Genomic DNA, 57,111 nt, shown 5'->3' with positions numbered 1-57,111 from the left:
GATCATCGATCTCGCAGACAGGACGCCGGCACAGAAGCAGGGACTGCTCTCCCAGCTCGTCGTGCCGCGCCCGATCGCGATGATCACCACGCTGGACGCCAAGGGCGGCGTGAACGTCGCCCCGTTCAGCTACTACATGCCGGTCTCCGGAGAACCCCCGCTCGTCGCGGTCACGGTGGGCTCGGTCAGGGAGGCGACGGACGAGCCCAAGGACAGCTGGGTGAATCTGAACGCCTCGGGCGAGTTCGTGATCAACGTGACCACGACCGCCCTGGCCGACCACATCGAGACGGTGGCCAGGGAGTATCCGGCCGGCGTCGACGAGGCCGACCTCGTCGGCTGGCGGACCGTGCCGTCGCAGGTCGTCCGGCCCCCGTCGCTGGCCGACAGCCCGGCGCACCTGGAGTGCCGGGTGCGCGAGGTCATCGACCGGGGGGACTCCTCCTCCTGCTTCTCGGGCGTGCACATCGTGCTGGCCGAGGTGGTCTGCATAACGGTGGACGAGTCGATCATGGCGTCTCCCACCAGGATCGACCCGACCAAGGTGCACGCGGTCGGCAGGATGGGCTTTCCCTGGTTCGTCGCGGCGTCGCCGGAGTCGACTTTCAGCCAGGACCGCATCGCCTACGCCGATCTGCCGGGTGGCGAGGAGGTGCTCGCCTGACCTGCCGCGCAGGCAGGGGAGGGGCTCCGCTAAAGCCCGCACCCCGCCGGCGACCAAGATTCATCCCCCACTCGTGCACCGTGGGCGGTGCGCGAGCATTCAGATCGAGAGGATCGTCATGGCCGCATACTATCGAAGGGGCCGGGCCACGGCCGCACTGACCGCCTGCCTGAGCGCGCTGGCGCTCGCCGGGTGCGCGAGCAACGACGCCACCGCGCCCCAGGCCACGGCCCCCGCCCCGGCCGACGCGAGCGCGAAGACCGACGGCGGCAACGTGCTGGCCGGCCAGCCGGACATCAACGGCGACGGCAAGGTCGTCATCGGGGTGCTGAGCCCCGGTGACATCAACGACAAGGGCTACTACCAGAGCTTCGTCGACACGGCGGAGCAGTTCGCCACCTCCAAGGGCTGGACGATCATCAAGCGCGGCAGTGTCAACACCAGCGAGGCGCTCAACGCCGCGCGGGCGCTCTGCCAGCAGAAGGTCGACATGGTGGCCCTCGGCGCCTCGGAGCTCAGGGACGCGATCCCGGCCTCGGAGGAGCCGGTCTGCGCCAACACCGCCTGGTACGTGCCGTCCGCCGACAACATCCTGAAGTCCCCGAAGATCATGCTCTCCACCGACCGGGCCGACCAGAGCATGCTGGCCGCGGGGTATGCGGCAGGCCTGATCATGAAGGACAACGGCGACACCAAGGCCGGGTTCGTGACCGGCCCCGAGGCCGACTTCACCGTCACCGCGTCCGCCGCGTTCAAGGCCGGCATCCGGCTGGTGGTCCCGGAGGCCACGCTGACGACCACCTACAGCGGAGACCTCAACGACTCCGCCAAGGCCAAGGAGGCCACCCAGGCGCAGATCAGCCAGGGTGTCAAGGTCATCTACCCCTACCTCGGCGGCGCCACCGACGCGTCGGCGGAGCTGGCCAACGCCAACGGCGTCCTCACCCTCACCCCCGGTACCGACCGGTGTGACTCCACCAAGCCCAAGTTCGACATCTCGGTGCTCTTCAGCCCCGGAGACTACTTCAAGGCCGCCCTGGAGCAGCTCGCCGACGCGAAGCTGCAGATGGGCGTGGAGAAGGTCTGGACGCTCGGCGTCGACCCGTTCCCGACTGTCAAGATCTGCAACGGGACGCCCGAGCAGAACGAGAAACTGAAGGCCTTCATCGCCGACGTCGGTAGTAAGAAGATCGACACCACGGCGACAGTGAAGAGGCTCGGTTCCTGACATGACAGAGGACGAACGGGCGAGGGAGCTCACCCCGCCACCGGCGCCCGCGCTACGGCTGCGGGGAATCAGTAAGAGCTACGGTCCGGTCGTCGCCTGCGACGCCGTGGATCTCGCCGTGCACCAGGGCGAGATCCACGGTCTGCTCGGTGAGAACGGGGCGGGCAAGTCGACGCTCATGAAGATCCTGCTCGGTCTCGTCCAGCGGGACGCCGGAAGTGTCCTGCACCACGACGAGCCGGTCGACATCGACAGCCCGCAGAAGGCCGTGGCGCTCGGCATCGGCATGGTTCACCAGCACTTCAGCCTGATCAATCCGCTGACGGTCTGGGAGAACGTCATCCTGGGCGACACCGGGAAGATCGACAAGGCCGCCGCCTGTGACCAGGTGCGGGACGTCTCCCAGCGCTACGGCCTGCCGATCGACCCGCTGGCCAGGGTCGAACGGCTCTCCGCGGGCGAGCGGCAGCGGGTCGAGCTGATCAAATGCCTGCGCAGGGACCCGTCGGTGCTCATCCTGGACGAGCCGACGTCCGTGCTCACCCAGGCGGAGTCGGCCGAGCTGTTCGGTGTGCTGCGCCACGTGGTCCGCGCGGAGAACCGCGCGGTCATCCTGATCAGCCACAAGCTGGCGGAGATCACCGCGGCCACCGACCGGGTGACCGTGCTGCGCAAGGGGAGGGTCGTCTTCCAGAGCGCGACCGCGGAGACGGGGCCGCAGGAGCTGGCCCGCCAGATGGTGGGCAGGGAGGTCTCCCTGGGCAGCGAGGCCGCGGCGCTCGGCCTGCTGCCGGTCGATACCCCGCGGACGGATGAATCCGGAACGGGTAAAGCGGAGGCCTCGGTGGCCGCGCTGCGGCTGCGCGGCCTGACCGTCACCGTCGACGGGGTGCGCGTGCTGTCCGACCTCGACCTGGCCGTCGCCCCCGGCGAGATCGTCGGCCTGTACGGGGTCGAGGGCAACGGCCAGTCGAACCTGGGCGACGTGCTGTCCGGGCTCGTCGTCCCGGACTCCGGGTCTGTCGAGATCTCCGGCAGGCAGGTGGACCTGAACCGCCCGGGGGCGCTGCACGCGGCCGGACTCGGCATCGTGCCGGAGGATCGGCACGCATCCGGGGTGGTGCTGGACATGAGCGTCGCCGAGAACCTGGTCATGAAGTCGCTGAACGCCGTGAGCGGCCGCGCGTTCGTCAGCCGCAGGAAGACGCATGAGGTGGCCCGCCGCCTGGCGGCCGAGTTCAACATCGTCACCCCGTCGATGGACACCCCGGTGCGCAGCCTGTCGGGAGGCAACCAGCAGCGGGTCGTGCTCGCCCGTGAGCTCTCGGCGGGACCGCTCGTGCTGGTCGCCGCGCAGCCCACGCACGGGCTGGACGTGGGTGCCATCGAGGACATGTACCGGCGATTGCGCGACGTCGCGTCAGGAGGAGTGGCCGTGCTGCTGATATCCACCGAACTGGAGGAGGTCATGGCGCTCTCCTCCAGGATCGCGGTGATCTCCTCCGGGAGGATCACCGGTGTGCTCTCCACCGGGGAGGCCACGGCCGAGCGGCTCGGGATGCTGGTGGGCGGGGTGGCCGCGTGAACGAAGTCCGCGAGGACCTCCGCCGGGACTCCCCCCAGAAGCCGGGTCGAAAGTCCCAACCGGCTTCCGGCACGGACGACACCTCCGGGCGTCGCCTGCTGGCCTTCCTGACCCCGAGTGCGGGCGGCTGGCAGACCGGCCTGGCGACCGCCGCGGGCGTGCTCGTGGCGCTCTCCCTGTCGTCACTGCTGATCGCCGTCACCGGGGGATCTCCCCTGGAGTCGGTGCAGGCCCTCTTCCAGGGCAGCATGGCCAACTGGACGGCCTGGACCTCCACGCTGCTGTACGCGGCACCGCTGCTGCTGGTCGCCGTGGGTGCCTGCGTCAGCGCCCGAGCGGGCACGTTCAACATCGGCCAGGAGGGCCAGGTGCTGATCGGCGCCCTCTTCGGGGCCTGGGTCGGCCTGCGCCTGGCGGTCCCGGGGCCGCTGCTGCTGGTGATCGTCCTGTTGACCGCCTCGCTGGCGGGTGGCGCCTGGGCGGCCCTCAGCGCGCTGATGTATCGGATCCGCGGCGTCAACATCGTGGTCAGCACGCTCCTGATGATCTTCATCGCCCAGCAGGTCGTCGCGTTTGCGGTGAACACGCCGTGGCTGCTGCAGGAGTCGCGGGTCGGGGATGCCATCGTCTCGCCGCAGTCCAACCCGCTGCCGGCCGGCGCGCTGCTCGGCTCGGTCGGTGAGTACCCCGACCTTCAGGTCAACGGGGGCCTGCTGCTGGCGCTGGTCGGCGCCGTGGTGGTCGCGGTGGCGCTCGCCCGCACCCGGTGGGGATTCCGGCTCACCATGCTCGGCCTCAACCCGCTCGCCGCCAAGCACGCGGGGGTGCGCGTCAACGCGCTGGGCGGTATGGCGCTGGCCATCTCCGGCGCCTTCGCCGGTCTGGCCGGGGCCGTGCTGCTGGCCAGCCCGGTGGGAGTCAACCGGCTTCAGCCGGGCATAGCGATGAACATCGGCTGGGACGGCATGCTGGTGGCCCTGGTCGCGCGTAACCGGCCGCTGCTGACCGTACCCGTCGCCCTGCTCTTCGGCGTGCTGCGTTCCGGCGGCGGCTTCCTCGCCGCGACCGGTGTGCCCCCGTTCCTCGTGGACGTGGTCAAGGCCCTGCTGGTGCTGGCCTTCGTCGCTCCGCCCGTCATCGTCGCCATGCTCCGGCGTCGCAGGGCCGGTGTCCGTACCGCGCGCGCCGAGCACCGGCCCGCGCCCGTCGCAGAGGGGGCCGCGCTGTGATCGCCGTAGACGACATCTCCACCATCCTGTCCAGCGGGATCAGGCTCACCGTTCCGCTGGCCTTCGCGGCGTGCGGGGAGTACCTCGCCGAGCGGGCCGGCGCCATGAACATCTCCGTCGAGGCGATGATGCTGGGCGCCGCGTTCGGCTCGGTCGCCACGGCCAGCGCCACCGGCAGTGCCACCACCGGGCTGGTCGCGGGCGTGCTGATCGGGCTCCTGATCGGGTTCGTGCACGGCAACCTCTCACACCGGCTGGAGATCAACACCTTTGTGATCGGTCTGGTGCTCAACGCCCTCGTGCTCGGGCTGACCAGTTACCTGATCACGGTCAGCTCGTTCGAGTCGCACCAGGTGTCGCAGGTCAGCATCCCCTGGCTGCGCGACATCCCGCTGATCGGCCACCCGCTGTTCGTCGAGCGCTGGCCGGTCTACCTGCTGATCGTCCTTGTCCCGCTGACCTGGTGGCTGGTGGAACGCAGCAGGTGGGGTCTGGAGCTGCGAGCGGTCGGCGAGCAGCCCCAGGCCGCCGACGTCACCGGTATCCGGGTCAACCTGCGCCGCCGCCAGGCACTGCTGTGGTGCGGCGCGCTGGCCGGGCTGGGGGGCGCGTACCTGGCGGTCGGCGAGGTCGGCTCGTTCAACCAGAACATGACCGCCGGGCGCGGGTACATCGTCATCGCGGCGGTGATCTTCGGTGCCTGGCGGCTGCGGCGGACCCTGATCGGCTGCGCGCTCTTCGGCCTGGCCGACGCCATGCGCCTGGCGCTGCCGGCGCTGGGCCTGACGATGAACTCGCAGCTGCTCGTGGTGGCGCCGTACCTGCTCGCGCTGCTGGCGATGCTGTTCTTCGCGAACCAGAACCGTGAACCCAGGGCGCTCGGCCAACCGTTCGAACGGGGATCCACCTGACGACCGGGCCGAGCCCCGATGACCACCCGCAATGAAACACACGATATTTGGAGGAATCAATGAGTAATCTGACCCAGGCGAGATGGACTCATGTCGCGCTGCCCACCGGCGACCTCGACAAGGCGATCGAGTTCTACACGTCGCTGACGCCGCTGGTGGTCGTCGAGCGGTTCCGCGACGCCGACGGTGAGAGCGCCTGGCTCTCCAACGACAAGCAGGTGGAGACCCCGATGGTCCTGGTGCTCGTCTCGTTCAACAAGGACAAGGGCGGGCAGCTGGGGCTGCTGACGCCGTTCGCGCACATCGGCATCGAGGTGCCCGAGCGCACCGACGTGGACGGCATCGCCGAGCGGGCGCGCGAGCTGGGCTGCCTGCACTGGGAGCCGCGCGACATGCCCGACCCGGTCGGCTACATCTGCGCGCTGAAGGACCCCGACGGCAACGTCATCGAGATCTCCCACAACCAGCAGGTCTTCAACACGGTGCGCAAGCTGTGGGCGAACCCCTCCTGAGCGGACAGCTCACCCGGGTCGCGGTCGCACGGTACGTCGAGGCGCTCAACGCGCACGACGCCGATGCGGTCGCGGCCTGCGTGAGCGAGGACTTCGTCAACGAGCACACCTCGGCCCTGGGGCGGAGCGTGACCGGCAGGCACGGCTACCGCGCCAACCTCACCGGCTTCCTGGCCGACTTCGTGGACCTGCGCTACGAGGTCGAGGACCTCCTCGTCGAGGGCGACCGGGCGTCGCTCGCCTACCGGATGTCGTTCCGGCTGGCCTCGGCGGGCGGCAGGCCGGTGGTGGTGCGCGGGGTGTTCAGGTTCCGGGTCGACGCCGACGGTCTGATCGCGCACCGCACCGACTACTGGGACAGTGGCGAGGTACGGCGACAACTCGACACCCAGCCCTAAACCCTCTTTAGGTCGATCAAACCCAAAGCATCCGTAAGGGCTTAGATGGGCTGAAATAACCCTCAGGGGCCCTCGGTGCCGGAACGGGCACCAGGGGCCCCTGAGGGCTGCTGGGGGGCGTCCGAAGGCCCCGAACGTGAGACGGCCGGTGGGATCTCTCCCACCGGCCGTCTCTTCTGGGTGGCGCGGGTCAGTTGCCCCAGTCCTGGTTGGGCACGACCGCCTCGGCGATGCGGAAGCTGCCGCCCGGCAGCGGCTTCTTGCCCTCCTCGTCACCCCTCGCCTTCACGACGTTCTTGCCGAACCCCGCCACGAGCGGGCGGCCCACGTCGCGCTTGAGCCACAGGCGCAGCAGGTGCCGGCGGCGCTCCGGCTCGGGCCAGTCGACGTAGCTGGTCCGCGAGTGCAGGGCGGCGTAGTTCAGCAGCCACTGGACGTCACCCGGCTGGAAGTCCATGTCGATCGGGAGCCCCTGCTCCTGGGTGATCTCGTCGTAGAGGTGCAGCAGCTCGATCTGCGCCTCGGTGAGCTGCGGCACGCCGGGGTACTTCTGGGCGGAGAAGATCATCGTGCTGCCCGCGTAGGTGCTGAAGACCCCGTCGACGTAGCTGCAGATCGGGGAGACGTAGGTGTCCGAGAGGGCGTCGGGGTCCTGGCCCCGCCAGTCCCAGTGCCAGGGCTCGAACAGCAGGGGAGCGAGGTCGGGGCGGCGGCGCAGGATCTCGTTGTAGATCGTCGTGCCGCTCACCAGGCTGCTGGAGCCGCCCTCCTTGGACGCGCGCAGGCACAGCAGCGCCACCACGTCGGAGCTGTCGGAGTGGAAGGGCAGCCGGTCGCGCACCCGCGACGGCAGCGCTCCGGGGTCGTCGAGCGTCTTGTTGGAGGTCGCGATGACGTGGTCGAGCACGTTGCCGAGCTGGTTCTGCTCCATCGGCGTGCCGAGGTGCAGGCCCATCAGGAAGAAGATCGCGCCGGCCAGCGTGTCGCCGTACTCGGCGGTGCGCAGGCCGCGGACCAGGATGAAGCCGCGCCCGGCGTCCATCTGCCGCGCGCACTCCTCGATCATGCCGCGCGCGGCGACGAGCGGGTAGCTCTCCGCGGTCACGTCGCGCAGGTCGGGGTCGTCCTCGACGAACCGGCGGCCGAGGGTTTCCAGCTCCTCACGCTCGGCGTCGTTGAGAAGGTAGATCCACTCGGTCGATCCGGCCAGCTCGTCACCGCGCCAGGCGGAGGGGCCGGTGATGGAGGATGAGGAAAGGTCTGTGGTCATGATGCGCTCCGAGTGCTCGGGGTCGTCTCAGAAAGTGCTCGCCGGGGCGGGACACGTGATCCGGGCGGGAACGCGACGGGAGAGGCCGCACGAACCGGTCGTACGGCGGAGCCCGCCGCGACGCCAGGGTCAGAAGGGAGTCTGCGGATCCCCGGCGGCGGTACCTGGGCGCAGGCCCTTGCGCGGCGGGCGGATCCGCATCGGATCCCTGGGGCAGGGCAGGCTGGACCCGGAGCCTGGTGCGGCTACCTGGGTCATGGTTCTCTCCTGCGGCTGGTGGTTCTCCCGCCACGCTAGACCGCTGCCAAAGGTTCCGTCAATAGAGATGTCGTCTCGCCCTCCGTTACGCCTGTGCACCCCTGCGGCCCTCCGGGCGGGGCCGGCCTCAGCGGGCCTCCCCGGCGCGGCGCTCCCGCTTCCCCCGGGCGATCTCGGTGCCCAGGGAGTCGAGGCGCTGGGTCCAGAAGTGCCGGTAGCGGTCGAGCCACCTGTCCACCTCCCGCAGCGGGGCGGGGTCGACGGCGTACAGGCGCCGTGTTCCCTGGGCGCGCACGGTCGCGAACCCGTTGTCTCGCAGCACGCGCAGGTGCTGAGAGACGCCGGGCTGGGAGATCCCGAACTCCTCCTGCACCACGGCGCTGATTTCGCCGGCCGCCCGCTCGCCATCGGCGAGCAACTCCAGGATCCGGCGCCGGACGGGGTCACCGAGAACGTCGAGTGCGTGCATGGCCTCACTATCTCAGTGTCGACTCAGATGCGGGAATTCCGCGGCCGACTGAGCCGTTCGGCCGCCCCAATCTGCCTCCCACCTGGACGTATGCGCCGCGGGATGGTGCCATGGGAGGAGAGGGATGCCCGGAGAGCCGGCACCTGTGATCCAGGAGGCCACAGTGAAGGCAACCATAGGTGACAAGCTGATCGTGGAGGGGACCCACAGTGGCGACCCCCGCAAGATCGGGTTCATCGTCGAACTCCATCACCAGGACGGAAGCCCGCCCTACGTGGTCCGCTGGGAGGACGACCAGCACGAGAGCCTCGTTTTTCCTGGGCCTGACGCCCATGTGGTGTCGAAGACGCCGGAGTAGAAGGCGTTTCACGCCCGTTTGGTGAGAATTACCCATGGCGGGGCGGCCGGGACCGCTCCGCCCCGGACACCGGTGATCCCATCGCGTCGCGCGGGCTACGATCGCTGATGTGCAGCAGCGTGAACTGGGTGGAACCAGCAGGCAGATCGGCGTCGTCGGGCTCGGCGCGTGGCAGTTGGGGGCCGACTGGGGTGAGGTCGGTGAGGACGAGGCGCTGGCCACCCTCAACGCGGCCGTGGACGCCGGGGTCACCTTCGTCGACACCGCCGACGTGTACGGCGACGGACGGAGCGAGCGGATCGTCTCGCAGTTGATCAAGGACAGGCCCGGGCTGACCGTGGCCACCAAGATGGGCCGCCGTGTCGCCCAGGAGCCGTCCGCCTACACCCTGGACAACTTCCGGGCCTGGACCGACCGCTCCCGGGCCAATCTCGGCGTCGACACCCTCGACCTGGTGCAGTTGCACTGCCCGCCCACCCCGGTCTACTCCTCGGACGAGGTCTTCGACGCCCTCGACACCATCGTGGAGGAGGGCCGCGTGGCCGCCTACGGGGTGAGCGTGGAGACCTGCGAGGAGGCGCTGACCGCGATAGCCCGGCCGAACGTGGCCACCGTTCAGATCATCCTCAACGCCTTCCGGCTCAAGCCGCTGGAGAAGGTGCTCCCGGCGGCGGATGCGGCCGGGGTCGGCATCATCGCCCGCGTCCCGCTGGCCAGCGGCCTGCTGTCCGGCAAGTACGACGAGTCCACGGTCTTCGCCGCCGACGACCACCGTACCTTCAACCGGCACGGCGAGTCCTTCGACGTCGGCGAGACCTTCTCCGGGGTCGACTACGCCACCGGCCTGGAGGCGGTGCGCCGCCTGGCCCCGCTGATGCCGCCCCAGATCACCATGGCGCAGTTCGCGCTGCGCTGGATCATCGACCAGCCCGGCGTCTCCGTGGTCATCCCCGGTGCGCGCAACCCGGCCCAGGCCCGTGCCAACGCGGCCGCCGCCGCGTTCGACGCGCTGCCCGAGGCCACTCTCCAGGGTGTGCGGGAGATCTATGACGAGCTGATCCGCCCCCAGGTCCACCAGCGCTGGTGAACCGCCGCGGGTGACGATGCCGGTCATGATCTCCTGGATCCGGCGCGCCATGGAGGTCCACCGGTGCCGGTGAACCGCCGCGGGTGACGAGGGCCGGGTTCCGTACCCGTGCGCGAACCGGCCCTCGTCGGCAGGTTTTTATGGATCTGTAAACCGGCTGGTTATGCGGGGCCGCATCGGGACCGCCGGATGATATTGGGTTAGCCGAAAAAGCGGAATTCAGGAGGGAGCGGCCGGGATTTTTGGCCGCCGGATGAATTCCCTTTCTCTGGCCGGGGAGTTGTCCGTTAGGCAAAATAGGGGAAGTCCTTTTATCTGCCCATTCATCGTGTGACGTGCCTTAGCGGGGCGGGCGCCGTGCCAGGCTACGCGCGGGCGCGGGCGCGGCGTAGCCGCTCCCCGGCCGCGGTGCGCTGGGGCGCCGACTCCTCCCGCTGCAGCCGCTCCCGTGCGTACAGGCGCAGCCAGTCGGCGATCAGATAGACCGGGGAGGGCCTGGGCTCCGCGGTGACCACGTGGGCCTCGGCGAGCCTGTCGGCGACGTCGGCGGCCAGCCGCACGTCCGAGTCGAGCAGCGCGGCCAGATCGTCGGCGGTGAACTCGCCGCTCGGCAGCGCGCCCAGGCGCCGCAGCGAGGTCCACAGTTCGGGACTGAGGTCGCGCTCGTAGGTGGCCGCGCAGGTGCGCAGTGACAGGTCGTCCACCGACAGCTCGTCCAGCAGCAAGTGCTCGTCGGCGAGGCGGTCGGCGAACAGGGAGAGCCTGACGTGACGGTGGGCGGCCAGTCGCGCCCCGGCGATGCGGACGGCGAGCGGAAGGTTGGCGCAGGTGCCGACCACGCGCAGGGCGGCCGCGGGGTCGGCGTCGACGCGCTCGGCACCGGCGGTCCGCCGTAGCAACTCGACGCCTTCCGCGGGGGTGAAGGTCTCCAGCGTCACGTGGTGCGCCGACTCCAGGGCGCTCAGCCGCCTCCTGCTCGTGATCAGCACTCCGTTGTCCCCGGTACCGGGGAGCAGGGGCCGTATCTGCGCCGCGGTGGACGCCTCGTCGAAGATCAGCAGGATGCTGCGCTCGGCCAGCCAGGCCCGGCAGGCGGCGACCCGCTCGCCGGCCCGGCGCGGAGGGTCGCCCTCGAAGCCGCAGGTGCGCAGGATCTCGGCCAGCACGTCGGGAATCGAACGCTCCCGGCCGCCCGCCGTGCGCAGCCGTACGAAGAGCTGCCCGTCGCGGAAGCGCTCGCGCAGCAGGTGGGCGGAGTGCACGGCCAGTGCGGTCTTGCCCGTTCCCGCCGGGCCGGAGATCACCACCGGCGGGCTGTGCCGGCGGGTGCGGAAGACGCCGAGGATGTCCTGGACGCTCTCGCGGCGGCCGGTGAAGTCGGCCAGGTCGCGGGGGAGCTGGCTGAGGTGGGCGATCACCTCCTGGCCGTGGCCCGCGATGGGGTGCGGCCTGATCACGGTCGCGCCGCCGAGGTGTGGCGGGCCCCCGGCCGACGGGCCGTCCAGGGACGGGTCACCCGCGAGGATCGCCCGGTAGAGCCGTTCGAGGACCGGGCTGGGCTGGAGGCCGAGCTCCCGGGCCAGTGTCTGGCGCATGTCCTCGTACTGCGCCAGGGCCTCCGACTGCCGCCCGCAGTGGAACAGCGCGATCATCTGCGTGCTGCGCAGCCGTTCCCTGAGCGGGTGGCGCCGGACGTTCTCCTCCAGGGAGCCGATGATGTGCGTGTGGTGTCCGAGGCTGAGCTCCGCCTCGGCCCAGTCCTCGTACACCGACATGCGCTCGCTGCGCAGCCGGGAGAGCTCGTCGCTGATCAGCGGCACGTGCGCCATGTCGGGCAGGGGGTCGCCCCGCCAGAGCCGCAGAGCCTCGTGGAGCGGTCCCACCGCCTTGGTGATCTCGCGGTCGCGCAGGTGCTGGCGGCCCCTGCGGGCCAGGGTCTCGTAGACGAGGATGTCGAGCTGCTGGGGACCGAGCCGTAGCTGGTAGCCGGGAGGACGGTAGGCCAGCCGGTCGCGGTCGGCCTCCCCGAGCACGTTCTTGCGCAGCGCGGACACGTAGACCTGGACGTTCTTCAGCGCGGTCCTGGGGGGCTCCTCGCTCCACGCCGCGGTGCTGAGCTGGTCCACCGGGACGATCCTGTTGGCGTGGCAGAGCAGCAGGGACAGGAGCACGCGCTGCTTGAAGGGCCCGAGCGGGACCAGGCTGCCGTCGCGGCGGGCCTCAAGAGGGCCGAGCACGGCGAAGGTGGTCTCTCCCGCCTCCGCCTTCTCGCGCACTACGGTTGCACCCACGGGGGATTCTCCATTGGCTGTCCAGGCGGCTGCGGAAATCTGACCGGGTTATGTGGAGGCGGGCTCACGGAATTGTCATGATATATGCGCCCATCTATTAGTAAACCGGTGATTTCTGCTGAAGTAGTCAGCTCTGATTGTCAACCAGGAGCTCGTGAAGTGAACCGAGCAGGCGCAGCCCGGCCCGCCGTCTTTCCTCGGTCCCGCCCGCGAGCGCGGCGACGATGGACAGCAGGTCGCCGAACTCGGATCCGGTGCCCTCCAGCACCCGCAGGGCGTGGCGGTTGCGCTGCACGATCCGCAGCGCCGCCGACGCCTGCGCGGCGAAGAGCGTCAGCAGGGCCAGCTCGTCGATGGCCGCCCGCGCCTGCGGGTGAGGATCGAGCACCTCCAGTACGCCCAGCGCCTCGTCGTCGTGGACGAGCGGCACCGCCATGAGCCCGCCCGGCACGTACGCGGTCGACTCGGCGATGTCGCGGGCGAACACCGTGCTCGTCGACAGGTCGTCGACGATCAGCGCGTCCCCGGCGCTCAGTACCCACCCCGCGATGCCCCGCGTGGCGGGAAAGCGCCGTCCGACGAGCACCTTCTCGCCCTCGCCGGAGACCGCCTCGAAGACCAGGTCCCCGTGCTCCTCGTTCACCAGGAAGATCGAGCTCGCCTTGGCCCCGAAGATCACACGCGCGGTGTCGACGATCGACTGGAGCAGGAGGCGGTGTTCCGCCTCCGAGCCGGCGACCGCCGCCGAGACGGCCGCGATCATCTCACCGTTCACCATCATTGAGCTTCCTCACATTCTGCGCGGTCAGGTACAGGACGGTCTTCACCTGGAAGGGCGTCAGCCCGGGGTGCTTGCTCAGGATCAGCGCGCAGTGGGCCGCGACGTGAGGGGTCGCGAAGCTGTTCCCGGTGCACCGGGTGCGCCCGCCGCCGGGCCAGGCCACCTCCACGTCGGATCCATGGGCGAAGAACTCCACGGGCGGGCGTGGGTTGTACAGGATCAGTCCGGGATCGGCCCCGGCATGGCTGCCCACGGAGATCACCGAGGAGAACCGCCAGGGGAAGCTCTCCACCGGCAGGTTGTGCGCGGACGCCACGAGCACCGTACGGCGGAAGTAGGCGAGGTCACCGAGTTCGCGCAGCGGTTCGGCCAGATGCCTCCTGTTGGTCGACAGGCTCAGGCTCACCACGTCGAAGCCCTGCTCGATGGCCCAGCGGAGCCCGGTGACGAAGGCGTCACCGGTTCCCGAGAAGCCCGCTCCCAGCACCTGGACGCTGTGCAGCTCGCACTCGGGCGCGATCGAGCGGATGATCCCGGCGCACGCCGTTCCGTGCCCGCAGGTGTCGGCGGCGTCGCTCTCCCGCACGACGGCCTTACCGTCCGGGCCCGTCACCACGGCATGGGCCGCCTGCACCGGGGCGAGCAGCGGGTGGTCGCGATCGACCCCGCTGTCCACCACGCAGACCCGCACACCGCGCCCGGTGGCGCCCTGCCACGCCCACTCTGGGGTGATGGCCGCGTTGCCCGCGGCGGACACGGTGATGTCGGCGAGGTCGTCCTCGGCGCCGAGCCGCCAGGTGAGCTCGGGACGGGCGGTCATCGCCGGCCCGCCAGCGCCAGTGCCCATCCCCTGCCGACCAGGTGCCCCTTGGCCGCGAACTCGGCCATCGCGCCGCGCGCCGCGGCCTCGCTCTCCTGGCAGGCGCCCAGGACGGCGAGGCCGCGGGCGTTGCCGAGCAGCACCGTGGCGCGGCAGACGGGGGAGTCGGTGCCGCCGGCTTCGCGTACGGCCAGGTCCATGAGCTCCCGGCAGGGCTCCGCGGCGCCCCGGGCGGCGAGCACCTCGGCCCGGATCGCGTGCAGCTCGGCCGTGTTCATCGGGGCGGCCCGGGGCGAGTCCTCCAGGGCCGTGCCCGCCCACAGCTCGGCCCCGGCCAGGTCTCCCCGGCGCAGCAGCGTGCCGGCCAGGTCACGTGAGGCGGTGACCAGAAGCTGGGTGTCGCCGAGCGCCCCGGCCTTGGCGCATGCCTGGCGGAGCAGGTCCTCGGCGAGGTCCCAGCGTCCGGCCAGCGATTCGACGGCCGCGGAGAAGATCGGCATGAACGCGTCGGCGTAGGCGTGCCGCAGGTCGGCGAGGGACCGCCCGGCCGCCGCGAGGGTGGTCCTGGCCTCGTCGAACCTTCCCCGCGTGGCCAGCAGGACCGCCAGGGGACAGCCGACCACGGCGCGCACGATCCCCCGGTCCCTGCCGTGCGCGGCCAGCAGGTCACGGCACCTGGAGATGGCGACGGGCGCCGGTTCCGGGCCCAGCCAGAGGGAGGCCGCCAGGTTGCCCAGGATGGTGGCGCGCTCCAGCTCGGCACCGGACCGCGTGGCGTACTCCAGGGCACGCTGCAACATCTCCCTGGTCTCGGCGAACCTGCCGCGCCCCTGCGCCTCCTGGGCGACCATGGTCCAGGCCCTGGCCAGTCCGAGGTCGTCGGCGGCGGCCTCGAAGACCGGTATGGCACGGCGCGCGACCTCGGAGGAGCCGGCCGGGTCGAAGTGGCTCAGGTAGAGCGAGGCGTGGGCGGCCACCATCGCGTCCGCGTCGCCGGTCGCGCGCTCCAGCACCTCGGTGAGCAGCAGCCGTCCCCGCTCGACGTCACCCAGGGTGATCTGGGTCTCCGCGACGCGCCCGCTGATCCGCGGCCAGCCGGGATGGGCCGGCCCCAGCAGCGCGGCCCCTCTGCTGAGCAGGTTCTCCGCCCTGGACAGGTCGCTCCTGCGCAGCGCGAGGGTGCCGGCCTCCGACAACCGGGCCGCCGCCCCGTCGCGCAGCCGCGCGGTGTGTTCGCCGGGAGGGCCGAGGTCGGCGCGGTGCCGGTATGCCTGCTCCAGGTGCGTGCCGACCGCCTCGTCCCCGCCGTCTCCGGCGGCCAGCCAGCCGGCGAACCGCTCGTGCAGCTCGGCCCGCCGACGCTTGGCCATGCCGCCGTAGACGACCTCCTGGATGAGGCCGCTGGTGAACCGGAACGTCGCCTCCGTACGATGCTCGACGAAGGACTTGCGCCGGAGCTCCTCCAGCGGAGCGCCGGGCTCGCCGGTCCCCGAGACGGCCCGCAGCTCCCCGGCGGTGAATTCCCTGCCGACCACCGCGGCGCACTCCAGCACCTCCCTGGCCGCGGGACCCAGCCTGTCGACGCGGGCCGCGATGAGAGCGTGCACGGTCAGCGGCAGGCCGTGTGGCTCCCCACCGTCGCCGAGCATGGCCACGAGCTGCTCCAGATACAGGGGGTTGCCCTCGGAGCGGTCGGCGATCCGGTCGAGCAGGGCGCCGTCGTGCGGCGTCACCTCGGCCAGCCCGGAGGCCAGGAGCCGGGAGTCGGCCGGGCCGAGCCGGGGCAGCGCCAGCCGGGAGGCGGCCTGCCAGCCGGGCATGCGGTCGAACAGGTCGGAGCGCGTCACGCAGAGCACCATCACCGCCGCCTCGCTCAGCTCCTCGGCCAGCCGGCCGAGCGTGTCGAAGACCGGGCCGCCCGCCCACTGCACGTCGTCCAGCACGATCAGCACGTACGTGGAGCGCCCGAGTCCCTCCAGGACGCTGCGCAGCGCCCAGGAGGTCTCCTGGTGTGAGGGGTTGGGCGTGCCGTCCTTCAGCAGGCCGTCGCGGAGTACGGCGAGAGCCCGCGGGTCGGGCGTGCCCACGGTCACCAGCTCGCGCACCGCGTCCGCCACCCCGAGCAGCGTGCCGCCCGCGCCGTACGGGCGGCAGCGGCCGGAACCGACGAGGACACCACGCTGCCCCGCGCGCTCCGCCCACAGCCGTGCCAGCCGGGTCTTGCCCACCCCTGCCTCGCCGTGCAGGGTCACGATGCGGCAGTGGCGGTGCCTGATGATCCCGTCCAGGGTCCGGTCCAGCTCGCGCAGCGGTTCCTGCCTGTCGACGAACGGGATGTCGAACCGCCGGATCACGGCCGGGTCGTCGGAGCGCATCGAGACCAGCCGCCACGCGGTGACCGGATGCCGCTTGCCGCGCAGTGTCAGGGGGCCGGCCGCGGTGCCCACGGCGGAGGGGCCGACCAGGCGCCAGGTCTCGGGCCCGAGCAGGATCTCTCCAGGCCGGGCGAGCTGCTGGAGCCGGGCGGCGGCGTTCACCGTCTCGCCCGCGACAAGGGCCTGCTCACCGCGGGCGAGGCCAGAGGCGACGACCTCACCGGTGTTGACGCCGATGCGGACCCTGAGCCGGATCCCGAGATCGTGGTCGAGATCGTCGTTGAGCCGTTCGAGCGCCGCCCGCATGTCCAGCGCGGCACGGGCGGCGCGCAGCGCGTCGTCCTCGTGCAGCTCCGGTACCCCGAAGACGGCCATGACGGCGTCGCCGATGAACTTCTCCACCGTGCCGCCGTGCCAGGCGAGCTGGTCGCGCATGAGCGCGAAGTAGCGGATCAGGACCGCGCGCAGGGACTCGGGGTCGAGGCGCTCGCTCAGCGCGGTGGACTCGGCCAGGTCGCAGAAGAGCACTGTGACGATCTTGCGCACCTCCACCGGCGCCGGCGCGGCGAGGTGTGTGCCGCACGACGGGCAGAACCGGGGGTGCCCCGGAGTCTCGGCCAGGCAGGAAGGGCATCGCATGATCATCCCCGATCAGAACAGGAGTCCGCCGACGATGTGGGCCTCGACCTCGGGAGAGCCCTCGCGCAGCTGCCCGTGGATGGAGACCAGGAGCGCGACCTCGGCCTCGCTCAGCGAGCGGACGATCTCGCGCTGCTCGGGGCCGGCGAGAGTGAGGTCGATGCCCGCCCGGGCCAGCTCGTCGAGGGGGTCAAAGGTCATGTTTCCTCCCGGGGTGGCCGAGTGAGACGAGGTCGCCGTAGGGCGGGCAGCCGTACCTCCCGGCGAAGCCCACCCCGCCGCCGGCCAGCTGCATGTCGCGGACCCGCCGCTCCAGGAAGGCGGCGGCGGGCGTGTGCGGGGGAGGGGTGACCTCCAGCTCCCGGCAGGTCTCGCAGTACCCCCGGCCCGGCGGGGCGCCGGCCAGCCGGAGCGGGCCGTACGTTCTCAGGGCGCGCAGCGTGCCGGAGGTCAGGCAGCGCTCCCTGACCGTGCTCCAGTCGTCGGCACCCGCGTGCCCCAGGCGCAGGTGGCCGGGGACGGGACGGTGGTCGACGACGTCCTGGTTGCAGCACGCGGTGATCGTCCCGTCGAACCCGACGGTCGGCCAGGCGGCCATCACGCACGGCAGTGCGGGCGCGACCCCGGAGCCCGTCACGGTTGCGGCGTTCCCGGCGGCCGGTGCGGGGAGGAGCGCGGGCGCGCCGGCACGGGCCCGGCCGACCGGCCGCACGCGCCCCACCAGCATCGGGATCCGGTCGTGGAACTCCCGCCGGATCTCCGCGGTGACGTCGCGCAGGTAGGGGTCGTCGGGCCCGCTCCCGGTGAGATGGAAGCTGAGGTCCTTGCCCCGCGCCAGCAGCGCCCGCATGACCGCGAAGACGCTCTTCCTGGGCACCTCCTCCTCGTGGAAGGCGTCCAGGCTGGCGGAGAAGTGGTCGGCCGCCTCGATCGCCCCGGCGATCGAGGCGGGAATCCGGGGCGCGAAGAACATGCCCGACAGGATCATCGTGCGGGTGCCGCTGCGGGCGGCGGTCTCGGCCAGGGAGCGGGCCAGACGGGGCCGGAGCAGCGGCTCGCCCCCGGTGAGCATGACCAGCTCCGGCCGGTCCGCCGGGGTGAACGTCCCGGCGAACCGCTGGAAGATCTCCCCGGGATGCTCCTCGGAGCCGGGCAGCGAGCCGGTCGAGCAGTGACCGCAGCGCAGCGGGCACCGCCGGGTGATCGCCATGAGCACCGCGGCGGCGGGTACGGGGCGCAGCGCCAGGATGTCCATCAGGTGCACGGGAGCACCTCCGGGGGTTCCCCGGCCAGCTCGCGCAGGAGCGCGGCCGCGGCGCGCACGGTGTGCAGGGCGCTGGTGCCGACGGCGGCCTGCTGCTCGCGCGTCGGCCGCAGGCCGTCGAGCATCCGGTCCAGGCCGTCGCGGTGCCCCGGATCCAGCGCGGCGTGCCGCCACAGGGTACGGAAGGCCGCCGGGGGGTATCCGGTGCCCCGTTCGAGGTGTTCGAGCAGTGCGGGGGAGGGCGCCTCGTCCTCCAGCACCGCGACGTACCCGAGCAGCGCGACGGGGTGGTGGTGCAGCACCCAGTAGTACTGGGCTCCGACGAGTTCGGCCACCGACGGGGGCGGCGTGCGGCGCAGCAGTTCCTCCGCCGAGGGCTCGATCGAGGCCAGGTCCTCACGCAGCCAGTCGTCGTGACAGGTCTCCTCGGCCGCGTGCCGGTCCAGGTACTCGCCCAGCTCCCCCTCGCCCAGCTCCACCGCCCTGGCCGACGCGGCCCGCAGCAGCGGTACCGAGGCTCTGATGACCATGTGCATCGCGCACAGGTAGTCGCGGTAGCGCCGTCGAGGACCGGGGGCGCGCCACAGCGTGCTCTCCGCGCTCCTGAGCGCGTGGCCGGCCAGGTCGATCTTCGCCCGCAGGATGGCGCTGGGGGGTGGCATCGGGCTCCCGTCGTCTGAACGAAGTGTCGGCTCGGCCGGTTGGATAACGGTTGAAACCCGGTATGGAAGTACCTGGTGCCGCGCCCTGCCAGGGGCGGTGCCATGCCTCAAACCGGATTCCAACCGCGATCAAGGCGCGCTTTAACCGGGCGCTCGCACACTGGGCGCCACGTGCCGAAGAGGGAGCCGGACATGGCGGACGTCGCGGTCGAGACCAGCGAACTGCGCAAGACCTACGTGAGCTCGTCCGGGGTGACCGAGGCGGTGGCCGGGCTCACCCTGCGAGTGGGCAGGGGGGAGCTGTTCGGCCTCCTCGGGCCCAACGGGGCGGGAAAGACGACGACGATCGGCATGCTCACCACCAGGATCGTTCCCACCGGCGGTGTGGCCAGGGTCGGGGGCGCGGACGTGGTGCGCGAGCCCATCGCGGTCAAACGCCACATCGGTGTCGTGGCCCAGTACAACAACCTCGACCGGCAGCTCACCGCGTGCGAGAACCTGGAGTTTCGCGGCCGGTACGCCGGGCTGCCCGCGAAGGAGGCCAGGCGGCGGGCGCTCGAGTTGCTGGAGCGGTTCGGCCTGGGTTCCCGCGCCACGGCCAGGATCACCGAGATGTCCGGCGGCCAGGCGCAGCGCGTCATGATCGCGCGGGCGCTGATGCATCGGCCGGACATCCTCTTCCTCGACGAGCCCACCTCGGGTCTGGACCCGCAGACCAGGGTGAACCTCTGGGACACCCTGCGGGAGATCCGCGCCGGGGGCCAGACGATCGTGCTGTCCACCCACTACATGGAGGAGGCCGAGGAGCTCTGCGACAGGATCGCGATCATCGACCGCGGAGCCGTGCTGGCCTGCGGGGAGCTCGCCGAGCTCAAGACGGCGACCGGCCTGCGGACCGTGCTGACCCTCACCTACGACGGTGACCCGGAGAAGATCGTCGAGCAGGCCCGGCGGCTGGCGGGGGTCACGGACGCCGAGGTCTCGGAGAACCGGCTGCGCGTCTTCACCCTGGCGCCGGAGGGCATCCTCGCCGCCCTGGTGAGCGCGGGCCAGGACGCCGGGCTGGCGCTGGCCGACGTCCGGGTCGTGCGGCCCAGCCTCGAAACGGTGTTCCTCGCCCTGACCGGGCGGGAGTACCGGGATTGACCTCCTCCCCGCGGCATCGCGCCGCGCCCCCTCTCCCGGGGCCGGAGCCCGGGACCTCCCCGCTCAAGGAGCTGCGATGACGGCATCGACCATCGCGCCGCCGGCCGCGTCACGCGGCTACGCGCGCACCTTCGGCGCGCTGCTCGCCAGGGACCTGCGGGTGCTGCGGCGGGACCTGCCCTCCTTCATGGCCCGCACCGTGGTCCAGCCCGTCCTGTTCATCTTCGTGTTCGCCGTGGTCCTGCCGCGGATCGGGTACGGGGCGGGGCAGGGACTCTCCGAGGCCGGGCGCGCGGAGACGTTCGCCACGATCCTGGTCCCCGGCCTGGTCGCCTCGGGCATCGTGCTCCAGGGCATCTTCGCCGTGACGACCCCGCTGGTCATGGAGCTGTCCTACACCAAGGAGATCGACGACAGGGCGCTGGCCCCGATCCCGGTCTGGGCCGTCGGGGTCGAGAAGATCGTCGCGGGTGCGATCCAGGGGGTGATCGCGGCGGTGGTCGTCTTCCTCGCCGTGCTGTTCGTGCACGGCCCCGGCGAGGCCCCGAACATCGACTTCGGTCGCTGGCCGCTGCTGATCGCGGTGCTGGTGCTGTCGTCCCTGCTGACCGCCTGCCTGGGCCTGCTCATCGGCACGCTGCTCCCGCCCCAGCAGCTCAGCGCGCTGTTCGCGATCTTCATCGTCCCGCTCATGATGCTCGGCTGCGTGTACTACCCCTGGTCCGCGCTGGAGGCGCTGCCCTGGCTGCAGACCGCGGTCCTGGTCAATCCGCTGGTCTACGTGAGCGAGGCGCTGCGCGGCGCGCTGAGCCCCGCCGTCCCGCACATGCCGGAGGCGGTCGCGCTGGGCGTGCTCGCCGCCGGGACGCTCGCCACGGGCGCGCTGTCGCTGCGGTCGTTCGCGCGGCGTCTGGTGGGCTAGCGGTGGACGGCGATCTGCCCCGGCGATGGTCCGGCGACCCCGTCGGCCGCGATGCCGAACTCGCCGGCCTGCGCGACCTGCTCGGCGCGGCGCGGCTCGTCACGCTCACCGGCGCGCCGGGGGTCGGCAAGACCCGGCTGGCGAACGCGTACGCTCTCACCCGGGCCGGTGCCTATCCCGGCGGGATCTGGTTTCGCGACCTGACCGCCGGTCTCGGCGATCTCACCGGCCTCGACGCTCTTGCCGTGGTCCCCGGCGACGGGCCCGCGCTGCTCGTGCTCGACACCTGCGAGCACGTCGCAGACCGGTGCGCGGTGACCGTTCCGGAGTTGCTCGGCACCCACCCCGGACTCCGTGTGCTGGCCACCAGCAGGGAGCCGCTGAGCGTTCCCGGCGAGGTGACCTACCGCCTCGCCCCGCTGGACGTGGCGCGGTCCGCCCGCCTGTTCGCCGAACGCGCCGCGGCGCAGGGACGGCCCGCCAGCCCGGAGACCGCAGAGGCGGTCGAGGAGATCTGCCGCCGCCTCGACGGCCTGCCGCTGGCCGTCGAGCTCGCCGCCGCGCGCTCGATCATGCTGTCGCCGGCGCAGATCGCCGAGCGGCTCGACGACCCGTTCCGGCTGCTGGCCGGGGGGAGCCGCACCGCCCACCCCAGGCACAGGTCGCTGGAGGCGGCGATCGGCTGGAGCCACGAGATGCTCCCCGGGCGGGAGCGGCTGCTGCTGCGCAGGCTCGCGGTGTTCGAGGACGGCTTCGTCATCGACGACGTGGAGGGAGTCTGCGCGGGCGCGGGTATCAGGCCCGACGTCGTCGTCGACCTCCTGGCCAGACTCGTGTCCAGGTCCCTCGTCGAGTGCGACACCGCGGGCACCGTGACCCGCTACCGGCTGCTGCGGGTCGTGCGCGCCTACGCGGGGCGGGAACTGCGCGCCGACGGCGAAGCCGGGACCGTGCGGGCGCGCCACGCCGAGTACTACGCGGCGCTGGCCGAGCGGGCGGCGGAGGCGCTCACCACGGGCGCCGCCACGCCGCACCTGGAACGCGTCGAGGCCGCCTACGCCAACATGCGGGCGGTCCTGTGCTGGTGCGTCTCCGGCGGGCCCGCGACGGTCGGGGCCAGGCTGGCGAGCGCGCTGGAGACGTACTGGATCGTGCGGGGCCGCCCGCGCGAGGGGCGCGGCTGGCTCGCCTCGCTGGTCTCCGCCGGAGGGCTGGTCCACGGCGAGGTGCCGGCCGCCGCGGCGCTGAGCACCGCGGTGCTCTCCTGCGCCCTCGGTGAGTACGCCGACGCCGCGGACGCCTGCCGCCGGGCACTGGCCATGTTCCGCGAGCTGGGAGACGAGGCCGGGCAGACCCGGGCCCTCGCGGTGCTGGCGGGCCTGCGGACGATGAGCGAGCCCGCCTCGGCCAGCCGTACCCTCACCGAGCTCGCCGCCCAGGGCAGGGCGCCGGTGGGCCACGCGTGGAACTGCGCGCCCCTCGTCCTGCTCGGGCACGCCCGCGTCGCCGCGGGGGACCTCAGCGGGGCACGCGCGGCACTGGAGCGGTGCGTCGCCGTCGGCCGCAGGCACGGCTCGGAACTGAGCCTGGAGATGGGCCTGCTGGCCATCGCGCAGGTGGCCGTCTACCAGGGCGCGTACGCGGAGGCGGAGAGCGCGCTCGGACAGAGCCTGGCCGTCGCCGAGCGGATGGGCGACGTCTGGGGAAGGGCCGCGGTGCTCAGGGGGCTGGGAGAGGTGGCCTCCTGCCGGGGACGGTACGGCCAGGCGGGGGAGCGGCTCGCCGAGGCGGTCGAGATCGCGCGCTCCGCGGGCTCCCCGCCGCTGCTCGGTGACTGCCTTGACACGCTCGGCAGGATGCTGCTCGACATCGGCGAGTACGAGGCGGCCAGGGAGGTGTTCTCCGAGGTGGCCGAGGTGGGCGAGCGCACCGCCGCGCGGCTGGCGGCGATGGGGCTGGCCGGTCTCGGCGCGGCGATCCTGGGTTCGGGTGGTGCCGCCGCGGCCGCCGCGGCCCTCACCTTCGCCGAGGAGGCCATGGCGCGCGCACGCGAGACCGACGACCGGCCGCTCACCTGGCGGTGCCTGTTCACCCTCGGCCGCGTCACCCGGTGCGCAGACCCGGTCCGTGCCGCCTCCGCGCACCACTCGGCGCTGCGAGCCGGTGCCGCCATGGGCCTGCGCGCCCAGACGGCCGACTCGCTGGAGGCCATGGCCGGGCTCGCGGCGGGGCACCACCGCCACGAGCACGCCGCCAGGCTGTTCGGCGCGGCCCAGTCGCTGCGCGACCGGCTGGGGCTGTCACGTCCCCCGGCGATGGCGCCGCAGCACGAGGCGGACCTGGCCGGGGTGCGCGCGGCGCTGGGCGCCGACGCCTTCGCCGCCACGTGGGCCGAGGGCGCCGGGCTGGACGTCGGCCAGGCCGTCGTCTACGCGGGCCGGGGCCGGGGGCCGCGCGGGCGGGGGGTCGGCTGGGCAGCCCTGACCAGGGCCGAACGCCAGGTGGCCCTGCTGGCGTCCGGCGGGCTGACCAACCGCGAGATTGGCGCGAAGCTCTTCGTGTCGCCCCGCACGGTTCAGGCCCAGCTGTCCAGCGTGTTCGCCAAGCTCGGCCTGTCCTCGCGCAGGGATCTGGCCCGCGAGTACGACTCACGGGCCAGATCCCTGCGCGAGCAGGACTCACCCCTCCTCGCGCAGCGCGACGACCCCGGTGGCGCAGAGGATCCTGAAGGCCGCGTCGCATACCTCACGGGCCGGCTCGGTGGCTGAGCCGGCCCGCGTCTTGTCCCGCCACTCACCGACCGTGATTCCCACCGCGGCCGCTTCGAAGGCGGCCAGCAGCGGGCCGGTCAGCGGGTAGCCCACCGTGCCGCCCCGGGGGAACAGGTAGCCCTGGCGTTCGTGGGCGAGCGCGTCGAAGGTCAGCGTGAAGTCGCGCAGCAGCAGGTGGACGGGGTGGTCGGCCCAGTGCACGGCGTCCGGCGCGACGCCCGCGACGAGCGCGCCGTCGGCGAGCCCCGGTGGATCCTGCGCGGTCGTCGCCCGCTGGGCTCGGACCGCCGCGTCCCAGGCGAGCCCGTCGAGCAGCAGGCGGCGCACCCCGGGGGGCAGGTCCGCCTCCTCGATGAGGGGCGCGGGGTCGGTGCCGGAGCCCAGGTCCAGGCGCTCGGCCCAGTCCGCGACGTCGCAGTTCGCGACCGCGATCATGCAGCGCAGCAGGGTGGGTGCGATGTCCTGCAGCGCCTCGACCCGCCCGGCGAAGACCATCGCCCGCCGGTAGTCCTCGGTGCCGAAGCCACGCGAGCTGACGACGAGCGGGGGCTGGAAGTCGAAGAACTCGATGCCGTACTGCTCGGCGTACTCGAAGAAGTCGGTCCCGGGGAAGGCCATCAGCGGCGCGAAGTGCACCTTCTCCACCCCGCTCGCGTAGGCGAAGCGCACGCTGTCGCGGACCTTGTCCGCGTTGTCCCCCGGCATGCCGATGATGATGTCCGCGGCCAGGGCGTGGTTGTGGTGGCGGCGGATGAGGGAGGCGGCCTGGGCGAACCGCCGCCGGTCGAACCTGCGGGCCGCCAGTTGCAGGGTGTCGGCGTCGGAGGACTGGATGCCCAGGGTGATCACGCGGCATCCGGCGCGGTTCATCGCCCGTACGTAGTCGAGGTCGACGTGTTTGACATCCGGGTAGACGTCCACCACCGTCCCCCGGTTGTGCTCGGCGACGATCTCGAAGATCTCCATGGCCCGGTGCCGCGAGATGCCCAGGTGGGCGTCGCACATCCGCAGGTAGGGGATGCTCCCGGCCAGCAGGTAGGTCAGCTCGCGCTCGATCCGCTCCATCGGGAACGCGCGGAGTTTCGGCGCGCTGTAGAGGCAGAACCTGCACTTCTGCCGGCATCCCCGGCCCGTCTCGTAGGCCAGGACCGCGCCGGGCCTGCGCCGCAGGATCGGCTCCAGGGGAAGCCTGTCGGCGGTGAAGACCAGCGGCAGCGCGCCCAGGTCGACGTCGGGCGGATCGTCGTTGTGCACGGGCTCGCCGTCGACGCGCCGGGTGAGGCCCGCCACCGCGTCCAGGTCGCCGCCCCGCGCCAGCTGTTCCAGCAGGTCCGGGTACGCCTCCTCGGCCTCGCCGCGCAGCACCAGGTCCAGCCACGGATACTCGCGCAGCAGGTGGGCGGCCATCCGCCGGGAGTTGGCCTGGGCGCCGCCCCACACGACGCGGCAGTCCGGCAGGTGCCGCTTGACGATGCGTCCCATCCGGGTGAACTCATCGTGGTTCCATACGAACGCGGAGAAGGAGATCACGTCCGGCCGGTAGTCGAACAGCCGCGCCATGAAGGCGTTGTAGTGCCCCAGGTAGTCCTCGGCCAGGTTGCCCACGTCCTCGTGGAACCAGACCCGGTGCTCGACCCGCGACGGGGGGAGGCGGTCGGCCACGGCCGCCCGGATCAGCTCCACCCCCAGCGAGAACCCGTCGTCGTTGGAGTAGACGAGTACGGCCTTCAGGGTCATGACGATCTCCCCGCTGTCGATCTCGGCGTCACTGCTCTCGGCCGTGCGGAGCGCAGTGCCTCGGCGAGGTCGTCGAAGGCGGCCGTCGCCCGCGCGTGCGCCTCCCGGTAGGCGGCGGCCTCGATCGGCTCCTCGTCCAGCGCGCGTTCCACGATCCCGATGAGGTCCTCGCCGGTGTGCGCGTTCCAGTAGCGGTGCGCCATGCCCAGCTCGCCGGTGAGCTCGTGCAGCTTGCTCGTGCCGTTGCGGCGGCTCCAGAACGGGTCGACCGCCACGAACGGGGTGGCGCCGCGCAGTGCGAGGATCGCGCTGTGGTAGCGGGAGACGAGGACGAGGTCGCAGCGGGAAAGGGCCTCGGTGAGCTCCTCGGCTCCGGTGGAGGTTCTCCGAAGGGGGACCTCCCGGATACGGGCGCCCGGCACCGACCGGGCGAACCGGGCGCCGACCTCCTCGTCCCCATAGATGTTGGGCACCGTGATGAGCTCGATGTCGGCGAAGCCCGCCAGCTCGATCAGCGTCAGCCCCAGCTCCGTCACGAACCCCAGCGCGGCGGCCCGCTCCCCGGGACTCGTCGCCTCGGCCATGACCTGCTCCGGTGGCACGCACAGCGCGAGGTCCGCCGCGCCGTGCCCGGCGAGGTTGCGGCCGACGAGGTGGGTGACCAGCTGCGAGGTCACCCCCGGGGCGCCGACGGCGACGCCGATCAGCGGCCGGCGCCGCCCCGGGCGCGGCGGCCGGGGCAGCGGCTCCAGCGCGAAGGCGGGATCGGGGACGACGGTCGTGTCCGGCACGCCGGTCGCCTCGCCCATCCGCAGGGCGGCTCCCGCGCCGCGCACGGTCAGGTGGTCGATCCGCTCCCGGACCGCCCTCAGGTAGCCGCGCCAGTCGTCGCGCGCCGCCGCCGGGGTGTCGTCCTGCAGGCCCACACCGTGCCAGGCGACCCACATGCCGGGGTCGAACGCCCGAGGGTCGCCGCCCAGGCAGAACACCTGCATGATCGGGTGCCGGAACGGCGGGCCGCTCCACAGGCCGCCCGCCATCACGACGGCGTCGAACGAGCCCGCGCCGGGCCAGCGCCCTTCCCCGTCCACCCAGAGCGGCGCGGGCTCCGCCGCCGTGCTCCACGGGCAGAAGTGCCCGAAGACGGCACCCGGCAGGCGGCGGGAGAGCTCGGCCTCCGTCACCGCCGCCAGCAGCCGGTCGCCGACGTTGGGCAGGCTGCTCCCCGCCCAGATCGCGATCTGCCGGGACATCTCGCTCACCCGCCGATGGCGAACGGCTGGCGCAGGCCGAACTCTTCCCAGCCGCGGCGCTCGGCGTACTCGTTGTAGACCCCGCCGCACTGCGTCCGCAGCGGGCAGCCGTCGCAGGGCGGCCCGTACGAGCGCATCTGCTCGTCCATGAACGCGTCGTAGTCGTCCAGGACGTTGCCCTGGTACATCATCCGGATCGAGCGTGTGCCGTCCTCGATGGCCAGCGCCTCGTGCGGGGTGACCACGCAGAGCGGGAAGCCCTCCAGCGTCAGCCGCGCCGGTGAGGCGAGCATCATCTCGATCACCGGCAGCAGGTGCCTGCGGGTCTCGGCGACCGTGGGCGCCTGCATGTCGAGGGCGAAGAAGCCGCTGCCCACCGGGTGCAGGTTGGAGATGTTGACGTGGTCGACCCCCAGCTCGACACAGAGCCGGCAGATGTCCATCAACCGGCCCATGTTGAGCCGGGTGATGACGGTGTTGGTCCGCACCGCGACGCCCGAGCGCTTGGCGTTGCGGATGCCCTCGATCGTCTCGTCGAACCCGCCCGGCGTCTGGGTCAGGCAGTCCTGGATCACCGAGGTGGAGCCGTGCAGCGAGACCACGAACAGCTCGACCCCGGCCTCGGCGAGGCGCTGGGTGAACTCCGGGTCCTTCAGGCGGCGCGCGTTGGTCTGGATCTCCACACGCGGGTACTCCAGCAGCCGGATCGTACGCAGCAGCTCGAACAGGCGTGGATGGATCGTCGGCTCCCCGCCGTGCAGGTTCACCGACGTGTATCCCTGCCCCGAGTTCTCGGCGAGGAAGCGGATCAGGTCGCCGTACTCCACGCTGTCGGACTTCGCCAGCGGCGACCCCACGACGCAGAAGCCGCACTTCTCGTTGCACAGGTCGGTCACGTGCATGCTCAGCTGTTTCATGTCCACCTCACACCAGGCCCAGGCGGCGCGCCGCCGAGGCGAAGACCTCGGGGGTGCCGGGATGATCGGTCAGCGTCTCCAGGTATGCGGCCCGCTCACGCGCCAGGCCGTCCTGGACCCCCCGGTCGTACAGCACGCCGTGCAGCGTGGACAGTACGGCGGGCTCGTCGAGCAGCTCGGCGTGAGCGAAGGTCGACATGTATGGATTTTTCGCCACGATGGGGTCGAGAAAGCTGTGGAACCCCAGCGGCCACATCCGGAACGGGTACATGGGCAGGGTCCGCGACAGCCAGGAGCGCACGTCCTCCGACAGGCCGGACAGTTCCGCCTCGACCCGGTCGATGTCCGGTTTTTCCGGGACGTCGAACCGGTTGGTCAGCACCAGCCCGGGGATGTCGGACAGCACGGCCCTGGCCAGGGTGGTGGCGCCCAGGTTGAGTGTCAGCACCAGGTCGACCGAACCCAGCAGCACGTTGAACCGGTGCGGCGAGCAGGCGGGGATGACGTGGGCGCGGTCGGCCAGGTCCGCCAGCACCGGCGGCACGCTGCCCACCAGCACGAAGCGGGCGCTGGGCGGCAGCTGCCGCAGGTAGTGCACGAGCAGTTCGGGAACCTGGTCGGCGATCCGGTCGCCGTTCTCGTCGGCGTACCTGTCCTGCTGCCATCCGGCCACCGCGAGCAGCACCATCCGGTCCTCGGGCGCCATCCCGAACGTCTCGCGCAGGTGGTGGCGGGTGCGGCGGCTGACCCGCTCGTTGCCCTCCCACAGGCGGAAGGGGTACGTCCGGGAGTCGGAGTCGAGGTGGCAGACCGGTACCGGGCGCAGGTGGGTGGGCATGTCCATGATCCGCCGGGCGACGCCCATCGCCTTGCCCTGGAAGACGTCCACCGCGAACTCGGTGTTGGCCCACTCCCAGATGTCGATCGGCATGATCGGCAGGCCGTACCGCTCGATGAACCACGGGTCGACGCCGTAGCGCTTGGGGAACACGCCGCAGTAGGTGAAGTAGTCGGACAGCACGATCGCGTCCGGGCGGAAGTCGCGGACCGTCTCGTCCACCAGCAGCGTGGCGAAGGTGCCCATCGAGTTGTTCAGTACCAGGTACGGGAACCCGCTGCCACGCAGCAGCCTCTCCGACGTGGGCTCGACGATGAAGAAGCTCTCGATTCCGGCCACCCTGAGCTGGCGGGCCAGCGACATGCCGATCAGCGTCTCGCCGTATCCGGCGCTGCTCATCGCGAAGAAGAGAAGCCTCACGGACCCACCGCCAGAAGTGAGGGGCCCTCCATGGACCGGCGGACGGCGAGCGGCGTCCCGACGTCCTGGAACGCGCCGCCGGGGAACTCGACGGCGCGGACCCGCAGGCCGCTGCGGACCGCGAGGTCGAAGTAGTGGCCGAGCACCGGCTCACCGTTCCGGTGGCTGTCGTGCTGGGGGGCCTTCTCCCGGGTGTCCTGGAGCAGCCCCTCGTGCAGGAGCCTCGCGAAGGCGTCTCCCCAGATCGCCGCGCCCCAGGTGTTCATGACCGGCGGGTCGGCGGGCTTGTCGAACACCCGGTGCACCCGGTCTCCGCGCAGGGTCACCGGGCCGAGTCGGTGCGCGTCCGGCGTGGGGAAGACCGCGAGCGCGAGGTCGGCCCCCGTCTCCTCGTAGACGCGGCGCAGCCGGGTCAGCGCGTCGGACGGGGTGAAGATCGTGTCGGGCATGACGAACACGACGTGGCGCCCCCTGGTCCATCCCCGGGCCAGGTCGAGCGCGCAGGCCAGGCCGCGCGCCTCCTCCTGGAGGAGGTAGGCGATGTCGACGCCCAGGTGGTGCCCGTCCCCGAGATAGGCGACCACCTCCAGCTTCCACGGAGCCACCACCACGATCGCGCTGCCGACCCCCGCCCCGGCCAGCGACTCCAGCGCGTACTCGGCGACGGGACGAAGCCGGGCGCCTCCCTCGGCCTGCTCGTACACGATGGGCAGCAGTTCCTTGGGGTAGCGCAGCGGGGCCATCCGGGTGCCCCGGCCGGCGGCGGGTACGAGTCCGACGAAGTCCGTGCTCGTCAAGTGCCACTCCTTACTGGTTGGGGAGCGCCGGGCGCGGGCCGCGGTTCGGGAGGTCGCTCGCCGAACCGGACCAGCCGGATGGCGTCGATCAGCTCGCGCTGGAACGGGTCGGCCGCGATCTCACGCAGCCGGGCCCGCCCGTCGAGTGAGCGGAGCATCTTGTAGCAGAGGTCGCAGCCATTGGTGAAGGTCGCCCCCTTGAACAGCCCGCGCACCGCGGGGGAGGAGGCCACCATGCGTGCCACGCCCTGCGGCCCGTACACCCGCAGGAACTGGTATTCGTAGTTGCGGTCGGCGTCGGCGAGGATCTCCTGGAACGACTTCTCGTGCAGGTTGCCCATGAAGTAGGCCAGGTCGGAGAGCGTGACGTAGGCCCCGGCCTTGCCGATGTGGCAGGCGGACAGGTCGCCGTTCGGGTTGATCAGCGGGGTCTCCAGGTAGCACGAGGCCGAGAAGTGCTCGGGGTCGGGGGGTAGGCCCACCTGGTGCGCGGTCTTGATGAACGGGGTGGGGATCACCCGGTCCACATGCACCCGTACCCGGTCCTCGAAGCGCCGGTACAGCCCGCGGATCTGTTCCTCCTCGTGGTCCTCGGCGACGGTGATGCAGAGGCTGATCTCGGGGATCTCCCTGGCGATCGCCCCCTCGATCACGTTGACCACGTGCTGGGTGGGGACGCGTTCCTGGTGGTAGACGTCGGTGCTCAGAAAGAGCCGGGTGAGGCCGGGCAACTGCCCGAGGATCTTGTCCACCGTCGCGGCCGAGCGGCCCCAGAAGCTGCTGGTGAACACCGAGATCCGCGGCCTGCCGGGGTGGCCGGCGGCGGCCCCGACCCCGGATCTGAGCATCCGGAATCGCTGGAAGGGCTCGCCGCCGGTGAAGATGATCTCCGGGATGCCGCTGTCACACGCCTGTGCCACCCAGCGCCCGATCTCGTCCGCGGTCGGCTGGCGGTCCCGCGTGGAGCCGGTGAAGCCGCAGTGCCGGCAGCCCACGGTGCAGATCTCGGTGACGCTGACCAGTATCGAGTTGAAGTGCACGACACCCCCCAGAGGCGGTTAGTAGTAGCCGCCGCCGCCGGGCTCCTTGACGGGGACCGTGTGCGCCTGGACTGCGGGCTTGAGCAGGCCGGCGCCGGCCAGTTCCTTGATCTGGTCGATGTGGTCGGCGCCGAGGTTGTACTCGGTGGCGACCGACTCGGGGTCGCTGAGCAGCTGCTCGGCGAACCCGGGGTCGGATGCGGCGCGCTGCACGAGATCGCGAACGCGTGGAGACGACTCGCTCATTGGTCCCTCCCATGGGACGGGGTTTCGTGGGCCGGTCGGGCTTCCCACGCGATCAAGGTATGAATCCGGCGGCCTCCGAACCACCGCCTGGCAGGCGTATTCCGGGGCCGCCAGGAGGCGGAGGGCACACCTCGGACCGGCTGCCCGGCCACGCGCGGTGGCCTAGATTCCCACCGGTGTGGCGTAAACGGCGCACGGCGCGGGCGGGGGCGGCCACCGCGGCGCGAGGCGGCGTAACGTCGGGGGCATGCTCAGGTTCGCCGAGTTCGACGCCCTGCGGCGGCAACGCGGAAGGTCGGCCCTGCTCCTCATCACCGACCGGTGCCCGGTCGGCTGCGCGCACTGCTCGGTCGACTCCCGCCCGGACAGCCCGCGCGTCACCGACCACGCCCTCTTCGCGGAGATCGTCGAGGGGCTCTGCGAAGACGAGGCGCTGCGGGTCGTCGGAGTCTCCGGCGGGGAACCGTTCGTGGAGCGGCGTGCCCTCGCCCACGCGGCCCGGCGGATCCACGCCTCGGGCAAGGCGCTGGTCCCCTACACCAGCGGGTACTGGGGCGCGGGCGGTGATCCCCCCGGATGGATCCGGTCCGTGCTGCGCCTGTCGGCCTGCGTCGTGCTGGGCGTCGACGCCCACCACCCGAGCCCGCGCGCCGCCGTGGCCGCCGCCGCCCGCGCCGTCGCCGCCGAGGGCGCGTGGCTGGTGGCGCAGGTGCTGGACGACCCCGCCCAGATCGAGGCGGCCCGGGACCTCCTCTCCGGCGCGCTGGGGGACGGCTGGCGCGATCTCGCCGAGATCCACCCGGTCCCGCCGCTGCCGTACGGCCGCGCCCGCGGCCTGTTCCCCGAGGCCCGCCGCGTGCCCGGCGCGCGGCTGGGCCGGTGCGCGATCGCGCACACCCCGACGGTCCGCTACGACGGGCGGATCTCGGCCTGCTGCGACGAGAACGTCATCATGGGGGCCGGCCCGTCCGACCTGCGCCGTGTGGCCCGCGACCGCGACGGTGTGCGCCGGGCCCTGGCCGATCTCGCCGCCGACCCGTTCCTCGCGGTCCTCGGCTCCCTGGGTACGGAGGCGCTGACCGCCCTGCCCCGCTACCGTGACCTCGCGGAGCGGGAGTTCTCCGGCATCTGCCGGATCTGCCACCACATGCTGAGACGCGCCGCGGGCGAGCGCGACGCCCTCCTGCACGCGCTGGCGCTCCTTTCACCGCCGGGGGAGGCGGACTCCCTGGGGTGAGCCCACCTCTCCGCGAGGGCGGAGGGCAGGCTCCGGGTGCACCGTCGTTGAACGCCGTCAGCCGAACGCCGTCAGCCGAACGCCGTCAGCTGAACGCCGTCAGCCGAACAGAGCCCGGCGCAGCGCGACCACCCGCTCGGCGGAGGCACGGTGGCTGATCTCCGCGTCACTCCCATGAGATCGATCCCTTCTGTCGATCATGCGTGAACCCGCACCCCTCCACAACCGCGACACGGCTGGGATGAGGGCACCGCGGCCCGCCACCCGGCGGCCGCCCCTCGGTACGACGAGAGGGACCCGGCCGGCTCGGGGCCACGTGTGAGGGGGAGAGGTGAATTCCGCGCCGATCGCGGAAGCCGCCGCCGGAAATGAACCCCGATAAAAATCATTGGCGCCGGGGGCCGCCTTTGCCCTTCAATGAACAAAGGCAGGGGCGCCCGCTCCGGCTCAGGGAAAGGAGCGGCCGTGAACCACGGTGCATCGCCGGTGTGGAAGCTGAAGCTCCTCGCGTCTTCCCTGCTCAACAGCCTCGGTCAGGTCCCGGGACGGTCAGGCGGATAAACCCCGAAAGGGAAACCGCCGAGCCGCCAGAGACCCCGTCGCAGGCGGCTTCTTCATTTCCTCGGCCGGGTACGGCCGCTTTCGCGGTGCTAACCGGACGGCTGATTTCCGAGATGGACAACTTCACAGTGCAGCACGTTGAACGTGAATCCGTTCGGGCTCCCTTTCCGATGGGCGCGAAAGGATTCACCCCCCGGGAGATTCCGGGGAGACACGCCGCAGAGGCCGAACCGGTAAGGCAGCCGGCTTCCACCTGGCAGGACGGGGTTCGAGTCCCCGCTGCGGCTCCGCCCTGAAAGAAGAGGGCCATGGGACTGGGACTCGGCGAGGGGAGTGGCGACCCCCGCCCGGTCGGCAGGCCCGCAGCGCGTCCGGTACGGCCCACGCCAACCGGCCCGGACGCGTGACGGAACGTAGCTCAGCAGGAGGAGCGTCCGGCCAGGGACCGGAAGGCCGCAGGTTCGACTCCTGCCGTTCCGACGACACCGTGTCACCGCGACACGGGCGATACGGAGCCGTGGTGACCGTCACCGGGAGGCGGGCACCTACCGAACACAGCACCACCGGCGCGCCGCCCGGCGCGCCCGGCCGCTCTGGCCCAACGGCAGAGGCGCCGCGCTCAGGACGCGGATGTTCAGGGTTCGAATCCCTGGGGCGGCACGCGATACGACGCCGGAGACGGCAGGGGTGGCTGTCCGCCGCTTCGCCAGGGCAGCAGGACCGGTTCGGCGGGAGGGTCCCCGGGCAGCAGGGCCGGCGGGTTGACGGGGAAGACCGGCTCCCGGGTGGTCAGGAACTCCCGGCGTGGCCCAGAAGTGCTCGACGGGCCAGTGCGCGGGAGCCTGGAACCGGAACAGCAGGAGGCGGTCGTCGTCGACCAGCAGGACCCGGGCACTGGGAGGTCGGGGCAGCCACCTTTCCGATCATAGAAGAGCCTTCCGTCCGCGGGGTCGTTCGCGCGACGCCCGGCGGTCGACGGCCGGGGCACGGGTGAGAGCACGGCGCGTCGCCGGCACACCCGCTCGTCCGCACGGCGTCGAGAGCCGGTGATCGGGTGTCAAGCGGTCGTCAAGGTATGCCGGGCCCCGTGTGGGGGAGGTGTCAAGCCTGGGTGCCGGGGCGTATGGAAACCGTCAAGAGGCGCGATAAGCGCGGAAAGCAGCGCTTTCCTTGCATGTGCCCTGCCCGTCGGGCGGCGGTGAGAACAAATCCCGGATGCGAGGAGTGGGGATGACAGACGTCATCTTCGTCGCCCTGACGATCGCGGTCTTCGCGATCCTCGGGCTGGTCGTCAAGGCGGTGGAACGGTTGTGAGTACCGTCAACGCGGCCGGTCTGGTCGTGGTCGTCGGCCTGGTGATCTTCATGGTCGTGGCCCTGCTCTTCCCGGAGCGCTTCTGATGACGTCGACCACGGCCGGAATCCTGTTCATCGGATCCCTCGTCGTCGCCCTCGCGGTGGTCCACCGGCCGCTGGGCGACTACATGTACCGCGTCTACCATGGCGCCGGGCACCTCGCCCCCGAGCGGATGATCTACCGGTTCGTCGGCGTCCGGCCGGACGTCGAGCAGCGGTGGGGTCTCTACGCCCGCAGCCTGCTGGCGTTCTCGGCGGTCTCCGTCCTTTTCCTCTACGGGCTGCAGCGGCTGCAGGACAGGCTGTTCCTCTCGCTGGGCCGGCCGCCGGTGACCGGCCACGTCGCGTGGAACACCGCGGTCAGCTTTGTCACCAACACCAACTGGCAGGCCTACTCCGGTGAGTCCACCATGGGCCACCTGGTGCAGATGTCCGGCCTGGCGGTGCAGAACTTCGTGTCCGCCGCGGTGGGCATGGCGGTGGCGATCACCCTGGTCCGCGGCCTCGCCCGCAGGGAGACCGAGGAACTGGGCAACTTCTGGGTGGACCTGGTCCGCGGTACCCTCCGCGTCCTGCTGCCGATCGCCCTGGTCGGCGCGGTCGTGCTGCTGGCGGGCGGACTGGTCCAGAACCTCGCCTCCCCGCACGAGGTGACCACCCTGACCGGCGGCACCCAGGCGATCACCGGCGGCCCGGTGGCCAGCCAGGAGATCATCAAGGAACTGGGCAACAACGGCGGCGGGTTCTACAACACGAACTCGGCGCACCCCTTCGAGAACGCCACGAGCTGGACCAACTGGGTGGAGATCTTCGCGATCCTGCTGATCCCCTTCGCGCTGCCCCGCACCTTCGGCCGCATGGTCGGCGACAGGCGGCAGGGCTACGCGATCGTCGCGGTCATGGGGATCCTGGCGCTGATCGGCGTCACGCTGCTCACCGGGCTGGAGACCGCCCACGGCGGCACGGTCCCGCAGGCGGTGGGCGCCGCGCTGGAGGGCAAGGAGATGCGCTTCGGCGTGCCCGACTCCGCCACCTTCGCCGCCGCCACCACCCTGACCTCGACCGGCGCGGTGAACTCCGCCCACGACTCGTTCACCGCGCTCGGCGGCATGATCACGATGTTCAACATGATGCTGGGCGAGGTCGCCCCCGGCGGCGCCGGCGCGGGTCTGTACGGCATGCTCGTCCTCGCGGTGATCACGGTCTTCGTGGCCGGGCTCATGGTCGGCCGTACCCCCGAGTACCTGGGCAAGCGGATCGGCTCCCGCGAGATCAAGTTCGCCGCGATGTACTTCCTGGTCACGCCGGTACTGGTGCTGACCGGCACGGCACTGGCGATGGGCTCGGCCGAGCAGCGGGCCGGCATGCTCAACAGCGGCCCGCACGGCTTCTCCGAGGTGCTGTACGCCTTCACCAGCGCGGCCAACAACAACGGCTCCGCGTTCGGCGGCCTCACCGCCGACACGCCGTGGTACAGCGTGGTCCTCGGCCTGTGCATGGTCCTCGGCCGGTTCCTGCCGATCGTCTTCGTGCTCGCGCTGGCCGGTTCCCTGGCCGTGCAGGCGCCGGTGCCCGCCTCGGCGGGCACCCTGCCCACCTACCGGCCGCAGTTCGTCGGCATGGTCGTCGGTGTGACGGTGATCCTCGTCGCGCTGACCTTCCTGCCCGCCCTGGCACTCGGCCCGCTCGCGGAGGGAATCCAGTGAGGTTCACCCGGACGTTCCAGATGCCGGGACATACCCCCGCCCCCGGGAACGGCAGGGTGGGCGGCGGTCTCCTCCACCCCGGGCAACTGATCACATCGCTGCCCGAGGCGCTCAGGAAGCTCGATCCGGCCACGCTCTGGCGCAACCCGGTGATGCTGATCGTCGAGATCGGCGCGGCCTTCACCACGGCGCTCGCGGTGGTGAACCCCTCGTTCTTCGCCTGGGCCACCGTCGTATGGCTCTGGCTGACCGTGCTCTTCGCCAACCTGGCCGAGGCCGTCGCCGAGGGGCGCGGCAAGGCACAGGCGGCCACGTTGCGCGCTGCCAAGCGCGACACCACGGCGCGGCGGCTGCGTGACCGCGACTCCACCGAGTGGGATGTCGTCGGGGCTCCCGAACTGCTGCGGGGAGACTTCGTCGTCGTGGAGGCCGGGGAGATCATCCCAGGTGACGGCGACGTGGTCGACGGCATCGCCTCGGTGGACGAGTCGGCCATCACCGGCGAGTCGGCCCCGGTCATTCGCGAGTCGGGCGGTGACAGGTCGGCGGTGACCGGCGGCACCAAGGTGCTGAGCGACCGGATCGTCGTCCAGATCACCCAGCGGCCCGGCGAGAGCTTCATCGACCGGATGATCGCCCTGGTCGAGGGCGCCGGCCGGCAGAAGACGCCCAACGAGATCGCACTCAACATCCTGCTGGCCGCCCTGACGATCATCTTTCTGGTCGCCACCGCGACCATGCAGCCGATGGCGATCTACGCCAAGGCCCAGAACCCCGGGGTCCCGGACTCGCCGGCCCTGACCGAGGACGGTGTCACCGGCATCGTGCTGGTCTCGCTGCTGGTCTGCCTCATCCCGACCACCATCGGGGCACTGCTGTCGGCGATCGGCATCGCCGGCATGGACCGGCTGGTCCAGCGCAACGTGCTCGCGATGAGCGGCCGCGCGGTCGAGGCCGCCGGGGACGTCGACACCCTGTTGCTGGACAAGACCGGCACCATCACCCTGGGCAACCGGCAGGCGTCGGCGTTCCTGACCGCCTCCGGAGTCTCCGCGGAAGAACTGGCGGAGGCCGCACAACTGGCCAGCCTGGCCGACGAGACCCCCGAAGGCCGCTCCATCGTGATCTATGCCAAGCAGGAGCACGGCCTGCGAGAGCGCCTGCCGGGAGAACTCGCCCGCGCCCAGTGGATCGGGTTCACCGCGCAGACCCGGATGAGCGGTGTCGACCTCGAAAGCCGCCAGGTCCGAAAGGGCGCCGCCACCGCCGTGATGAAGTGGATCCGCGACCACGGCGGCCATCCCGTCGAGGCGGTCGGAGGCATCGTCGACGCCGTCTCCGGCTCCGGTGGTACCCCGCTGGTCGTCGGTGAGATCGTCGACGGCAGGGCGCGGGTGCTGGGGGTCATTCACCTCAAGGACGTCGTCAAGCAGGGCATGCGCGAGCGGTTCGACGAGATGCGCCGGATGGGCATCCGCACCGTCATGATCACCGGTGACAACCCGCTCACCGCCAAGGCGATCGCGGACGAGGCGGGAGTGGACGACTTCCTGGCCGAGGCGACTCCCGAGGACAAGCTCGCGCTGATCAGGTCGGAGCAGGAGGGCGGCCGGCTGGTCGCGATGACCGGCGACGGCACCAACGACGCGCCCGCGCTCGCGCAGGCCGACGTCGGGGTGGCGATGAACACCGGCACGTCGGCCGCCAAGGAGGCCGGCAACATGGTCGACCTCGACTCCAACCCGACCAAGCTCATCGAGATCGTCGAGATCGGCAAGCAACTGCTCATCACCCGTGGCGCGCTGACCACGTTCTCGATCGCCAACGACGTCGCCAAGTACTTCGCGATCATTCCCGCGATGTTCGCGGCGGTCTATCCCGGCCTGGACGCGCTGAACATCATGCGGCTGGCCAGCCCGCAGTCGGCGATCCTGTCCGCGGTCGTCTTCAACGCCCTGGTGATCATCGCGCTGATCCCGCTCGCCCTGCGGGGTGTGCGTTACCGCCCCTCCAGCGCGTCGAAGCTGCTCAGCCGCAACCTCTGCGTATACGGTCTGGGCGGCATCATCGCGCCCTTCATCGGCATCAAGCTGATAGACCTTCTCATCCACCTCCTTCCGGGGATGTCGTAAATGAAACACATGCCGATCTGGATGCACAGGTATCTCGCCGCGCTTCGCACGCTGCTCGTCCTGACCCTGATCACCGGTGCCCTCTACCCGCTGGTGGTCACCGGCATCGCCCAGGTCGCCTTCAACGACGGGGCCAACGGCTCCCTGGTGGAGAAGGACGGAAGGGAGGTGGGCAGCGCGCTCGTCGGCCAGAACTTCACGGACGCCGCAGGCAGGCCCGTCGGGAGGTACTTCCAGAGCCGGCCGTCCGTGGCAGGCGACGGCTACGACATGCTCTCCACCGCCGCGAGCAACCTGGGACCCGAGGACATCGTGGACGTCCTGCCCGTTCCGGGTGCCAGGGGCGGCGAGGGCAGGCGGAGCCTGCTCACCCAGGTCTGCGCCCGCTCCAGGGCCGTCGGGGAACTGGAGGGCGTCAGCGGTACCCGGCCGTACTGCACGCCCGACGGCGTCGGTGCCGTGCTGAAGGTCTTCCCGGCGGCCGGTACCCCGACCAGGGCCGTCAGCATCAACCAGGCCTGCCCCGCGCCCCCGTTCGTCGCCGAGTACCGTGGTGTCAGGGTCGAGTGCGGTAGACCCGGCGAGAGCTACGCGGCCGGCCGTACCGTTCCGGTCCGCGGCACGACGGTCCGGGCGGTCGTGCCCGCCGACGCGGTCACCGCCAGTGGCTCCGGCCTTGACCCGGACATCTCGGTCGCCTACGCCGAACTCCAGGCGGCCCGGGTGGCCAGGGCGCGCGAGGTACCCGTGGAGAGGGTCAGGCAGCTGATCGCGGAGAACACCACGGGCCGCACCCTCGGCTTCATGGGTGAACCTGCGGTGAACGTCCTCGCGCTCAACCTGGCGCTCGACAGAGGTTGACCTCCGCCCCGGTGCCGGCCAGGGACCGGGGTCTCCACACTCAAGGAGATGTGATGAACGTAAGACGGGGGCGGCTGCGCATCTACCTCGGGGCCGCCCCGGGGGTCGGCAAGACCTACATGATGCTCTCCGAGGGCCACCGCCGCCTCATGAGAGGCACCGACGTGGTCGTGGGCTTCGTCGAGACCCACGGCCGTCCCCGTACCGCGGAACTGCTCGAAGGCCTGGAGATCGTCCCGCGCAGGAGCATGGACCACCGCGGGTGCACGTTCACCGAGCTCGACGTGGACGCCGTCATCGCCAGGAGGCCCAAGGTCGCGCTGATCGACGAGCTGGCCCACACCAACGTGCCCGGCTCGCGCAACAGCAAGCGCTGGCAGGACATCGAGGAGATTCTCGACGCGGGCATCGACGTCGTCTCCACGGTCAACATCCAGCACCTGGAGTCGCTCAACGACGTGGTCGAGGAGATCACCGGGGTGGCTCAGCGCGAGACGATGCCCGACGAGGTGGTGCGCCGAGCCGACCAGGTGGAGCTGGTGGACATGGCCCCGGAGGCACTGCGCCGCCGGATGGCGCACGGCAACGTCTACGCGCCGGAGAAGGTCGACGCGGCGCTGTCGAACTACTTCAGGGTCGGCAACCTGACCGCGCTGCGCGAGCTGGCCCTGCTGTGGGTCGCGGGCAAGGTCGACGAGCAGCTCGACCGCTACCGTGCCGAGCACGGCATCTCCGGCACCTGGGAGGCGCGGGAGCGCGTCGTGGTCGCGCTGACCGGCGGCCCGGAAGGCGACACGCTGGTGCGCCGGGCCGCCAGGGTCGCGGCCAGGAGCAAGGGATCCGACCTGCTGGCCGTGCACGTCACGCGCGCCGACGCGCTGGCCGGAGTGGATCCGGCGAGCATGGTCCGCCAGCGCACGCTGGTGGAGGACCTGGGCGGCACCTACCACCAGGTCGTCGGCGACGACGTCCCGCGTGCCCTGCTCGACTTCGCACGCGGCGTCAACGCCACCCAGCTGGTGCTGGGAGCGTCCCGGCGCGGCAGGTTCGCCCAGATCCTCTCCCGGGGAGTCGGGGTGACCACGATCGCGCAGTCGGGGTCCATAGACGTTCACATGATCACCCACGAGGAGGTGAAGAAAGGGCGCGACCGAGCCCCGTCGCGGGCCGCGCTGGCCCGCCCCAGGCGGGTGGCCGGCTGGGTCCTCGCGATACTCGGGCTGCCGGTTCTGGCGCTGGGACTGCACCTGCTTCGCAATGGGGTGAACCTGCCGAGCGACATACTGCTCTTTCTGCTCACGGTGATCGTGGTCGCCCTGGTGGGCGGCATGTGGCCGGCCGTCACCGCGGCCGTGTTCGGCTTCCTGCTGCTCAACTACTTCTTCACGGAGCCGCTCGCCGGCTTCACCATCGCGGACCCGGCGAATCTGTTCGCGCTGAGCGTCTACGTGCTGGTGGCCGTCATGGTGAGCGCCGTCGTCGACCTCGCCGCCCGCAGGACCAGGGAGGCGGCCCGCGCCCGTGCCGACGCGGAGATCCTCTCCACTCTGGCGGGACACGTGCTCCGCGGCGAGCACGTGCTCGCCTCGCTGCTCGCCCGGCTGAGGGAGACCTTCGGCCTGTCCTCGGTCACCCTGCTGGAACGCACCGGAGAGCCGGTGCCCGAGGACCAGGCCGACCCCGAGGCATGGCGGATCGTCGCCGCCGCCGGCGTCGACGTGCCCTGCACCTCGCCCGGCGCCGCGGACACCGACGTGGTGATCGACGAGCGGCTCGTCCTCGCCGTACGGGGCAGGCTGCTCGAGGCCTCCGACCGGCGGGTGCTGGAGGCATTCGCCGCCGAGGCGGCCGTGGCCCTGCGGCAGGACCGGCTGGAGGAGGAGGCGGAGCAGGTCAGGCCGCTGGCCGAGGCCGACAGGATGCGCACCGCGCTGCTCGCCGCGGTCAGCCACGATCTGCGCACCCCGCTCGCCTCGGCCAGGGCGGCCGTGGAGGGCCTGCGAGCCACCGACGTCGACTGGTCCCCCGAGGACAGGGCGGAGTTGCTCGCCACCGCAGACGAGTCCCTGGCCAAGCTGGACCGCCTGGTCGCCAACCTGCTCGACATGAGCCGGCTGCAGGCGGGGGTGCTCGGGGTGGTGCTGGAGGCGACCGCGCTGGAGGAGATCGTGCCGCGCGCCATCGACGATCTCGGCGAGCTGTCCCGGCGGATCGCGGGTGGCCTCTCCGCCGAGCTGCCCGAGGTCGTCGCCGACCAGGTGCTGCTGGAACGCATCCTGGTCAACCTCATGTCGAACGCCGTCCGCTACAGCCCCGAGGACATGAAGGTCCTCGTCACGGCCAGCAGGCACGGCGATCACGTGGAGATCCGCGTCGTCGACCGCGGCACGGGCATACCCTCCGAGGACTACGACCGGATCTTCATGCCCTTCCAGCGGCTCGGCGACCGCGACAACCACACCGGTGTCGGCCTGGGCCTCGCGCTCTCCCGGGGGCTCGCCGAGGCGATGGGCGGCACGCTGCTTCCCGATGAGACGCCCGGGGGCGGTCTCACCATGATCCTGACGCTTCCCGTCTCCCCGGACTCGCGGGCGTACTTCGCCGAGGAGGGCATGTGACCCGGGTCCCGATCGCCGAGGGCCGTCCGCCCCGTCCACGGACGGGGCGGACGGCCCTCGCGGCCGGGCCGGCGTTTCGCTACAGCGGGTCGGCGCTGTTCGTCTGGGACTGCTTCGACCAGGCGAGCTGCTCGTTCCTGCGCAGCTCCTCCTCGGTGGTCTGCTCCACCCTGGCCATGGCCCAGCGCAGGATCGGCGGTGCCATGAGGGAGGTCACGATCGCCACCAGCACCACGATCGTGTAGACCTCGACGCTGAGGATGCCCAGCCGCAGGCCCACCATGGCCACGACCACCTCGATGACGCCCCGCGCGTTGAGCCCGGCGCCCAGGGCCAGGGCCTCCCACCGGTTGAGCCTGCTGGCACGTGCTCCGGCGTAGGCCCCGAGGAATTTGCCGACGATCGCCACGGTCAGGATGCCGAGCCCGGCGAGCAGCACCATCGGGTCGGCCAGGGACGTCAGGTCCATGCGCAACCCCGCGGTGGCGAAGAAGATCGGCGCGAAGCCGGAGAGCACCACGGTGCGCAGCGGGGCGAGCCGTGCCGGTTCGACGCCACCTGCGGTACCGATCAGCATGCCGCAGACGAAGGCACCGAAGACCGCCTCCAGGCCCATCGCGTGCGTGGCGGCCGAGGCGAGCAGGATCAGCACGGCCGCGGTCGCGACGGACGAGCCGGAATCCTCGTCCCGGGAGGTGAGCCGGAACGAGTGCCGCACGAGCGGGCGGCCCACGGTGAGCGCGAAGATCACGACCGCCAGCAGGCAGGCCAGCGAGACCAGCACGCTTCCCGCGCGCAGGCCGGTGGTGGCCATGGCCGACACGATCGACAGCATGAACCAGCCGAACGCGTCGTCGATCATGCCCGCGGTGAGCGTGAGCTGCCCGACGTTACGGTGGAGCAGCCCCATGTCCATCAGGGTCTTGGCGATGACCGGGATGGCGCTGACGCACATCGCGACGCCGAGGAAGAGCGCGAAGACCAGTGGCTCGGTTCCGGTGGGGATGAGCGTGGCCGGGAGCAGGAATCCGGCGCCGATGCCGAACGCGAGCGGCACCAGCAACCCGCCGATGCTGACTCCGGCCGCCGTGGCGCCCCTGCGCCGGACCATCCCCATGTCCATGTGGATGCCGGTGATGCCGACGAGCAGCAGCACGCCGATCTGCCCGACCGCGTCGAGCAGGTGGAACTGGGCGCTGTCCTGTGGGAACAGCCAGGTGGACAGGCCCGGCGCGACATGGGCGAGGAAGGACGGCCCCAGGACCACCCCGACGAACAGCTCACCGACGACGGCGGGCATGCCGAGCCGTCCGGCCAGACGGCCGAAGGTGAGGGCGAGTAGCAGGAGCAGCCCCACCTGGAGTAGGAAGATCAACAGTTGATGTGCGGCGATCGGCGCCACTGGCGCCGCAAGCGTGACGAGCACGACAGACCTCTCCGATTTCCAAGGTGCCGCCCCCTCTCCCCAGTCAGGACGGCACGGTGTAGAGCCTGGCAAAGCAAAGATCGGCAATCAATCCTTGAAGAGCTGCCCAAAATATGCGGCAGTACTTGCGTCGCAGTTCTGTGCGAGGTATCGCCTGATTAATCAGGCTTCGCCTGCCGGCTCTGGTGGAGGTGTGTTGTGGCTCGACCGCCTTGGGCGGGGATCAGGGCCCTCTGAGGTGGTCGGGGCCGGGGCCGGGGCGGGGGCGGTGTCCGGTTTCCGGATCCCCGGCACCCGGTTCCGCGGGGACGCGGGCCGGCCGCCGTACGGCTCGCAGACCCTCGGGGGTGCCCGGCCGGTGCCGGGTGAGACGAGGATGTCCACGACTTGAGACGCCTTGCTTGAAACGTGACTTGACGCCGCCCTGAAGTTCAATAACGATGTTTCCTATCGACATAGTAGGGAAAATAGGAAGGGGGCGTCGTGCGTGCGCTCATCCTCTTAGGCCTGGTCGGCTTCGCGGCGCAACTCGTCGACGGCAGCCTCGGCATGGCCTACGGTGTCACCTCGACGACGCTACTCCTGGCCATCGGCACCAACCCCGCCGCCGCCTCGGCCACCATCCACCTCGCCGAGATCGGCACGACCCTCGCCTCCGGCGTGTCGCACTGGCGGTTCGACAACATCGACTGGAAGGTCGTCGCCAAGATCGGTCTCCCCGGCGCCGTCGGCGCGTTCGCGGGAGCCACCTTCCTGTCCGGCCTGTCCACCGAGGTCGCCGCCCCGGTCATGTCGATCATCCTGCTCGCGCTGGGTGTCTACGTCCTGGTCCGCTTCACGGCCTTCGGCCTGCCGCGCGGCAACCTGGGCAAGCCGCTGCGCAAGCGCTTCCTCGCGCCCCTCGGCCTGGTGGCCGGATTCGTCGACGCCACCGGCGGCGGCGGCTGGGGTCCGGTCGGCACCCCGGCGATCCTGGCCAGCGGCCGGCTGGCACCGCGCAAGGTGATCGGTTCCATCGACGCCAGCGAGTTCCTGGTCGCCATCGCCGCCAGCATCGGCTTCTTCGTCGGCATCGGCTCGGAGAACATCGACTTCTCCTGGGTGGCCGTCCTGCTGCTCGGCGGCGTCATCGCGGCCCCCATCGCGGCCTGGCTGGTCCGCCACATCCCGCCGCGCATCCTGGGCTCCGCCGTCGGCGGTGTCATCGTCCTGACCAACGTGCGGACCCTGCTGCGCAGCGACTGGGTCGACGCCTCCGGCGGAGTCCAGGCGGCCGCCTACATCATCATCGCCGCCATCTGGGCCGCCGCCATCGCCTACTCGCTCCGTGAGTACCGCCGTGACCGCGACAACGAGGCGGTCGAGGTGGAGTTCAAGCGCTCCGGAGAGCAGGAGACCGCCGGTTCCCCCAGCTGAGCCCGGCGGCGCGATCCGGCCGTGGTTCCGCGCGAAGGCCTCCCCTGTCTGTGGCAAGGGAGGCCTTCCGCATGCCGGGTGTCATGCGAAGATCGTACGCCGCTCGTACGAGCCCGTACGCGTGTCAGTCAGGAAAGACGGCGAGGTCCTGTGGGCGGCGGCGGTACCGATCTCACGCGCTGTTCACGCCTTCCGTGCCGCCGTTGTGGCAGGACGGCGTGAGGGGCGCCCCGCCAGGTGGTCGGCCGAGCGGACCGGCGAGTGGACCGATGCGGCAGAACGAGGGAGTGCGGGATCACACCGGCTGGAGACATCTGCTGGGTCGAGGTTCTCCCAGCAGGGAGGCGACAACGCACTCCAGGCGGTCGAGGCTGCACAGCGCGCTCCACCAACTGTGACACGTGTGTCTGTTCGGGATGCAGCGCGGCTTCCTCCAACTCGGCTCGCAGTGCGGTCATCGGAGTGCGCAGTGCGTGAGAGAGGTAGCACCCGACGTCCCGTGACTGGTAATGAGGGTCGGTCCAGCCCTGGTCGTCGTCGGCCAAGCTCTCCCCGTCAGCCGGTCCGGGCGGTACGGGAACCTGATGGTGGGCGATTGGAGCGGGTGCGGCGGTTATGGGGTTGCGGGGAGGTGGCGGAGGTCCGTCTCGATTCGGGAGGCCGTTTCGGTGAGGGTGGGGAGGATATCGCGGACCAGGTCGTCGGGGGTGGCGCGGCTGGCGTGGGTGGCGACGTTGAGGGCCGCGACGGTGTGGCCGATGCGGTCGCGGATGGGTACGGCGATGGAGCGGACGCCCTCCTCCAGCTCCTGGTCGACCAGGGCGTAGCCGTCGCGGGCCGCCTGCCGTACGGTGTCCGCCAGCTCGTCCGGGGAGGCGACCGTGTGGCGGGTCAGCGGCTGGGGGGCGATCTCCGCCAGGCGCTCCTCGGGCAGGTCCGCCAGGAGGACGCGGCCCATGGAGGTGGCGTAGGCGGGGAAGCGGGTGCCGACGGTGACGGCGACGCTCATGATGCTGGCCGTGGGCACGCGCGCCACGTAGACGACGTCGTCGCCGGAGAGCACGGCGACCGAGGCCGACTCGCGGACCCGGGCCACCAGGTCTGCCAGGTGCGGCTGGACGACCTGCTGGAAGGTCAACCCCGACAGGTGGGAGTAGCCGAGCTCCAGCACCCGGGGCAGCGGGACAAACCGGGCACCCTCGGCCGCCGCGTACCCCTGCTGCTCCAGTGACTGGACCGCGCGCCGTACGGTGGCCCGGGGCAGGCCGGTGGCCCGGGCGGCATCGGCGAGGGTGAGCCCGCCGGGCACCGAGCCGAGCGCGACCAGTACGGCCAGGCCGCGGGCCAGCGACTGGAGGTACCCCGCGCCCAACTCCGCCTTCACGGCCCGCGAGGAGTCCAGGGCCCCGGCGGGACGGGAAGCGGGTGAGCCCTCCTTCCGGGCCGCCTCCATCGCCGCGACCGTCGCGCGGAGCCGGGGCAGGGCGTGCTCGCGCAGGCCCGCGATGCCGTGCCTGCTGGTGTGGCTGACCACACTCACCGCGCAGACCGCCCTGCCGTCCGGGTTGCGCACCGGCAGCGCGACCGCGATCAGGCCCGGCTCGACGAGCTGATCGTCTTCGGCCCACGGCGCGTCCGGGTCGCGCAGGACCAGTCCGGCAGCGCAGCGGGCGGCGGGGAGCGCGTCCCCGACCCGGAAGGTGATCGATAGAGTGCGCCGCCGGGTGAACTGGGCGATGAACCGGACGTTCTCCCCGTCCGGTACGGCCAGCGAGACCGACTCGTCCAGCTCGTCGGCGAGCCGCCGGGCGTGCGGACCGAGCGCCTGGGGCAGCACGCTGCAGGTCAGGTAGGCCGCGCCCAGCTCCGCCAGGGGAGGGGCGAGCAGCAGGTCGCGATTCTCGGCCCGGAGGTAGCCCAGGCGTAGGAGGGTGACCACGACGCGATCGACCGTCGACCTGGCCAGACCGGTGGTGCGGACCAGGTCGGTGGCGCGCGTCCGCCGGGGCTCGGCGGACAGTGCGCGCAGCACGGCCAGGCCACGTTCCAGGGTTCCGGCCGGTTCCATCGGCACTCCTCGATCAGCGGAGGCCCTTTGACAGGAGCGCCTCCGATGCAGATACTCATGTCCACATTAGCGAACTAAAGTTCACTAGGCGAACAACTCGCCCGGTGGGCGCTGCGGATCGGACGGAGCGTCGTGCGGAAAGACACGGGAAGAGACCCGGAAGCGGGCCCAGGAAACGGCAAGGTGGCGGCCACGACCGCCGAGGCGCTGGCCGGGGTGCACGATGGCGCGTCGTTCGCGGTCGGCGGCTTCGGCCTCAGCGGCATCCCGAACGTGCTGATCCAGGCGCTATACGACACAGGCGTGACCGGCATCAGCGTGGTCTCCAACAACTGCGGAGTGGACGGCGGCGGCCTGGGCGTGCTGCTGGCCGCCCGGCGGATCGCCCGGATGACCGCCTCCTACATCGGCGACAACAAGGAATTCGCCCGGCAATACCTGGCAGGCGAGCTGGAGGTCGAGCTGACCCCACAGGGCAGCCTGGCCGAGCGGCTGCGCGCGGGCGGGTGCGGCATTCCCGCCTTCTACACCCCCGCCGGGGTCGGCACCCCGGTCGCCGACGGCGGGCTCCCGCTCCGGCACACCTCCGACGGATCGGTCGCGGTGGCCTCGCGGCCCAAAGAGGTCCGTGAGTTCGACGGTCGGCCGTATGTCCTGGAGCACGGCATCACCACCGACTTCGCGCTGGTCCGCGCGGCCAAGGGCGACCGGCACGGCAACCTGGTCTTCGCCAAGGCATCCCGCAACTTCAACCCGTTGGCCGCGATGGCCGGGCGGGTCACGATCGCCGAGGTCGAGGAGCTGACCGAGCTGGACCCCGACGAGGTCCACCTCCCCGGGATCTTCGTGCAGCGGGTGTTTCCGCTCACCCCCGAGCAGGCCGCCGAGAAGGGAATCGAGAAGCGGACGGTGCGCACCCCATGAGCTGGACACGGGACGAGATGGTCGCGCGGGCGGCGGCGGAGCTGCGCGACGGCGACTACGTCAATCTCGGCATCGGGTTGCCCACGCGCATCCCGTCGTTCCTCCCGGCCGGTACGGACATCGTTCTGCACTCGGAGAACGGCGTCCTCGGCGTCGGCCCCTACCCGGCCGAGGACGAGGTCGACCCCGACCTGATCAACGCGGGCAAGGAGACCGTGACCGCGCTGCCCGGCGCGTCGTTCTTCGACTCGTCGCTCTCCTTCGGCATGATCCGCGGCGGTCACGTCAACGTGGCGGTGCTGGGCGCGATGCAGGTCTCGGCCCGCGGCGACCTGGCCAACTGGATGGTCCCCGGCAGGCTGGTCAAGGGCATGGGCGGGGCGATGGACCTGGTGCACGGCGCCCGCAGGATCGTCGTCATCATGGAGCACACGGCCAAGGACGGCTCACCCAAGATCGTGAAGGAGTGCTCGCTCCCGCTCACCGGCCGGGCGTGCGTCCACCGGATCATCACCGACCTCGGAGTCCTGGACGTCACCTCCGAAGGACTGAGGCTGGTGGAGACCGCCCCCGGGGTGAGCCCGGACGAGCTGCGCCGCCGTACCGACGCGGAGGTCACCGCATGAGCACCGGCACGAGAACCGTCTACATCCTCGACGCCGTCCGCACCCCCTTCGGCCGGTACGGCGGGGCGCTCGCGGGCGTGCGCCCCGACGACCTGGCCGCGCACGTCCTGAAGGCGCTCATGGAGCGCACCGGCCAGGAGACCGCCGACGAGGTCGTCCTCGGTAACGCCAACGGCGCCGGCGAGGAGAACCGCAACGTCGCCCGGATGGCCGTGTTGCTGGCCGGGCTCCCCGTCACCACACCCGGCGTCACCGTCAACCGCCTGTGCGGCTCCGGCATGGAGGCCGTCGTCCAGGCCTACCGGATGATCGCCCTCGGTGAGGCCTCCGCGGTGGTCGCCGGGGGAGTGGAGTCGATGACCCGCGCGCCCTGGGTGCTGCCCAAGCCGGACCGCGCCTTCCCCGCGGGCGGTCAGGAGCTGGTCTCCACCACCCTCGGCTGGCGGCTGGTCAACCTGCGGATGCCCGCCGAGCACACGGTCGCCCTCGGCGAGGGCGCCGAGCTGATCGCCGACAAGCACGGCATCACCCGCGAGGAGCAGGACGCCTTCGCCCTTGCCAGCCACCGCAAGGCCGCCCAGGCGTCCTTCGAGCGCGAGATCGTCCCCGTCGGCGACCTGACCCGTGACGAGGGCATCCGTTCCGACACCTCGCCGGAGGCGCTGGCCAAGCTCAAGCCGGTCTTCCGCACCGGCGGCACGGTCACCGCGGGCAACTCCTCCCCGCTCAACGACGGCGCGGCGGCGCTGCTCCTGGTCGGCGAGGACGGGCTGCGCGGCCGGGAACCCCTGGCCCGGATCACCGCGAGCGCCGTCAGCGCGCTGGAACCCCGCTACTTCGGCCTCGGCCCGGTCGAGGCGACCCGCAGGGCACTGGAGCGAGCGGGCCGCGACTTCGCCGACCTGACCACCGCCGAGCTGAACGAGGCGTTCGCCGCGCAGACGCTCGGCTGCCTGGCCGAGCTGCCCGAACTCGACCCATCGACGGTCAACCCGCAGGGCGGGGCGATCGCGCTGGGCCATCCACTGGGGGCCTCCGGAGCCCGGATCACCGGCACGGTCGCCCACCGGCTGGCCGCCGCCGGATCCGGTACCGGCCTGGCCTCCCTGTGTATCGGCGTCGGCCAGGGCCTGGCCGTCATCCTCGAAAGGTAACCGCCCCATGTCCCTCACCCAGGCCGACATCGACCGGGAGATCACCGAACGGCGCGCGGCGGCCGTACCCGGTGACCATCCCGCGCGCGACTACGCCCCCTACCGCGGCACCCTGCTCCGCCACCCCAGCCAGCCTCTGGTCGCGGTGGAGGACCCCGAGGCCGCCGAGCTGACCGGGCCGGTCTTCGGCGTCACCGACGTGACCGCCCTGGACAACGACCTGACCCGGCAGCACCTCGGCGCCCCGCTGGGCGAGCGGATCACCGTGCACGGCCGGGTCACCGACCGCCACGGACGCCCGATCCGCGGGCAACTCGTGGAGATCTGGCAGGCCAACGTCTCCGGCCGCTACCTCCACCAGCGCGACGACCATCCCGCGCCGCTGGATCCGAACTTCACCGGTGTCGGCCGCTGCCTGACCGGCGACGACGGTGAGTACACATTCATCACGATCAAGCCGGGTGCCTACCCCTGGCGCAACCACGTCAACGCCTGGCGGCCCGCGCACATCCACTTCTCGCTGTTCGGCATGGCCTTCACCCAGCGCCTGGTCACCCAGATGTACTTTCCGGGCGACCCGCTCTTCCCCTACGACCCGATCCTGCAGTCGGTCACCGACGACCGAGCCCGGCAGCGGCTGGTCGCCGCCTACGAGCACGACCTGTCCGTGCCTGAGTGGTCGCTCGGCTACCGCTGGGACATCGTGCTGGACGGCCCCGCCGCGACCTGGACGGAGGAAGGCCGATGACCCGCCCCACTCCCTCGCAGACCGTCGGGCCGTTCTACGGCTATGCGCTGCCCTTCCCCGGCGGCGGCGACGTCGCCCCGGCCGGTGACCCGGCAGCGATCACCGTCCACGGCCGCGTCCACGACGGCGCGGGCGCCCCGATCCCCGACGCGTTGCTGGAGTTCTGGCAGGCAAACCCTGCCGGGAACCTCGCGGGCGCGCCCGGTAGCCTCCGCCGCGACCCGGTGACCGGCGCGGTCATCGGCAGGAACGGGGTCGACTTCACCGGCTTCGGCCGGGTCGCCACCGACGCCGACGGCCACTGGGCGCTGCGCACGCTACCGCCTGGCAACGGCTACATCAGCGTCTGCGTGTTCGCCCGCGGCCTGCTGCACCACCTGTTCACCCGCGTCTACCTGGTGCACGACGCCTTCCTCGACACGCTGCCTGCCGGTCGCGGGCGCACGCTCCTGGCGGAACGGGAGCGGGAGGGCGTGTACCGGTTCGACATCCACCTGCAGGGCGAGAAGGAGACGGTCTTCCTTGACTTCGAGTGACCTCGGAACCCCGGACGGCCCCGGGGCACCACGGGACTTCGGGCTCTCCGGCGACTCCGCGCTCCCGGGCGACCTCGGGCTGCTCTCGCCGATGCGGGGAGCCGCCCGGGAGACCGGTGACGCCGCAGCCATCACCGCCGCGGCCCGGACCGTTGCCTTCGACCTGCCCGGCCTGGCCGGACGGGCCCGCTCCGGCGGTAACCTGGTCATCCCGCTGGTGGACGACCTCCGCGAGGCCGCGCGGCAGGAGAAGAGATGACACCGCTGCACTACCGGATCGACGGCCCCGGGCACGGCGAACCGCTCATCCTCGGGCCCTCGCTCGGCACCTCGCTGCGGGTCTGGGAACCACAGCTCGCCGCCCTGGCCCGCCGGTTCCGCGTGGTCAGGTTCGACCTGCCTGGCCACGGTGAGTCCGATCCGGGCGCGTACGGCGTGCGGGCGATGGAGGACCTCGCGGACCTTGTGCTGGAGGTGGCCGACGCGTACGGCTTCACCGGCTTCCACTACGCGGGGATCTCCATCGGCGGTGCGATCGGCGCGACCCTGGCCGTACGGCACCCCGCACGGGTGCTCTCCCTGGCGATGCTCTGCTCCTCCGCCCGCTTCGGCGAGCCGGAGGCGTGGCGGGAGCGGGCCGAGTCGGTCCGCGCCGAGGGGACGGGGCCGCTCTTGGAGGCCGCCGCCCAGCGGTGGTTCGCCGGTCCCGTACGGCAGCCGCTTCTCGACGACCTCGCCGCCACCGACCCGGCCGGGTACGCCGTCTGCTGCGACGCCCTCGCCGGCTACGACCTGCGCGGCTCCCTCGCGGAGATCACCGCTCCCACGCTGATCCTCGCCGGGCGCGAGGACCTCGCGACGCCGCCCACGCACGCCCGGCGGCTCACGGACGGCATCCCCGGATCCACCCTGGTGGAGGTCCCCGGAGCCGCCCACCTGGCGGGCGTCGACCGGCCGGAGTCCGTCACCGCCGCCCTGCTCGCGCACCTGCCCGCCGCGGTGGGGATGACCGTCCGGCGCGAGGTGCTCGGCGACGATCACGTGGACCGGGCGATCGCCCGCACCACGGCCTTCACCCGCGACTTCCAGGACCTGATCACCCGCTACGCGTGGGGCGAGATCTGGACCCGTCCGGGCCTGGACCGCCGGACCCGCAGCTGCGTCACGCTGACCGCGCTCGTCGCCCATGGCCACCTCGACGAGCTGGCCATGCACGTCCGCGCCGCTCTCCACAACGGCCTGTCCCCCGACGAGATCGGCGAGGTGCTGCTGCAGACCGCGATCTACTGCGGGGTGCCCGCCGCCAACGCCGCCTTCGCCGTCGCCCAGCGCGTGCTGACCGAGACCGCCCCCGACACCCCAGAAGGATGACCATGAACCGCACCCGGATGGGAACCATCGGCGCCGGAACCCGCCGGCCTGCTCCTCGGGCACCTGCTCTCCGCGCAGGGCATCGACAACATGGTCCTGGGGAGAGCAGGACCCGCGACTACGTCGAGCGCCGCCGGCGCACCGGGATCCTGGAGCAGATTCAGGGGATCGACAACCCGGAAGGCTCCGGCGCCTCGAAGTGCTCCGACACGCGTTCGGCGCTGAAGGCGCCGCGTTCGGTCACGATCCTGGTCACCAGGTGCGGGGGAGTGGCGTCGAAGGCGGGGTAGTGGCCGGTCACGCCCTCGCCTGCGGTGCGCCTTCCCAGCACGTGCAGGACCTCGTCACCGTCTCGCCGCTCGATGACGACGTCGCCGATTCCCGGCGCCCGGGGGTCGGGCGCCGGGATCACCACGTAGTACGGGACGTCGAAGGCGCGGGCGGCCAGCGCCACCCCGAGGGTGCCGACCTTGTTCACCACATGGCCGTCCATCGTCACCCGGTCCGCCGCGGTCAACGCCACGTCGGCGAGCCCGTCGGCCAGCACCGAGGCGACCATCCCGTCGGTGATCAGAGTGGGCCGGTAGCCCATCTCCACCAGCGTCGGCGCGGTCAGCCGCGCTCCCTGCAGGTAGGGCCGGGTCTCGGTGCAGACGAACTCCAGTCGCTTGCCCGCCTGCTGCGCGGCCTCGACCGTCGCGATCAGGTAGGTGTCGGCCCAACAGTGGGTGAGGACGCGTGCGCCGTCCTCCAGCAATGCCGCCGCGTGCCTGCCCAGGGCCGCGCTGCTCGCCCGGTAGGCCGCGTCGTGCTCGGTCGCGGCCCGGGTCACGGCCTCCACCAGTTCCTTTCCCGACGACTCGGGGAGCGGCCCGTCCACGGTGGCGGCCAGGACCGCGTGGACGGCGTCGCGGATGTGGTTGTTCGTGGGCCGGGTCGCGATCAGCCGGTCGCCCGCCCCGCGCAGCCGGGCCGACGCCAGGACCGGTGGCTCGTCGCGGGCCTCACGGGCGGCCAGGATCATCCCGGCGGTCGCCGCGAAGGAGGGGCCGGTGCTCTGGGTGACCATCCGCTCGATGGCCACCGCGACGTCCTCGCTGGTGGCGCAGCGCACCCAGCGGTGCTCGAAGGGATAGACACGGCGGTCGAGGATCTCCACGGCGTCTTCGGTGATCCTGACGGAGTCGGCGAGGACGGGCCGTCTCCCGGTTGTCTTCATGGGGGCCTCCAGCGGTGGGGGGACCCGATCACGGTACCGGCGCCGCCTGGCGTCACCGCGATCCGGTCGTGTCCCGCGCTGCTGCCCTCCTCCGCCCTGCTCGAACGGTGGCCTGCCGCCGGGCGGCGGGCCGCTCCTGGCAGGCCCGCCGCCCGGCGGTACGGTGGGGGGTCAGCGGACGATGCCGTGGGTGTCCTTGCCGTCGCCGTTCCAGTCGCCGGTGATGGGCAGGTCGTGGGGTCTGCCGTCGCCGTAGGTGATGGTCTGGGTGGTTTCGGTGGGGGTGGTGATGGGGCTGGTGCGGAAGGAGAAGGCGTTGCCCATGCGGACGCCGATGTTGTCTTTGCCGTCGCCGTCCCAGTCGCCGACCAGGGGGTCGGCGTTGGGGTTGCCGTAGGTGATGACGTGTTGGGCGGCGCCGGTTATGGGGTTGTTGCTGAGGAGGAATCTTCCGGTGGTGGGGTCGTAGGCGCTGGGGGTGTCCTTGCCGTCGCCGTCCCAGTCGCCGATCAGGGGGCGCATGGGGGCGTCGCCGTAGGCGAGGGTCTGGGTGGTGTCGGCGGGGGTGGTGATGGGGCTGGTGCGCAGGTAGAAGGTGTAGCCCATGCGGACGCCGATGTTGTCTTTGCCGTCGCCGTCCCAGTCGCCGACCAGGGGGTCGGCGTTGGGGTTGCCGTAGAGGATGACGTGTTGGGCGGCGCCGGTTATGGGGTTGTTGCTGAGGTAGAACTTTCCGGTGGTGGGGTCGTAGGCGCTGGGGGTGTCCTTGCCGTCGCCGTCCCAGTCGCCGCTGATCGGGATCATCGGGCTGTTGCCGTAGGAGATGACGGGCTGGGTGTGGGGGCCGGAGGTCAGGGTGTCCGACAGGTAGAATTCCAGAACCCCGAGATTGGAGCCGCCGCAGTTGCGGCTCGTTACCGTGGTCTGGTACGGGTTCCCGCCCTCGCTGAGGTGATACTCGACCCCGTTGAAAGTCGGATAGATCAGCTCGGAGACCGCGCCGCTGCCGTCGCCGTTGGTGTCGCGGAACACCTCGTAGTGCAGGTGGAACGCGCCGCCGGAGTTCGTCCCGCTGTTGCCCAGTTCGCCGATCTGCTGTCCGGCGGTCACCTGCTGGCCCACCGTGACGTTCCTCGTCTTCAGATGCATATAGAAGGTGTAGTAGTTGTCACCATGGTTGATCTTGACCAGGTGGCCCGCGCCCGACTCGAAACGTGACGCGGTGACCACGCCCCCGGCCGCGGCCGTGATCGGCGTGCCCGACTGGATCTGGCTGTTGCTCCAGGGCGCGCGGTACATGTCGAGGAGTTTGCCCCGCGCGCGGTCGTGAGTGGGGCCGGTGGTCAGGTCGACCGCCATCCCACAGGGGAAGGGGGTCTGGAAGGCCGGGGCCGCGGCGGCGTGCGCCGGCGGGGTCGCCGTGCCGCCGGTGAGCACGACCAGCGCGGCCACCATCGCCACCCTCATCCGGGCCAGACGGGATGTTCTGGGCGGTTGCGGGCCGCTGGAAACGAGTGGATTCATAGTTATACGTCCCCCTGACGAGTCAGGCTCCGGTCCGTGGGGCCGAAGCCGGTCGAGCCGAGGTGGCGATCTCGGCGTGGTTGCTGGTCATCACCGTGACCGGCCCGCCGCCCGGCGACAACGAATATGGGACAGGACGGGAGAATGGGACGTAGAGGCATGCTGGCCAGCGGAATCCCAGGCGTCGTGGGATAGAGGTGGGACGAAGGTGGCGTACGGGACAACGAGTGGTCGTTCCTGTTAGCCTGCGGGCGTCAAACTCGGGGGGATCCGGGCTTGGGGAGCGAAGATGTCGGAACCGTCCGCCGTTGAGGATCTAGCCTCATATCTACGCGAGTTGAAGGCCAAGACCGGCCGGAGCTATGACGCGCTCGCCAAGCGGCTCGGCATCAGCAAGTCCGCGCTTCACCGCTACTGCTCGGGGGACGGCGTGCCACCGCGCTTCACCGTCCTGGAACAGTTCGCCAAGGAGTGCCGGGCGAACCGGCAGGAGCTCATCGAGCTGCATCGGCGATGGGTGCGTGCCCAGGCGGCCGAGGCGGAGCCCAGAGTGGCCAGGCAGGACCAGGAGCGGGAGGAGCGCGACGCGGTGCGGAGCCTGCTGGTCGCCGCGGAGCCGGAGGACCCGTCACCGGTGATCGGCGCGCGTGGGCGCCCGACGATCCTTTATGGAGGCGGAAGGCGCACGCGGCCCGTACAGGTCGTTCTGACCGTCCTCGCCGTCCTGTCCCTGACCGTGCTCCTGGTGTGGCCCTTCGAGAGCGGCCGGGATGAGGGTGCGAAGACCGTGGAGCAGGCGTCGGTCGCCTCGATGACCGTCGGCGCGCACTCCTGCATCGTCCGCCGGGGCGTCAGGCACGTCGACGCCAGGCAGGGCGGCCACGTATGGAGTACGGATTTCGTGTGCGCCAACCGGCCCGAGGCCCCGCTGTACCTCACCGTGGATCCGACCGAGAAGATAGCGATCCTGGACACCCCGAAGAGCTGGTTCGTCTGCTGGGCCTTCGGACGGGTCCAGAGCGACGGCGGGAACATCTGGTACTACACCCGAGGGGACCGCTCGGAGCCGGGAAAGGAAAGCTGGTCGGGGTGGGGGTTCGTCGGGGCCGAGCACGTCGATGCTCCCGTCCACCCGGTGCCGGCCATGCCGGGATGCGAGTTCGTGCCGGTCCCGTACACCGAAACGGGGAAACCGCGCGAGTGAGTCGGCGGTCGGCGAATCGCCGGAAAACGTAAGCCGGCCGCCCCCGCGCGTCCTTCGTCGGGCGCGCGGGGGCGGCCGGTCACCGGTGCGCGGCCTCCCGATCCCAGGTGGCCGGGGTGATCCCGGCCTGCCTGAGCTGGAACTTCTCCACCTTCTGGGTCGGCGTCTTCGGCAGCAGGTCGAGGAACTCGACGTACCGGGGGACCATGTGCGGCGCGGCGTGGCGGGCGCAGTGCTCGGTGAGTTCCTCGGCGGTGAGGCTCGCGCCGGGGCGCAGCACGACGCAGACCTTCAGATCCTCCTCGGTCAGCTCGCTGGGCACGCCGACGGCCGCGGCCTCCAGCACACTCGGATGTCCCTCCACGACCTGCTCGACCTCGTAGGCGGAGATGTTCTCGCCCCGGCGGCGGATCCCGTCCTTGGCGCGGCCGCAGAAGTAGAGGTGGCCGTCCTCGTCGAGGCGGCCGAGGTCGCCGGTGCGCAGCCACTCGCCGTGGAAGGCGGCGGCGGTGGCCTCGGGCATCCCGTGGTAGGAGTTCATGACGAGGCCGGGCTCGCGGGGGCGGATCAGGATCTCCCCGATCTCACCCGGTGGCAGTGGCGAGCCGTCTTCCCCGCCGATGGCGAGTTCGTACTGCGAGATGACGCGACCGCACGACCCGGGGCGTGGGGGGGCGTCGAGCGGCTCGTAGACCGGCACGCCGCCGTCGGTGAGCCCGTACACCTCCAGCAGCGGGAACCCGAACCGCTGCTCCCACCCGTCCCGCCAGGCGGGCATCGGCACGCCCCACGCCAGGCGGACCCGGTGCGCCCGGTCGTCCGGCCGAGGTGGGCGCTTCCACAGGATGGTCAGGGTCGCGCCCATGAAGTTGAAGACCGTGGCGTCGAAGCGGCGGACCTCGTCCCAGAACCCCGACGCGCTGAACCCGGCGCCGATCGCCGCGACGGCCCCGACCGACAGGGCCGCCACGACGGTCAGCGTGGCGGCGTCGATGTGGAACAGCGGGAACGGGCAGTACAGGACGTCCCCGGCGGTCAGCCGGAGGTTCTCCGCGTGCAGTTCGCCCTGCCGCACGAGGTAGCGGTTGGAGAGCACGCACGCCTTGGAAGGGCCGGTGGTCCCCGAGGTGAACAGCATCATCGCCGGTGCGAGCGCGCCGGTCTCCGCCGGTGCCACGGCCACGCCGGGTAGTGCCGCCCGCTCGAAGCGGGCGACGCGCGCCGTGCCGTGCCAGGCGGGAAGGGCGTCTCCGGCGCCGCGCACCAGGATCGCCTCCAGACCGGACGGCTCGTGTGGCAGCGCGGCCAGGCCGGGCAGCAGTTCCGCGTCGACCACCATGACGCGTGCCCGGGTCACCTGGAGGGCATGGGCCAGGCCGGAACCGATCAGCGAGGTGTTGACCGGCACGTGCACCGCACCCAGGCGGGCGGCCGCGAACCAGGTCAGCACCGCGTCGGCACTGTTGCGCATCAGTACGGCGACCGGCTCGCCCGGCCGCACCCCGAGCGCCGCGAGGCCCGCGGAGAGCGCGCGGGA

At 71.5% G+C, this 57,111-nt stretch carries 48 protein-coding genes and 3 tRNA genes (2 of these 51 running past the window's edge); 30 read left to right on the top strand and 21 right to left on the bottom strand.

Going from position 1 to position 57,111, the window contains the following annotated elements; genetic code table 11:
• The 7 genes from ACQP0P_RS27390 to ACQP0P_RS27360 form a co-directional block, all read left to right on the top strand.
• Positions 1-664, top strand: partial view of a flavin reductase family protein gene (locus tag ACQP0P_RS27390; protein WP_433359371.1) — the 3' portion only. It extends 5 nt beyond the left edge of the window; the window shows 664 of its 669 coding nt (coding positions 6-669); the start codon falls outside the window, past its left edge; it ends in the stop codon at positions 662-664.
• Positions 665-782: 118 nt separating this feature from the next.
• Positions 783-1,892 carry a BMP family ABC transporter substrate-binding protein gene (locus ACQP0P_RS27385; RefSeq protein ID WP_433359369.1) on the top strand — a complete coding sequence of 370 codons (1,110 nt, stop codon included), beginning with the start codon at positions 783-785 and terminating at the stop codon, positions 1,890-1,892.
• A 1-nt stretch (position 1,893) separates the two neighbouring features.
• On the top strand, positions 1,894-3,477 hold the full coding sequence (locus tag ACQP0P_RS27380) for an ABC transporter ATP-binding protein (RefSeq protein ID WP_433359367.1): 1,584 nt from the start codon (positions 1,894-1,896) through the stop codon (positions 3,475-3,477).
• Positions 3,474-4,706, top strand: coding sequence for an ABC transporter permease (locus ACQP0P_RS27375; RefSeq protein WP_433359365.1), 1,233 nt, complete (start codon positions 3,474-3,476; stop codon positions 4,704-4,706). Before ACQP0P_RS27380 ends, ACQP0P_RS27375 begins: the two co-directional genes overlap by 4 nt.
• Complete coding sequence (locus ACQP0P_RS27370; protein WP_433359363.1) at positions 4,703-5,617, top strand: ABC transporter permease; 915 nt, start codon at positions 4,703-4,705, stop codon at positions 5,615-5,617. The genes ACQP0P_RS27375 and ACQP0P_RS27370 overlap by 4 nt, the downstream gene beginning before the upstream one ends.
• A 59-nt stretch (positions 5,618-5,676) precedes the next feature.
• Positions 5,677-6,129 (top strand): VOC family protein, encoded by a 453-nt coding sequence (locus ACQP0P_RS27365; RefSeq protein WP_433359361.1) that lies wholly within the window; start codon positions 5,677-5,679, stop codon positions 6,127-6,129.
• A complete protein-coding gene (locus ACQP0P_RS27360) occupies positions 6,111-6,527 on the top strand; it encodes an ester cyclase (protein ID WP_433359359.1) in 417 nt (138 codons plus the stop codon). Before ACQP0P_RS27365 ends, ACQP0P_RS27360 begins: the two co-directional genes overlap by 19 nt.
• A gap of 190 nt (positions 6,528-6,717) precedes the next feature.
• On the opposite strand, the gene ACQP0P_RS27355 is transcribed toward ACQP0P_RS27360, so the two are convergent.
• Both ACQP0P_RS27355 and ACQP0P_RS27350 read right to left on the bottom strand, forming a co-directional pair.
• Positions 6,718-7,797 (bottom strand): TauD/TfdA family dioxygenase, encoded by a 1,080-nt coding sequence (locus ACQP0P_RS27355; protein WP_433359357.1) that lies wholly within the window; start codon positions 7,795-7,797, stop codon positions 6,718-6,720.
• 385 nt (positions 7,798-8,182) lie between these two features.
• On the bottom strand, positions 8,183-8,524 hold the full coding sequence (locus tag ACQP0P_RS27350; RefSeq protein WP_433359355.1) for an ArsR/SmtB family transcription factor: 342 nt from the start codon (positions 8,522-8,524) through the stop codon (positions 8,183-8,185).
• 163 nt (positions 8,525-8,687) lie between these two features.
• Between ACQP0P_RS27350 and ACQP0P_RS27345 the strand changes: the two genes are divergently transcribed.
• Both ACQP0P_RS27345 and ACQP0P_RS27340 read left to right on the top strand, forming a co-directional pair.
• Positions 8,688-8,882: a DUF1918 domain-containing protein gene (locus ACQP0P_RS27345; RefSeq protein ID WP_350928610.1), complete on the top strand. Its 195-nt coding sequence runs from the start codon at positions 8,688-8,690 to the stop codon at positions 8,880-8,882.
• A gap of 109 nt (positions 8,883-8,991) precedes the next feature.
• Entirely contained in the window at positions 8,992-9,969 is a 978-nt protein-coding gene (locus tag ACQP0P_RS27340; protein ID WP_433359353.1) for an aldo/keto reductase, read from the top strand.
• 365 nt (positions 9,970-10,334) lie between these two features.
• On the opposite strand, the gene ACQP0P_RS27335 is transcribed toward ACQP0P_RS27340, so the two are convergent.
• From ACQP0P_RS27335 to ACQP0P_RS27305, 7 genes are all read right to left on the bottom strand, one after another.
• Complete coding sequence (locus ACQP0P_RS27335) at positions 10,335-12,260, bottom strand: BTAD domain-containing putative transcriptional regulator (protein WP_433359351.1); 1,926 nt, start codon at positions 12,258-12,260, stop codon at positions 10,335-10,337.
• 127 nt (positions 12,261-12,387) lie between these two features.
• Complete coding sequence (locus tag ACQP0P_RS27330; protein WP_433359349.1) at positions 12,388-13,041, bottom strand: GAF domain-containing protein; 654 nt, start codon at positions 13,039-13,041, stop codon at positions 12,388-12,390.
• Positions 13,025-13,861, bottom strand: coding sequence for a S8 family peptidase (locus tag ACQP0P_RS27325; RefSeq protein WP_433359347.1), 837 nt, complete (start codon positions 13,859-13,861; stop codon positions 13,025-13,027). The genes ACQP0P_RS27330 and ACQP0P_RS27325 overlap by 17 nt, the downstream gene beginning before the upstream one ends.
• Positions 13,858-16,875 carry an adenylate/guanylate cyclase domain-containing protein gene (locus ACQP0P_RS27320; protein WP_433359345.1) on the bottom strand — a complete coding sequence of 1,006 codons (3,018 nt, stop codon included), beginning with the start codon at positions 16,873-16,875 and terminating at the stop codon, positions 13,858-13,860. The genes ACQP0P_RS27325 and ACQP0P_RS27320 overlap by 4 nt, the downstream gene beginning before the upstream one ends.
• Positions 16,876-16,887: 12 nt before the next feature.
• Positions 16,888-17,076, bottom strand: a complete 189-nt coding sequence (locus tag ACQP0P_RS27315) for an aroma-sacti cluster domain-containing protein (RefSeq protein ID WP_433359343.1) — start codon at positions 17,074-17,076, stop codon at positions 16,888-16,890.
• Positions 17,066-18,130, bottom strand: coding sequence for a radical SAM protein (locus ACQP0P_RS27310; protein ID WP_433382135.1), 1,065 nt, complete (start codon positions 18,128-18,130; stop codon positions 17,066-17,068). The genes ACQP0P_RS27315 and ACQP0P_RS27310 overlap by 11 nt, the downstream gene beginning before the upstream one ends.
• A complete protein-coding gene (locus tag ACQP0P_RS27305; RefSeq protein ID WP_433359341.1) occupies positions 18,130-18,801 on the bottom strand; it encodes an iron-containing redox enzyme family protein in 672 nt (223 codons plus the stop codon). Before ACQP0P_RS27305 ends, ACQP0P_RS27310 begins: the two co-directional genes overlap by 1 nt.
• Positions 18,802-18,993: 192 nt before the next feature.
• On the opposite strand from ACQP0P_RS27305, the gene ACQP0P_RS27300 reads away from it, so the two are divergent.
• The 3 genes from ACQP0P_RS27300 (at position 18,994) to ACQP0P_RS27290 (ending at position 23,637) form a co-directional block, all read left to right on the top strand.
• On the top strand, positions 18,994-19,947 hold the full coding sequence (locus ACQP0P_RS27300; RefSeq protein ID WP_433359339.1) for an ABC transporter ATP-binding protein: 954 nt from the start codon (positions 18,994-18,996) through the stop codon (positions 19,945-19,947).
• A 76-nt stretch (positions 19,948-20,023) separates the two neighbouring features.
• Positions 20,024-20,869 carry an ABC transporter permease gene (locus tag ACQP0P_RS27295; protein ID WP_350928628.1) on the top strand — a complete coding sequence of 282 codons (846 nt, stop codon included), beginning with the start codon at positions 20,024-20,026 and terminating at the stop codon, positions 20,867-20,869.
• A 2-nt stretch (positions 20,870-20,871) separates the two neighbouring features.
• Positions 20,872-23,637: a helix-turn-helix transcriptional regulator gene (locus ACQP0P_RS27290; protein ID WP_433359336.1), complete on the top strand. Its 2,766-nt coding sequence runs from the start codon at positions 20,872-20,874 to the stop codon at positions 23,635-23,637.
• On the opposite strand, the gene ACQP0P_RS27285 is transcribed toward ACQP0P_RS27290, so the two are convergent.
• Genes ACQP0P_RS27285 through ACQP0P_RS27255 form a run of 7 tightly spaced genes read right to left on the bottom strand, consistent with a single transcriptional unit; the run spans position 23,548 to position 30,888 of the window.
• On the bottom strand, positions 23,548-25,377 hold the full coding sequence (locus ACQP0P_RS27285; RefSeq protein WP_433359334.1) for a B12-binding domain-containing radical SAM protein: 1,830 nt from the start codon (positions 25,375-25,377) through the stop codon (positions 23,548-23,550). The two genes, ACQP0P_RS27290 and ACQP0P_RS27285, sit on opposite strands and share 90 nt — an antisense overlap.
• Positions 25,374-26,630: a polysaccharide pyruvyl transferase family protein gene (locus tag ACQP0P_RS27280; protein WP_433382132.1), complete on the bottom strand. Its 1,257-nt coding sequence runs from the start codon at positions 26,628-26,630 to the stop codon at positions 25,374-25,376. Before ACQP0P_RS27280 ends, ACQP0P_RS27285 begins: the two co-directional genes overlap by 4 nt.
• A 5-nt stretch (positions 26,631-26,635) precedes the next feature.
• Complete coding sequence (locus tag ACQP0P_RS27275) at positions 26,636-27,547, bottom strand: radical SAM protein (RefSeq protein WP_433359332.1); 912 nt, start codon at positions 27,545-27,547, stop codon at positions 26,636-26,638.
• A 7-nt stretch (positions 27,548-27,554) separates the two neighbouring features.
• Positions 27,555-28,805, bottom strand: coding sequence for a DUF6365 family protein (locus ACQP0P_RS27270; RefSeq protein WP_433359330.1), 1,251 nt, complete (start codon positions 28,803-28,805; stop codon positions 27,555-27,557).
• A complete protein-coding gene (locus ACQP0P_RS27265; RefSeq protein ID WP_433359328.1) occupies positions 28,802-29,602 on the bottom strand; it encodes a sugar phosphate nucleotidyltransferase in 801 nt (266 codons plus the stop codon). The genes ACQP0P_RS27270 and ACQP0P_RS27265 overlap by 4 nt, the downstream gene beginning before the upstream one ends.
• Complete coding sequence (locus ACQP0P_RS27260) at positions 29,599-30,642, bottom strand: radical SAM protein (protein WP_433359326.1); 1,044 nt, start codon at positions 30,640-30,642, stop codon at positions 29,599-29,601. The genes ACQP0P_RS27265 and ACQP0P_RS27260 overlap by 4 nt, the downstream gene beginning before the upstream one ends.
• Positions 30,643-30,660: 18 nt before the next feature.
• Positions 30,661-30,888 (bottom strand): hypothetical protein, encoded by a 228-nt coding sequence (locus ACQP0P_RS27255; protein WP_350928642.1) that lies wholly within the window; start codon positions 30,886-30,888, stop codon positions 30,661-30,663.
• A gap of 247 nt (positions 30,889-31,135) precedes the next feature.
• Here ACQP0P_RS27255 and ACQP0P_RS27250 point away from each other — a divergent pair, with 247 nt between their 5' ends.
• From ACQP0P_RS27250 to ACQP0P_RS27210, 9 genes are all read left to right on the top strand, one after another.
• Positions 31,136-32,125, top strand: a complete 990-nt coding sequence (locus ACQP0P_RS27250) for a radical SAM protein (RefSeq protein WP_433359323.1) — start codon at positions 31,136-31,138, stop codon at positions 32,123-32,125.
• Between the two features lie 776 nt (positions 32,126-32,901).
• Positions 32,902-32,973 (top strand) — tRNA-Gly (locus tag ACQP0P_RS27245).
• 120 nt (positions 32,974-33,093) lie between these two features.
• Positions 33,094-33,166 (top strand) — tRNA-Pro (locus tag ACQP0P_RS27240).
• A 107-nt stretch (positions 33,167-33,273) separates the two neighbouring features.
• Positions 33,274-33,346: transfer RNA gene (locus ACQP0P_RS27235), tRNA-Leu, on the top strand.
• A gap of 650 nt (positions 33,347-33,996) precedes the next feature.
• The gene (gene kdpF / locus ACQP0P_RS27230; protein ID WP_350928668.1) at positions 33,997-34,086 is read left to right on the top strand and encodes a K(+)-transporting ATPase subunit F; all 90 of its coding nucleotides are present in this window, start codon (positions 33,997-33,999) and stop codon (positions 34,084-34,086) included.
• Complete coding sequence (gene kdpA / locus ACQP0P_RS27225; protein ID WP_433359321.1) at positions 34,086-35,747, top strand: potassium-transporting ATPase subunit KdpA; 1,662 nt, start codon at positions 34,086-34,088, stop codon at positions 35,745-35,747. Before kdpF ends, kdpA begins: the two co-directional genes overlap by 1 nt.
• A 20-nt stretch (positions 35,748-35,767) precedes the next feature.
• Positions 35,768-37,879 carry a potassium-transporting ATPase subunit KdpB gene (gene kdpB / locus ACQP0P_RS27220; protein ID WP_433382129.1) on the top strand — a complete coding sequence of 704 codons (2,112 nt, stop codon included), beginning with the start codon at positions 35,768-35,770 and terminating at the stop codon, positions 37,877-37,879.
• Positions 37,880-38,740 (top strand): potassium-transporting ATPase subunit C, encoded by an 861-nt coding sequence (locus ACQP0P_RS27215; RefSeq protein ID WP_433359319.1) that lies wholly within the window; start codon positions 37,880-37,882, stop codon positions 38,738-38,740. It abuts the gene before it with no gap.
• A gap of 53 nt (positions 38,741-38,793) precedes the next feature.
• Complete coding sequence (locus ACQP0P_RS27210; protein WP_433359317.1) at positions 38,794-41,358, top strand: DUF4118 domain-containing protein; 2,565 nt, start codon at positions 38,794-38,796, stop codon at positions 41,356-41,358.
• A 79-nt stretch (positions 41,359-41,437) separates the two neighbouring features.
• Here the strand turns inward: ACQP0P_RS27210 and ACQP0P_RS27205 are convergent, their stop codons facing one another.
• Positions 41,438-42,733 (bottom strand): cation:proton antiporter, encoded by a 1,296-nt coding sequence (locus tag ACQP0P_RS27205; RefSeq protein ID WP_433359315.1) that lies wholly within the window; start codon positions 42,731-42,733, stop codon positions 41,438-41,440.
• A gap of 534 nt (positions 42,734-43,267) precedes the next feature.
• Between ACQP0P_RS27205 and ACQP0P_RS27200 the strand changes: the two genes are divergently transcribed.
• On the top strand, positions 43,268-44,200 hold the full coding sequence (locus ACQP0P_RS27200) for a sulfite exporter TauE/SafE family protein (RefSeq protein WP_433359313.1): 933 nt from the start codon (positions 43,268-43,270) through the stop codon (positions 44,198-44,200).
• A 613-nt stretch (positions 44,201-44,813) separates the two neighbouring features.
• Here ACQP0P_RS27200 and ACQP0P_RS27195 read toward each other — a convergent pair.
• Positions 44,814-46,268: an IclR family transcriptional regulator domain-containing protein gene (locus tag ACQP0P_RS27195; protein ID WP_433359308.1), complete on the bottom strand. Its 1,455-nt coding sequence runs from the start codon at positions 46,266-46,268 to the stop codon at positions 44,814-44,816.
• Between the two features lie 183 nt (positions 46,269-46,451).
• Here ACQP0P_RS27195 and ACQP0P_RS27190 point away from each other — a divergent pair, with 183 nt between their 5' ends.
• Genes ACQP0P_RS27190 through pcaC form a run of 7 tightly spaced genes read left to right on the top strand, consistent with a single transcriptional unit; the run spans position 46,452 to position 51,627 of the window.
• Positions 46,452-47,192, top strand: a complete 741-nt coding sequence (locus tag ACQP0P_RS27190; RefSeq protein WP_433359307.1) for a CoA transferase subunit A — start codon at positions 46,452-46,454, stop codon at positions 47,190-47,192.
• Entirely contained in the window at positions 47,189-47,818 is a 630-nt protein-coding gene (locus ACQP0P_RS27185; RefSeq protein ID WP_433359306.1) for a CoA transferase subunit B, read from the top strand. The genes ACQP0P_RS27190 and ACQP0P_RS27185 overlap by 4 nt, the downstream gene beginning before the upstream one ends.
• Positions 47,815-48,972 (top strand): thiolase family protein, encoded by a 1,158-nt coding sequence (locus tag ACQP0P_RS27180; protein WP_433359305.1) that lies wholly within the window; start codon positions 47,815-47,817, stop codon positions 48,970-48,972. The genes ACQP0P_RS27185 and ACQP0P_RS27180 overlap by 4 nt, the downstream gene beginning before the upstream one ends.
• A gap of 7 nt (positions 48,973-48,979) precedes the next feature.
• Positions 48,980-49,720 carry a protocatechuate 3,4-dioxygenase subunit beta gene (gene pcaH, locus ACQP0P_RS27175; protein WP_433359304.1) on the top strand — a complete coding sequence of 247 codons (741 nt, stop codon included), beginning with the start codon at positions 48,980-48,982 and terminating at the stop codon, positions 49,718-49,720.
• Positions 49,717-50,256, top strand: coding sequence for a protocatechuate 3,4-dioxygenase subunit alpha (pcaG, locus tag ACQP0P_RS27170; protein ID WP_433359303.1), 540 nt, complete (start codon positions 49,717-49,719; stop codon positions 50,254-50,256). The genes pcaH and pcaG overlap by 4 nt, the downstream gene beginning before the upstream one ends.
• Entirely contained in the window at positions 50,243-50,515 is a 273-nt protein-coding gene (locus ACQP0P_RS27165) for a hypothetical protein (RefSeq protein WP_433359302.1), read from the top strand. Before pcaG ends, ACQP0P_RS27165 begins: the two co-directional genes overlap by 14 nt.
• Positions 50,512-51,627 (top strand): 4-carboxymuconolactone decarboxylase, encoded by a 1,116-nt coding sequence (pcaC, locus tag ACQP0P_RS27160; RefSeq protein ID WP_433359301.1) that lies wholly within the window; start codon positions 50,512-50,514, stop codon positions 51,625-51,627. The genes ACQP0P_RS27165 and pcaC overlap by 4 nt, the downstream gene beginning before the upstream one ends.
• Before the next feature lie 160 nt (positions 51,628-51,787).
• On the opposite strand, the gene ACQP0P_RS27155 is transcribed toward pcaC, so the two are convergent.
• Both ACQP0P_RS27155 and ACQP0P_RS27150 read right to left on the bottom strand, forming a co-directional pair.
• The gene (locus tag ACQP0P_RS27155; protein WP_433359300.1) at positions 51,788-52,846 is read right to left on the bottom strand and encodes a hypothetical protein; all 1,059 of its coding nucleotides are present in this window, start codon (positions 52,844-52,846) and stop codon (positions 51,788-51,790) included.
• 171 nt (positions 52,847-53,017) lie between these two features.
• Entirely contained in the window at positions 53,018-54,313 is a 1,296-nt protein-coding gene (locus ACQP0P_RS27150; protein ID WP_433359299.1) for a M23 family metallopeptidase, read from the bottom strand.
• Positions 54,314-54,659: 346 nt separating this feature from the next.
• Between ACQP0P_RS27150 and ACQP0P_RS27145 the strand changes: the two genes are divergently transcribed.
• Positions 54,660-55,574 carry a helix-turn-helix domain-containing protein gene (locus ACQP0P_RS27145; protein ID WP_433359298.1) on the top strand — a complete coding sequence of 305 codons (915 nt, stop codon included), beginning with the start codon at positions 54,660-54,662 and terminating at the stop codon, positions 55,572-55,574.
• 79 nt (positions 55,575-55,653) lie between these two features.
• On the opposite strand, the gene ACQP0P_RS27140 is transcribed toward ACQP0P_RS27145, so the two are convergent.
• On the bottom strand, positions 55,654-57,111 hold the 3' portion of the coding sequence (locus ACQP0P_RS27140; protein WP_433359297.1) for an AMP-binding protein. It continues 105 nt past the right edge of the window; only the last 1,458 of its 1,563 coding nucleotides appear in the window; the start codon falls outside the window, past its right edge — the gene reads right to left on this strand; the stop codon is at positions 55,654-55,656.

The sequence above is a fragment of the Streptosporangium sp. CA-115845 genome, from assembly GCF_050943795.1.
Classification (GTDB): Bacteria; Actinomycetota; Actinomycetes; order Streptosporangiales; family Streptosporangiaceae; genus Streptosporangium.
Note: the sequence above shows the minus strand (reverse complement) of the source record. Positions and strands in the feature narration are given on the sequence as shown.

What these genes read in the sequence shown, in the direction of transcription:
- ACQP0P_RS27385 (WP_433359369.1), top strand. Translation starts at nt 783, where the DNA reads ATGGCCGCATACTATCGAAGGGGCCGGGCCACGGCCGCACTGACCGCC.
- ACQP0P_RS27380 (WP_433359367.1), top strand. Translation starts at nt 1,894, where the DNA reads ATGACAGAGGACGAACGGGCGAGGGAGCTCACCCCGCCACCGGCGCCC.
- ACQP0P_RS27365 (WP_433359361.1), top strand. Translation starts at nt 5,677, where the DNA reads ATGAGTAATCTGACCCAGGCGAGATGGACTCATGTCGCGCTGCCCACC.
- ACQP0P_RS27355 (WP_433359357.1), bottom strand. Translation starts at nt 7,797, where the DNA reads ATGACCACAGACCTTTCCTCATCCTCCATCACCGGCCCCTCCGCCTGG.
- ACQP0P_RS27350 (WP_433359355.1), bottom strand. Translation starts at nt 8,524, where the DNA reads ATGCACGCACTCGACGTTCTCGGTGACCCCGTCCGGCGCCGGATCCTG.
- ACQP0P_RS27330 (WP_433359349.1), bottom strand. Translation starts at nt 13,041, where the DNA reads ATGATGGTGAACGGTGAGATGATCGCGGCCGTCTCGGCGGCGGTCGCC.
- ACQP0P_RS27325 (WP_433359347.1), bottom strand. Translation starts at nt 13,861, where the DNA reads ATGACCGCCCGTCCCGAGCTCACCTGGCGGCTCGGCGCCGAGGACGAC.
- ACQP0P_RS27320 (WP_433359345.1), bottom strand. Translation starts at nt 16,875, where the DNA reads ATGCGATGCCCTTCCTGCCTGGCCGAGACTCCGGGGCACCCCCGGTTC.
- ACQP0P_RS27315 (WP_433359343.1), bottom strand. Translation starts at nt 17,076, where the DNA reads ATGACCTTTGACCCCCTCGACGAGCTGGCCCGGGCGGGCATCGACCTC.
- ACQP0P_RS27310 (WP_433382135.1), bottom strand. Translation starts at nt 18,130, where the DNA reads ATGGACATCCTGGCGCTGCGCCCCGTACCCGCCGCCGCGGTGCTCATG.
- ACQP0P_RS27305 (WP_433359341.1), bottom strand. Translation starts at nt 18,801, where the DNA reads ATGCCACCCCCCAGCGCCATCCTGCGGGCGAAGATCGACCTGGCCGGC.
- ACQP0P_RS27300 (WP_433359339.1), top strand. Translation starts at nt 18,994, where the DNA reads ATGGCGGACGTCGCGGTCGAGACCAGCGAACTGCGCAAGACCTACGTG.
- ACQP0P_RS27295 (WP_350928628.1), top strand. Translation starts at nt 20,024, where the DNA reads ATGACGGCATCGACCATCGCGCCGCCGGCCGCGTCACGCGGCTACGCG.
- ACQP0P_RS27285 (WP_433359334.1), bottom strand. Translation starts at nt 25,377, where the DNA reads ATGACCCTGAAGGCCGTACTCGTCTACTCCAACGACGACGGGTTCTCG.
- ACQP0P_RS27280 (WP_433382132.1), bottom strand. Translation starts at nt 26,630, where the DNA reads ATGTCCCGGCAGATCGCGATCTGGGCGGGGAGCAGCCTGCCCAACGTC.
- ACQP0P_RS27275 (WP_433359332.1), bottom strand. Translation starts at nt 27,547, where the DNA reads ATGAAACAGCTGAGCATGCACGTGACCGACCTGTGCAACGAGAAGTGC.
- ACQP0P_RS27255 (WP_350928642.1), bottom strand. Translation starts at nt 30,888, where the DNA reads ATGAGCGAGTCGTCTCCACGCGTTCGCGATCTCGTGCAGCGCGCCGCA.
- ACQP0P_RS27250 (WP_433359323.1), top strand. Translation starts at nt 31,136, where the DNA reads ATGCTCAGGTTCGCCGAGTTCGACGCCCTGCGGCGGCAACGCGGAAGG.
- kdpA (WP_433359321.1), top strand. Translation starts at nt 34,086, where the DNA reads ATGACGTCGACCACGGCCGGAATCCTGTTCATCGGATCCCTCGTCGTC.
- kdpB (WP_433382129.1), top strand. Translation starts at nt 35,768, where the DNA reads ATGCCGGGACATACCCCCGCCCCCGGGAACGGCAGGGTGGGCGGCGGT.
- ACQP0P_RS27215 (WP_433359319.1), top strand. Translation starts at nt 37,880, where the DNA reads ATGAAACACATGCCGATCTGGATGCACAGGTATCTCGCCGCGCTTCGC.
- ACQP0P_RS27210 (WP_433359317.1), top strand. Translation starts at nt 38,794, where the DNA reads ATGAACGTAAGACGGGGGCGGCTGCGCATCTACCTCGGGGCCGCCCCG.
- ACQP0P_RS27195 (WP_433359308.1), bottom strand. Translation starts at nt 46,268, where the DNA reads ATGGAACCGGCCGGAACCCTGGAACGTGGCCTGGCCGTGCTGCGCGCA.
- ACQP0P_RS27185 (WP_433359306.1), top strand. Translation starts at nt 47,189, where the DNA reads ATGAGCTGGACACGGGACGAGATGGTCGCGCGGGCGGCGGCGGAGCTG.
- ACQP0P_RS27180 (WP_433359305.1), top strand. Translation starts at nt 47,815, where the DNA reads ATGAGCACCGGCACGAGAACCGTCTACATCCTCGACGCCGTCCGCACC.
- pcaH (WP_433359304.1), top strand. Translation starts at nt 48,980, where the DNA reads ATGTCCCTCACCCAGGCCGACATCGACCGGGAGATCACCGAACGGCGC.
- pcaG (WP_433359303.1), top strand. Translation starts at nt 49,717, where the DNA reads ATGACCCGCCCCACTCCCTCGCAGACCGTCGGGCCGTTCTACGGCTAT.
- pcaC (WP_433359301.1), top strand. Translation starts at nt 50,512, where the DNA reads ATGACACCGCTGCACTACCGGATCGACGGCCCCGGGCACGGCGAACCG.
- ACQP0P_RS27155 (WP_433359300.1), bottom strand. Translation starts at nt 52,846, where the DNA reads ATGAAGACAACCGGGAGACGGCCCGTCCTCGCCGACTCCGTCAGGATC.
- ACQP0P_RS27150 (WP_433359299.1), bottom strand. Translation starts at nt 54,313, where the DNA reads ATGAGGGTGGCGATGGTGGCCGCGCTGGTCGTGCTCACCGGCGGCACG.
- ACQP0P_RS27145 (WP_433359298.1), top strand. Translation starts at nt 54,660, where the DNA reads ATGTCGGAACCGTCCGCCGTTGAGGATCTAGCCTCATATCTACGCGAG.